Genomic DNA, 57,671 nt, shown 5'->3' with positions numbered 1-57,671 from the left:
TGAGGACGGTGTAGAGGATGTGCACTCGCAAATTGAACTGCTGTTAACCCGCCGTATTGGTGAAGCTGGCAAAAAGATCCACAGCGGCCGCTCCCGTAACGATCAGGTCCTGGTTGATCTGAAGCTCTTCTTCCGCAGCGAATTACAGCAGGTAGTAACCGAGGTAAAAAGCCTGTTCGATCTGTTACTGAGTCTGAGCGAAAAACATAAAGACGTATTACTACCCGGTTATACCCATTTACAGGTAGCCATGCCGTCATCATTCGGCCTGTGGTTTGGCGCTTACGCCGAAAGTTTAGCCGATGATCTGGAACTGGTGCTCGCCGCGTATAAAATCACTAATAAAAACCCATTGGGTTCGGCAGCAGGCTATGGCTCATCATTCCCCTTAAACCGTACCATGACCACCCAATTGCTGGGTTTTGGCAGCCTGAACCACAACGTGGTTTACGCGCAGATGGGTCGTGGTAAAACCGAGCGGATCATCGCGCAGGCGCTATCGGCTATAGCCGCCACCCTGGCAAAAATGGCGATGGACCAGTGCTTATATCTGAGCCAGAATTTTGCCTTTGTAAGCTATCCCGAAAATCTGACCACCGGCAGCAGTATTATGCCACATAAAAAAAACCCCGACGTTTGGGAAATTATGCGCGGCAAATGCAACCGCCTGCAAGCCCTGCCAACCGACATTGCCATGATGACTACTAACCTGCCATCAGGCTATCACCGCGAAATGCAGTTATTGAAGGAGTTGCTGTTCCCAGCCTTTGCCGAATTGAAGCAGTGCCTGCACATGGCTAACTTTATGCTGCAGCATATTACCGTAAAAACCGATATCCTGAACGATCCTAAATACGCCTACCTGTTCAGTGTTGAAGTAGTGAACAAGATGGTATTGGATGGCACCCCCTTCCGCGATGCATACAAGCAGGTTGGGCTGGATATCGAACAAGGCAACTTCAACCCCGATAAAGTCGTAAACCATACCCACGAGGGGAGCATAGGCAACCTGCATAATGAGCAGATAGCTGAAACAATGGATGCTTTGCTTGGGCAGTTTAAGTTTGATGAGGTAGAGGTTGCGATTGAGCAATTGGTGAAGTAACATCTTGCAGCATGAACGGCCAGAACAGAAAAGATATATACCCCGGTTTAGAAGTTGACATCATTCTTAAGAAAGATCAGCGCACGGGTGCGCTTACCCGTGGTTTTGTAAAACGCCTGCTCACCAGCGCCGCTTACCACTCGCGCGGTATTAAAGTACAACTGGAGGATGGCCAGGTTGGCCGTGTGGCGCATATTGTGGACGAGGACGATTTTTAGTAGTTCACAGATCATGGATAATAGTTCATGGTTATTTCATCAACTAAAAACTATCTTTATCTCCATAATATACGAACCATTAACCATGAACTCCCCTAAATCATGACAAAACCAACCCGAAATACCTTCTTTCAGCTGGATGCACATTACCGCCTTTATATAGCGCTGCTCATAGCCGCTGTGGTGTTCTTTTTTATCCGTGCAACATTATCTACTACTGGCGTGGTGCTGCTTACCTGGTCATCATTTGCCTTATCCATTATCATATCCGATTGGATCCTGATCTTCACCTGTCACCCAAAAGAAATACGTGGTGTTGCCCGGTTAGAAGATTCCAGCCGTACGCTTATCTTTATATTTGTAATTGTCGCCGCGCTGGTTAGTTTGGTATCTATATTATTCCTGTTAAAATCCGATAAAAATCTATCAGAAGCCGCGGTTACCGGGCATGTGCTGTTAAGCATGCTATCGGTGCTGGTGTCCTGGTGGCTGGTGCATACTATTTTCACCATGCGCTATGCGCACCTATACTACAGTACCAACCCCGATGGGGACGAAAAAAAACCGATGGGCGGTTTGCAATTCCCCGGCGAAGAAGAGCCTGATTATCTTGATTTCGTCTATTTTTCTTTTGTATTAGGCACTACCTTCCAGGTATCCGATGTAGAAATAGCATCGCGCCGTATCCGCCGGCTGGCTTTAATGCACGGACTGATAGCATTTGCCTTTAATACCGCTATCCTGGCATTGAGTATCAATGTGGTATCCGGCCTGGTATCGCGTTAAGCCATAACCCTTATTTATAGCTTATTACCTTGCTTTGTAACATATAAGTTATACATTTAGATTTCAGGTGAGAGTGTTTACTTTTAACCTTTCTCATTTTTTTAAACTTTTATGAAAAAACTCTTACTTCCTATTTTATTAACAACATTAGCTACCGCCACCTTTGCACAAGGCCGGCAGCAGGACACCACCGGCGGGGCTCGCCGGGCTGCTTTGCCGGGAGGTTTCCCGGGCGCTGCTACTGCAAGGGCTGTACCAAGGCCCTATAAAACGGTAATTACAGATAAAGCGGTAAGTCGCGATGGATTATTTAAAACCCACAAGGTTGATGATAAATACTTTTTTGAAATTGGCGACAGCGTTTTAAATCGCGAAATTTTAGTGGTTAACCGCGTGGCAAAATCAGGGGCCGATGTACGTGTAGCCGATGGTTATGCCGGCGATATTATTGGCAACTCGGTTATCACCTTTGAAAAAGGGCCTAATAACCGCATTTTCATGCGTAAAATATCATACAGCACTTACAGTCCCGATAGTACAAAATCTATGTACAACGCGGTACAACGTTCCAACATACAGGCTATTGCTGCGGCCTTTAACATTGCGGCCTACTCGCCCGATTCAAAGGGCAGCGTTATTGACATGACTGATTATATCAACAGCGATAACGAGATCTTTTATTTCAGTTCGGCTGCTTCCAAATCGCGTTTCCGTTTGGGCAATCAACTGGCCGACAGGAGCTATATTGAGAACGTACGCAGCTTTAAAACCAATGTAGAAATCAGTACGGTAAAAACTTATACGCTGGCTGCAGCAGCTTCTCCGTTTGGCGCGCGTGGCGGTGCACCTACCCCTACTCCCGGTGGCGGCAGCACCGGTTCGGTTACTGTCGAACTGAATACATCGCTGGTGGTATTACCTAAAAAACCAATGGAAGCCCGCTACTTTGATGCCCGCGTGGGTTACTTTGCCCATGGTTATACCGATTTTGATGCTAACCCGCAGGGTGTTAAAAACATCAGCATGATTGCCCGCTGGAGGCTTGAAGTAAAGCCCGAAGATATGGCCAAATACAAACGCGGCGAACTGGTTGAACCTAAAAAACAGATCATTTACTACATTGACCCGGCTACACCTAAAAAATGGCAGCCATACCTGATAGCCGGTGTAAACGACTGGCAGAAAGCGTTTGAAGCAGCAGGCTTTAAAAATGCTATAGTTGCTAAAATTGCCCCAACCGCTAAACAGGATTCGACCTGGAGTTTGGACGATGCCAGCCACTCGGTTATTGTTTACAAACCATCCGAAACAGAAAATGCCAGCGGTCCGCACATATCAGATCCGCGCAGCGGCGAGATCCTGGAAACGCATATTAACTGGTACCACAACGTAATGAAGCTGGTGCACGATTGGTATATGATACAAACCGCCGCGATTGACCCACGCGCCCGCAAAATGCAGTTCAGCGATGAACTGATGGGCGACCTGATCCGCTTTGTATCATCGCACGAAGTTGGGCATACCCTTGGCCTGCGCCATAATTATGGTTCAAGCTCGAGCGTACCTACCGAAATGCTGCGTAACAAAGCTTTTGTTGAAGCCAATGGCCATACCCCATCTATTATGGATTATGCCCGTTTTAACTACGTGGCACAGCCCGAAGATAACATCGGCAAAGCCGGCCTGTATCCACGTATTGGCGATTATGACAAATGGGCCATTAACTGGGGTTACCGTGTATTACCCGACGTAAAAAGCGCTGAAGCAGAAGTGCCCGTGTTAAATAAAATGACCATTGAGGCGTTGAAAAACCGCCGCAACTGGTTCGGTACCGAAACTAACCAGGACGACCCGCATTCGCAAAACGAGGATTTGAGCGATAACGCCATGTTAGCCAGCGATTACGGGATTAAAAACCTGAAACGCATTTTGGTGAAACTGCCCGAGTGGACCAAAGAGCCCAATGAGGATTTTGAGAACCTATCTAACATGTACGGCCAGTTAACTGCTCAGTTTAACCGTTACATGGGCCATGTGGCAAAAAACATAGCAGGTATTTACGAAAACCCAAAATCTGTAGAAGAAACCGGTTTTGTTTACGAACTGACACCGGCAGCTACCCAAAAGGAAGCCATGGCATTTTTGGATAAACAGTTGTTTACTACCCCCATGTGGCTGGTTGATAATAACATCCTTAACCAAATTGGCAGTAACGGCGTAACGGTGGTTTACCGCAGCCAGGATGCTATTTTAAATCGACTGGTAGCCGAACGCCAGTTAAATAAAATGTTGGTAGCCGAATCAAAAGACCCGGCGACTTACAAGATCACCGACTTTTTTGCAGATATGCAGAACATCGTTTTCCGTGAGTTAAAAACCAACCAGGCAATTGATATTTATCGCCGTAACCTGCAAAAACTGTACGTGGATAAACTGATAGACATTGTAGCCCCGGCCCCTGATCCGGCTGCAGCAGCAACAGCTATACCAACCGGCGGCGGCAGGCGTGGCGGCGGCGGCCGCGAACTGGAACAAACTGATGCGGTATCGGTTGCGAAAGCTCAACTACGCCTGATCAACAGCCAAATTGCAACTGCTTTACCGGGCACTGCCGATAGCATGAGCAAATACCATCTGCAGGATCTTTCTGAAAGGATCGCGGCAGCGCTGAGCCCCAAAAGCTAAGGATTAAATAAAATAGTGATTTTCAAGAGCCGCTCCCGTGCATACGGGGCGGCTTTAAATGTAAAAGCTTGTCATTGCGAGGTACGAAGCAATCGCGAATTATACAAGACCGCTCTTTGGGTGTGCGATTGCTTCGTACCTCGCAATGACAAGCTGTTTTAAAAACTAATCAAACAGCCCCTTCTCTTTTTCAATAAAAGCAGGCCGGTGCAAATTCAGGCCCAGTGCTTTATTCAATTCGGCGCTTACGTAATCGGCCAGCTCGGGCGAGTAGCGTTCATCGTGCTGGTGCATAAAAAACCAAACGGATTGCAAACCCTGCCCTGCCCAGTCTTTAATACGGGCTACCCATTCATCAACCCGGCGGTAATCGGTTTTATCCAAACTATTACCCACAAAACGGATAAAGGCGTGTGGCGTTGGCAGCTCCATGTGTACGCAATCGCGCCGGCCTGAAGCATCGGTGATAACCGCGCCTATGCCCAACTCCTTTAGTGTGCCAAATAACTGCTCCTTAATTTCGGGCACGGCAAACCACTCCTTATGCCTTACTTCTAAAAATACCGGCACATCCTTGGGTAGGTGTTCCAGGTATGTTTTCATATCCGCGAAGCTTTTTGGCGTATAGTTATCGCCTAACTGCAAAAACAGCGGGCCCAATTTATCGCCGAAGGCCATAATACCCTCGTAAAACTGAGTAGTGATCTCGTCGGCATTTTTTAGCCGGCGGATATGGCTGATACTTTGCGAAAACTTAGGACAAAATTTAAAGTTGGGATTCGTGTCGGCTTTTTCTTTCCATTTGGCAATGGTGGCCGCGCCGTATATCTGGTAAAAAGTGGCGTTCAGTTCAATGCTATCAAAGTGCTTTACATATTCATCCAAAAAATTGGCGTCCCTGGTTTTAGGCGGGTATATTTTGCCTACCCATTCTTTACGCCCCCATTTGGCGCAGCCTACGTGCACTTGTACCGGCCCGCTGCCTTTGGCTGCTTGCAGGGTAGCTGTGGTTAATGCTGGATCAGGTGGCAGGGTAAAATCTACCAGGGGTAATTCTTCGGGGCTAACACGGCCAAATTCCATATCTGTTAATCGCTTAAATTAAATTTTTCCTAAACTTCGGCATGATCCTTCTGCGCGAAGCATGTTCATAGCCGCAAGCCAGTTTAATCAGTTCGGGCTCGCTGTAGGCAGTACCGAAAAAGGACAAACCCATCGGCAGCCCCAGCACATCGCCCATAGGCACCGTAATATGCGGATATCCCGCCATGGCAGCAGGCGATGAGAATGAGAAGCCGGTATCATAATCGCCATTCACCAAATCTATACAGCAAGCCAGTCCATTAGTTGGGCCAACTATGGCATTCAGTTTATTCTTTTTCAGGATAGTATCTATAGCGTTCCGCGATGTTTCTGTTGATTTTTTCAGCGCGTCCAGGTATTCTTTACTGTTCAGGTCGCCTTTACTTTGCGCCAGTTCCAGCGTTTCCTGTTTAAAAAAGGGCATAGTCGTATGCGCGTTTTGCCGGTTAAAAGCAATTACATCGGCCAGCGATTTTACTTTGGCATTGGCGGTAGACAGGTACTTGTTCACCCCATCCTTAAATTCATATAGCAGCACCTGGTACTCCGCCGCCCCGGCATCCTTTAACTGGCTCAGCAGATCGATCTCTTTTACCTTGGCGCCCTTGCTTTTCAATACCGCTATCGCTTCGCGGAACAGGCTAACTACGGCCTCGTTCCCTTTCAGAAAAGATTTTTCGATACCGATACGTTTACCTGCCAAACCCGCGCTGTCTAAAAATTGCGTATAATCAACCTGTGCTTTATCCTTACTGCTTAAAGTAGCGGCATCGGCAGCATCCACCCCGGTAAGGGCGCCTAATAATATCACGGCATCTTTAACAGTGCGCGCCATTGGCCCGGCAGTGTCCTGTGTTTTTGATATGGGGATGATCCCTGTACGGCTTAGCAAGCCTACGGTAGGTTTAATGCCCACCAGGCCGTTAACCGATGCCGGCGATACTACCGATCCATCCGTTTCGGTGCCGATGGCTACAGCGCATAAATTAGCCGCCACCGCCGATCCCGAACCCGAGCTTGACCCGCTGGGGTTTCTGTCTAAAATATAAGGCATCAATGTTTGGCCTCCCCTGCTGCTCCACGCGCTGGTAGACCGGTTTGACCGGAAGTTGGCCCACTCGCTCAGGTTGGTTTTCCCTAATATCACCGCACCCGATGCCTTTAGCTGTTTGATGATAAAAGCATCCTGCGCTGCATGATGGCCTGCTAAAGCCAATGCGCCAGCGGTGGTCATCATTTTACCGGCTATATCTACATTATCTTTTACCAATACCGGGATACCATGCATAGGGCCGCGTACTTTGCCTGCCTTGCGCTCGTTATCCATCGCATCGGCCATGGCCAGTGCGTCGGGGTTTAATTCGATAACCGAATTTAGCTTTGGCCCTTTTTTGTCAATCGCCTCAATCCGTTTTAAATACAATTCGGTTATGGACCGCGAGGTGTAAGCCCCCGCTGTCATTTTTTCCTGCAAGGTATCTATCGTGATCTCGTTCAGTTCAAACTGATCGTCCAATGCCTGATCGGTTTCGTCTTTTGATTTATCGGGGGTAATGAGGTTGCATGATCCGCTGGCAACAGCGGTAATAGCCAGGCCGGCCAACGAAGTACTTTTCAGGAAATTTCTTCTATGCATATAAAGGGTATAATTTCGGCTAAACTTATGGAATTAAGGTAATACTTTTTGCAGATAATATCCTAATCATAAAAAAACGTAAAGCTACCGGTTTTAGTCTCCCATTGATATACACCAGGTTAATTACTATTTCAAATATTCGGCAATCACCTTTTCCCAATGGTCGTACCCAATGGGGTTTAAATGCAGCATATCTTTTTGAAAATAGGTCGAATCCGGCAGCGATTTTGGGGTAAGCAGCGTAGTGTTCACATCAATATAGTAAACGTTTTTTTGCGTTTTAATGTAAGCCGTTATCATCATATCGCCCAGGGCAACCTCGTTATAGTATTTGGCGCGGCTTGGACTTAACTTCATCGACAGGAAGTATACTTTAGCTTTGGGTAAATGCTCCCTGATCATGCCCAGCATAGTTACAAAATTATCGTAAACGGCCTGCGCGCCACTGCCCGCGGCTATATCGTTATCGCCCACATAAATAAATATTTTAGATGGGTTATAAGGACACACTATCGATGGCATATAATATTTAACCCAATCGGCTATTTTTGAACCGCCTACCCCGCGCATAATAATTTGTTTATTGGGGAAATGAGCAGGCAGATCGACCCACTTGCGGATAGATGAACTACCGATAAACAGGATCCCGCCAGGCTTTGGCATCCTCAGGCTATCCTGACGTTGAAACGCCCTGATCTCACTTTCAAAAGGATAGGCATCTTTGGGTTTATCCTGCGCAAATGTGCTTGCGCTAAATACCAGCGTAATAAAAAGCAGAAATTGATATTTCATTTTATTGGGCAATTAACCGGTCTTCAAAAAACATAAAAGGTAAAAAACTGGCAACCCCGTTAGTGATCCATACCGGGCCGTCGATGCAATATAGGATAATTCGCAATTGCTGATCCTGCTTTTTTTCGTATTCGGCCAACACCTGCAGGCAGGAACCACAGGGGGTAACCGGCTTAATAATATCGAAGTTATTTGTATGCGCGGTAACGGCAATGGTTTTAATAGGATCATCAGGATGATTAGCGCCCCAGTTAAACAGGGCAACCCGCTCGGCACACAGACCGGATGGATAGGCTACATTCTCCTGGTTGCTGCCGTGGATCACCTTGCCGCTCTCCAGTTGCAGGGCAGCCCCCACCCTGAATTTTGAATACGGCGAGTGCGAATTCTCCATCGCCTTAACCGCCTCGCGGCATATATCCTGATCTGCCTTGCTCAACTCTGCTAAAGTACTATACTCCTCAAAGGCTATTTTTATTTCGTGATTTGTCATTATTTCAGCCCGTCCTAAAAAGCGGGGGAAACAATATAGGGAGAAAGATTGGGAATTGCAAACAAGGGTTGATTATAACTTGATCGAATTTAATAATCGAGCCGAATGATGTATCCTGACAATGCTAATTTTATTGTCTGATTGGATATGATAAATCAGGCGATAGCTTCCTTCAATGAGCTCTCTAAGTTTTACATTCCCAAATTCCGGGACTACCTTACCGGCTTCTATATTGTCAGTCAGTATAGCAACCCGTTTAGTAAGTTTGTCAATAAATCGTCCCGCATAATATTCTGAATCCAGTGCGATGTAATCGTATATTGATTTAAGATCATTACGAGCGCTCCTTGCCCATATTATTTTTGCCATTCTTTAACTTGCCGTAAAACTTCTTCGTGGGTTATGGTATCGCCGTTTTCAATATCTTTCAACCCTTGTTCTACCTTGTCAATAAATATTAGTTTTTCTAACAATACTTCAAGTTCAAAATTTTGCGGCAAATCATTAATCGTTTCAAGCACTTTATCCCTGTTCATAATCAAAAATCTTAATTATATAAATATACCATAAAAACAGAATATCAGCAAAATACTACACTCAGCTTTTAGGCTTTGTATATTTCGCCACTCCAAAATCTTGTGAGTCCATTACCAATGAATCTTTTATGAAGTAAATTTTGGCCGCATATGTAAAATCATCATAGTATATTTTCAGCGAATCTTTCACTAATGAATACTTGTAACTTTTTTTATTTCTGGAATAGTATATCGAATTCTTTCTGATATCAAAATTTGCATTTCCTGCTGTGTCAATCCAAACTCCTTGTATTTTTTCACTATAAGCAGGTGCCTCAATTATGGTTCCTTGTACCTTCCTTACCCTTTTTATGGAGTCTTTGGCTTCTTGTTTTTTATCGGTTACAGTATTACAACTCACAAATACGCAATAGGCCAATAAAACAATCATGCTTCTCATATTTATCTATTCGGGGTCTATTTAGAGCAGCAATCATCGGCAAGCAGATCCGCTCTGTATATCGATGATTGCTTTGTACCTCGCAATGACGTATTAGTCCTTACACCGCTACCGGTAAAATCTCGTCATCAGCTACAATCGTCGGGTTTACTGTTTCATCATCCTTTTCAATGCGCAGGTTTTGGATAATGTGCTGCTGGCGCACCGGGGTATTTTTACCCATAAAGTATTCCAGTAGGCCTTTGATGTTAGCATCTTTCAGGATCACCGGGTCAAGGCGGATATCCTTGCCAATGAACAGGCCAAATTCCTCTGGCGAGATCTCACCCAAACCTTTAAAGCGGGTGATTTCGGGTTTTACGCCCAGGCGGTTAATGGCGTTCACACGCTCTTCATCGCTGTAGCAATAAACGGTTTCCTTTTTATTACGCACGCGGAACAGCGGCGTTTGCAGGATAAACACATGCCCGGCCTTCACCAGATCGGGGAAGAATTGCAGGAAGAAGGTCATCAGCAACAAACGGATGTGCATACCGTCCACGTCGGCATCGGTGGCAATAACCACGTTGTTGTAGCGCAGGTTTTCTATACCGTCCTCAATATTCAGCGCGTGCTGTAGCAGGTTAAATTCCTCGTTTTCGTAAACCACTTTTTTGGTCAGCCCAAAGCAGTTGAGCGGCTTACCCTTCAGACTGAACACGGCTTGTGTCATCACATCGCGCGATTTGGTGATGGATCCGCTGGCCGAGTCACCTTCCGTAATAAACAGGGTGGTATCCTGGCGGCGCTCGTGCGTATCTTCAAAATGCAGCTTGCAATCGCGCAGCTTACGGTTATGCAGCGATGCTTTTTTAGCCCGCTCGTTAGCCAGTTTTTTTATGCCTGCAATATCTTTACGTTCCCGTTCTGATTGTAGTATCCTTGCCTTCAGCGCATCGGCTACAGCCGGATTTTTGTGCAGGTAATTATCCAGCTCCTTTTTAACAAAGTCGCCGATAAAGGTGCGCACCGTAGGCCCGTCCGGACCAACACTTTGCGAACCCAGCTTGGTTTTAGTCTGCGACTCGAACACCGGCTCCTGCACCTTAATGGCAATAGCGGCTACGATAGACGCGCGGATATCCGAGGCATCGTAATCTTTATCATAAAACTCGCGCACGGTTTTTACTACCGCCTCGCGGAAAGCGGCCTGGTGTGTACCGCCCTGGGTAGTGTTCTGCCCGTTTACGAACGAGTAATACTCCTCGCCGTATTGCTGCCCGTGGGTCATGGCTATTTCAATATCCGGGCCTTTCAGGTGGATGATAGGGTAACGCAGGTTATCGGCAATGGTATTTTTAGTCAGCAGGTCATAAAGGCCACGCTCCGAAAAAAACTTTTGTCCGTTAAAATTAATGGTCAGGCCCGAGTTCAGGAACACGTAGTTCCATATCATGGTCTCTACAAACTCTGGGATAAAACGGTAATTGCGGAAGATGGTATCATCCGGATAAAAATTAATAGCTGTACCGTTACGTTGGGTGGTTTCCTTTTCGGCTTCATCACGGATCAGCTCGCCTTTGGCAAATTCGGCCTGCTTAGTGCGGCCGTCGCGATAGGATTGAACGATGAAGGTGTTAGACAAAGCATTTACCGCCTTGGTACCTACGCCGTTTAAGCCTACCGATTTTTGGAAGGCCTTGCTATCATACTTACCGCCGGTATTGATCTTGGAGACGCAATCGATCACCTTACCCAAAGGGATGCCACGACCGTAATCGCGCACGGCAACCTTATGGTCGCTCATGTTGATCTCGATAGAGCGGCCCGCGCCCATCACAAACTCATCAATACAGTTATCTACAATCTCCTTCAGCAGCACGTAAATGCCATCGTCGTAAGCCGAGCCATCGCCCAGTTTACCAATGTACATGCCCGGCCTCAGGCGTATGTGTTCCTTCCAGTCTAACGACCGTATACTATCATCCGAATATTCAACTTGTTCTGCCATGTAAATTTGGAAAGTTTAACGCCTATCCAATAAATATGCGTTTACGCAAAAATAGCAATTGAAGTCACAATCGGGGCTTTAAGTATTCCACATATTAACATCAAAACTTCCCCAACCTCTTATTCATGCAACGGAATATTAGCAATAAAAAACGGTCCCGGCTAAAACCTTATCGCCTTCCCCTGTTTAACCTAAAGCCAACCGTAAACTGCAACACACCCGGGTTATTAGTATAAGTTCCAAAATCGGATATGATTTTGTAGCCGCCCAAGCTTTTTTGATAGGTAGCATCAAATACCATACGGCCGGTTTGTATTTGCAAGCCTCCCGATAGTCCGAAGTTTATTTTCTTATCATACTTTGTAGCATTGAGCTGCGTAATTACGCCTCTGTAATAAACAGTATCTTTATTTATTACGATTGGTGTGATTGATGTTACAGCATTAGTTTGCTTAACAGGCAGGTTAAACACTGGCCCTGCCTTAACGCTGAAGTTGCCAGAAACCCGGTACATTAATTGCAGTGGAACCGTTGCAAAATAAACTTTACGACTATCTGTCACCTGTATAGGTTGGCTCTTTTCAAACTTACTCCCGTTAGCATGACTATATCCACCGCTCATATTTAACGGGTTCAACAGCAACGACTGAACGTGTAGCCCAAACCTTTTGCCGAAATGATAGGTACCAAATACACCGGTATACATATCAATGGGCAAACTGCCGTAAATATTGGCATTCTGGCTTTTACCGGTGAAACTGCCGCTGGTATTTACCCCGGCCAATAGTCCCCAATCAAATTTGGATGTGCTATCGCCGCTGTCGCCGGGCTCTTTTATCTTCTTGTCCTTTTTTGGCTTTTGGGGCTTGTGCACCTTGATCTTGCTGTTGCCGTCCGTTGCGAAAACCCTGCCCTTATATGGCATATCACCCGGGCGCAGGCTATTTTTAAACGGATAATTACCCTGCGTAACAATGGCACCAAACACATCTTTATCGGGATGATACCCATTTATAGCTGTTAATTCATCCATCGCATTACCGCGCCATGAACCCGGTGTATTACCGGTAAGCAAATCATTACCGTTATCGCCTGCATGGTTTGCACTGGTGCTGTTGCCCGGTAAACTATTCCCTGTATCGCCCGTCTTTTTGTTATTCGTACTTGTGTTAACATCATCCCCGGGTTTCTTGTCCGCCTTATGTTTATTTGCGCCTGTCGTAATCGTGGCGTTATTTTTAATACCATTTGGTATATTTCCTTTATTAGAAACGGGGGCAACCCCTGTTGCTATGGGTAATTGGGGCGATGGCGGCAAACCCGCTCCCCTTTTACCACTTGTTTGTTTATACTGCGCTACTATCGCATTCCTGGCGCTTAACAGTTGGGATAGCCTGTGGTTAGCGGCTGTTAGCCGCTGCTTTATAACAGCAATACTATCCTTAATTTTAGCGTTCTTGTCATCAGCGCTAAGCATATCTGTTAAAGTGCCGCCCGCTGCAGTAATCTGTTGCTGTACCTGTTTGATGCTATCATTGTAAGCAGTTATTTTATCCTTTATATCTAATTCAGTTGCTGCTATGCTATCTGTTTTTTTCACCAATGCCGATAAACTGTCGCTTGCATTGGCTTGCTGCTTTTTCAACATGGGGTTACTATTATGCAACAGGAAGTACAACATGATAGCTGCCGGAACAGTAATAGCCAATGCTATCCATAATTTCATGAAATTGCTACCCGTATCTGCACTATTACCACCGCTGCCGGCTGTTGGTGCAGGGTTTGGCAACTGCTCGTCTAAAAGGCCTTGCATATGTTGCCAGTCGGCAGTTTGGTCATCCTCTATAAGCCATTCGTTACGCTTATTTTGCCAAAGGGCGGAGTATTTTAACCTGTCTTTCATTACGCTTTACTCCTCCTTTCCTTATGATCGGCATTGCCTTGTGCCATTGGCTCAAGCAATTGCCTTAACTGCCGTTTGGCTTCGGCCAAATGCCAGCGCGATGTACCTTCGCTTATGTTTAATTGTTCGCTTATTTCTTTATGTGTAAACCCGTCCAATACCGATAGACTAAATACCGTTTGCGTAGCCGGTGGCAGTATACGAATCTGCTGTAGTATGTCTTCAAAATATAGCTTATCCAGTACCAGCGGCGATATAAATTGCTCGATGCCATAGTTGGGCGGGGCAGTGGCCGTGTTATTAAATTTTAATTCTTTGCGATACAGGTCTATCGCCGTGTAGATCATGATTTTTCTTATCCAGCCCCCCAGTTCGCCCCTCTCCCTGTCAAAATTACCAATGGTTTTAAACACCTTTAAAAAACCACTGTTAAATGCCTCCTTGGCCAGTTCCTTATCGGGCAGGTAGTTATAGCATACACGCAACATATCGGCATAAAATAGCCGGTACAGCGTTTCCTGCGCCGATCTGTCATTATCAATACATCCTTTTACCAGCTTTTCTACTTGCTTTTTGGTAATATTCATCCAAGATATTTCATGGTGCAGGTATGCCCAAAAGCACTTCGGGTACTAATGGCAAAACGTTGGGTAAAAATTAAACTATTTTTAGATTATTGCTATTAAGCAAAACAGACCGGCCGCGGTTAACCGGCCGGTCTGCTAAAAATAGTAATATTTTTTTACCTGTTCCGCACTTTAGGAGCAATAGTAACCCCGCTTGTGTATTCCCAGTTAAAGGTAATATTGGCTGTTGCCACCACTATGCTACCTGTATAGGTAGTACCATTAAGTGTAATATTTAGCGGATAGGTGCCATTTACCAGGCCAATTGTATTTTGCTTTAAATTAATATTGGCACGCATAAACGCGGGTGTACCACTACACCCGGCGTACTGCAAAACACCGGTAAAGTTTAACATGTAATTGTTATTGGCATCAACACCACTGGTATACATCAACTTACCGTTGGGGCAATAGGTATTGGCGGTATGTGTCTGAAAATAAATATAGGCAGTATCCGAATGGGCACTTTTATAAATTTGCGGTTCAATAATAATCTGATCGCCGGTGAGTGGCAGCGTTGTGTTTGCCGGCGGTACATAAACCCCATCGGTAACTTTAATTTTTAGTCCGTCGGTGCTGGCGCCGTTTATGGTGGCTTTAACCGTGTAGGTACCCGCTTTGCTAAACACAAATGCCGCGGCATTATCTTTTGTTGATATGGTATTAAAACCCGATGGGGTTACTAACCAGCTAATGTTGTCGGTAGCTTTGGCCTTAACGGCTAAAACGGTATCGGGCTCGTTCATTTTCACTTCTGTTTTGGTAGCCGACAACTGGCCACCCGCCGCTATTACACCTTCTAATTTTTTACAACCCTGGATAATAAAGCAGGCCGCTATAAAGGCAAGCAGAAAATAGGTTAATTTTTTCATAATGATGAATCTATTTGGTTTGATGACTGTTTATTGCATCATCGTACTAAAAGTTAAATGCGTTGGGTATGCCCCGGAATTTATTTTAAACAAGCGAACGATTGCTGTAAAAAATACTTACAGATGAAAGGAATGAATGCGGGCGACAGTGATAATGAAGAGCAATTATGTCCCCGCTCTAAACTTAATACAATTACGCGCTTTGTTAATGTTCCTGAAAAAATCCGGGCCCCTGTCGTTTGTTAAACAAACAGCCATAATAACACCTTTATGGTTTTTTTGCAGCGTGATGAGCAAGGCATATTTATAGCCCTTGGTTTCGGGCGAATCGGGCAGGTTCATGAAATAGGTGCGGCCTACATCAGCATTATAATCGGCCAAAACTTCTTCGGGCATCGGCTTTACTAAAAATCTGTTTTCGCCTGCTAATTGCCTGGCTTTTGCGCGGCCCATTTCAATATACAGCGAGTCGGGGGCATTTTCAGATTGCGGGACTACTTTCAGCCATATTTCAAACTCCTGTCCCGGTATGGTCAGGCCGTAATCAAAGTCTATGTTGTCACTCTTTATATCCAGTTCCTTAAACGTATCAGGCAATACAAATGACACATTGGCGCGGTTGGCTATCTTTGTAAAACTTTTAAATTCACGGCTGTTCTTCACAGCTTTTGTTTGCGCAAAAGCCGCTCTGCTGCAAATCAGGAGGCATGTAATCAACAATATTTGCTTAAATTGCCTTGACAAATATTTCATTAAACAATAGGGTGTAATGACCAGTTAAACGAATTTAATAATTATAAGTTACCAATAACAGCAGAAATTCAAAATTATTATACAAATAATAAAACTTAATCTGAAGGAAACATGAGCATTATTCCCCGCCTTAGCCGGTTCGACCTGACTATGATCGTTATAAGCCTTGTAATTGGCATGGGCATATTTGCCAACCCAAGCGAGGTAGCCGTAAGGGCGGGCAGCACATGGATCTTTTTTGGCGCCTGGATATTTGGCGGACTGGTTACCCTTTGCGGGGCGCTTACGTTTGCCGAGATTGGCGCGCGATATCCGCATACCGGTGGCTTTTACAAGGTATTTTCCTATTGTTACCATCCAGCTTTTGCCTTTATGATCAATTGGGTTTTGGTGATCAGCAATGCGGCATCGGTAGCGGTAGTGGCTATTATTGGGGCTAACTATATTAACCCCGTGCTGCTCCCCGCCGATTGGCAAACCCCAGCAGGGACAAAAATCATGGCCATATCATCTGTACTGATATTATACGCTTTAGCCTTCTTAGGCATTAAAGTAAGCGCCCGTACCCAAAACCTGCTGACACTGTTTAAAGTACTGGCCATTGTGGTACTATGCGGGGCCGTTTTTATGCACGATGACACCCACGTTGTAGCGCAAGGCCTGCCGCATACGGGTAACCTCATCACCGCGTTTGGCTTAAGCCTGGTGGCGATATTTTTTACCTATGGCGGTTATCAGCAAACTATCAATTTCGGCGGGGATATCATCGAACCCAAAAAGAATATCCCAAAAGCCATTGGTATGGGTATTGGCATAGTAATCCTGCTTTACCTGTCTGTTAATTTTGCTTACTATAAGATATTGGGGCTGGGTGGTTTACAGCAAACCACTACCCTGGCAGCTACCATGGCCGGGGTGATATTTGGCAGTATTGGCTCCAAAATAGCTTCCGTCCTGATGTTTGTATCGGTGCTGGCTTATATTAATGTGAACGTGATGAGCAACCCACGGGTATATTATGCCATGAGTGAGGACGGTATCCTGCCCTACATCTTCCGCAAGGTGAACCCTAAAACACAGGTGCAGGAATTTGGCGTTACCTTTTTTGTGCTGTGCATTTTGGTGGTGCTGTTTTTTGCCGATAGTTTCCGCAATATGCTGAACTATGTGATGTTTTTTGATACGATAGGCCTTTCGCTGGCGGCGCTTTCCATTTTTATCCTGCGTAAGCGGACGAAACAGCTGGATGGTACAGGTATCTATACTATTAAATGGTTTCCGTTGGTACCCATCATTTTTATCCTATCCTATTGGTTTGTAACACTGAATATCTTTTGGGCCAGTCCGAAGGCGGCCTTTGTATGCCTGGGTGTTTTCGCTTTAGGGTTGGCTATATACTATTTAAGTATTTATTTGAATAAGGGTAAACTTCCGATGGATGGCGATGGAACAGGTAGTTGATCATCCCGAAAGGAAGTTTAAAATCATCAGGGTTATTGCCTGGTGCTTTTTGGTATTGCAGGGGATACAGTTTTATACCATTCATCAACTTGCCTGGTTTAACATTATCGAGTGTTATCGTAATGGCATTTGGAATGGGTTTATCTTATACCTGGTATATTATCTTTATCTGATAATCTTCCTGGGGTTAAATCTCCCGATAGTTTTAAAAAAAACTGATGATATCAATTATAAATCAATCCGTAACAAATTAAGGATACTTGGATTTATGCTTTTTGTCCCGATACTATATCTACTTTTTTTAATCGCTTTTAATTAATACATGGACCTCTCCTACATACTCAACGAACTTGGCGAAGACCGCGCACAATATTTTAACGCTGTTGCTCCGCCTATTGTTCAAACCAGCAATTTTGTTTTTAATACCGTTAATGATTTCCGCGAGGGATTGAGCGATGAGTACGACAAGAATATCTACTCGCGCGCTAACAACCCCACCATCAATATCCTGCGTAAAAAACTGGCCGCGCTGGATGGCGCCGAAGATGCCATGGTTTTTGGCAGTGGAGTAGCCGCTATTGCCGTCCCCGTGATTGCCCTGCTTAAAAGTGGCGACCATGTGGTTTGTATAGAAAATCCTTACAGCTGGACTATCAAGCTGTTTACCAAACTACTCCCCCGCTTTGGTGTTACCTGCACTTTTGTAGATGGTACCGAGGTGCAAAACATTGCCGATGCTCTTCAAACCAACACCAAACTCATTTACCTGGAAAGCCCCAGCACATTTAGTTATGAGTTGCAGAATTTAGTGGCAGTAGCAGCTTTGGCCAAAAGCAAAGGCATCCTGACGATGATTGATAACAGCTATTGCTCGCCCCTGTACCAGCAGCCTATCCGGCTGGGTATCGATTTGGTGGCGCAATCGGCTACCAAATATTTGGGCGGGCATTCAGATGTTGTAGCTGGCGTATTAACTGGCAGCCGCGAACTGTTAAAAAAGATCTTCGAGTTAGAGCACATGAACATCGGCGCGGGCATGGCGCCGCAAACGGCCTGGTTGCTCATCCGTGGCCTGCGTACCCTGCCCCTGCGCCTGCAACGCAGTTTTGAGACCTGCAAGATCATCACCGCCTGGCTGCAGCAACACCCGGCGGTAGACCAGGTGATATGGCCTTTTATGCCCGGGTTTAAACAAGCCGAACTTGCGCACCAGCAAATGCAGGGCTGCGGCGGCTTATTCAGCTTTACGCTGAAAGAGCCGTCTATCCAAAAGATAGAAAAATTTTGCAACAGCTTGCAACATATCCTGATGGCAGTATCATGGGGCGGGCACGAAAGCCTGGTGATCCCGGCTATAGCCACCATTCCCGTTGCCGATTACCGGGCGGATAACTATCGGCACCAACTGATCAGGATGTATGTAGGATTAGAGGATGCGGATTATTTGATTGGGGATTTGGGGCAGGCTTTGGGTGGGTTGTAAAGTTTAATTATTCTTAATCAACTCATTTTTTCGTACCGTCATTATAAAAGGGATAGTATCTTTTGGCGATCTGTATAAATTAATATCTAAATCCTTTCGATCGTTGGATATAATAGAGGGTTTTAACAGGGCAAATTGATACTTGTCATTATTCCGGGTTGAATAGGCCAACCAGATCGTATCCCTACGAAGGGTATAAGTGCCGCTTATTTTATCCACTCCAAAACAAATGCTTCTCATGTAAAACGTTTTATTCTCTTTAAGCTTGATCAAAAAAGTGCAACCGGCCACACCGCCCCTGCTTGCGGTCAGCACGTCTTTACTTTCATAGCTTTCGTAATTGATTATCCCGAAAGGGCGAAAAGCTATTAAACACAAAAGTGTAAGCATGATGATTATAAGATATAACCTCGTCGAGTCGCGAAATTTTTCTTTACTCGCCAGGTACAATTGATTAAGTAAGCAAATCAATAAAACAATAAAAACCAACCCAAATACCGGGACCAGCACCATGGCTAACATACCCAACATGCCTTCCCAAAAGTAGGTTGTGTTGATGAGTACGAACAATATAACGGTAGCTATTAATAACCTTTTATGCTTATACATTGTGCAGATTAGTTTTTATAAATATAAGCTTCATTAATTAATCCGCATCCCCAACACCATATAAAACAAAGGCACTAAAGCCAACGATACCGCTATAAACACCCCTACCCGCAGGTAATTCAAATTCTTCCAGCGGGTGACGCGGGCCAGCAGGTTGTCGCTTTGCTCGCCGGTATTGGCTATACGCTGAAACTCGATAATGCGGGGCGCAAAGTAAACCAACGTCCATACACGCACCGCAAAATGGATGGTGAATAATATCAACAGCCCATTCCTCACCTGTTCTAATTGCCAGCAAAAAGCAATGGCAGCTATAAAAGTCAACTCGTGCACCGAATGTATGGCTATCCAAAAAGTTTTGAGATCCAGGCCATGTTTCCCTTTAAATAGTTGGAAAGATCCCGGTGGATCGGCTGTCCATTTGGGTACGATGACCGCGGTTTCAAAGATCTGCGCGCCGTTCATTAAAAAATAGACCAGGGTGGTTATCAATAGCCAAAATTCGGCCCGTGCTATGTATTCGGTGGTTATATTATTCATTTTTTTTATTTTAAACTGTCGGTTACATCGTCCATTATTTGCATAGCCGATAGCATATATTTTTCTATTATTTGTTTTTCCTGTTCGGTCAGTTTGCTGACCAGATCCACCATTTTACTTTGCAGGCCGGCGAAAATCGGGGCAAGCAAGGTCATGGCTTTTTCCTGGTTGGGGACGATCATGATCTTCCGGCGGTCGTTTTTATCAAAGGCACGATGCACTAATCCTTTTCCCTCCAGCCGGTCAATCAAGCCGGTTACAGCGCCGGTGGTTAAACCGGTCTGCCTGGCTAACTCGCCAGCGGTCATCTCCCCCTGACGGATAATAAGGCCTAAATATTTATGATCCGTTCCGGATAAGCCCGCTTTACGGGCAATTGCCTCGTGCATCCGAATGGTGCTGTCCGAAAACTTACGACCGAGGGTACTGATAGCTTCGATCCTGGCTTGCATTGGTTTTTTACTCATTTATCTTATCAAATAAATATCTTAGTTACTAAGATATTTATAATTTTTGTAATCGTCAACATATTTTTCATTTCCGTGGTTCTATACCTGATATCCGCCCTGTTGATAATGCTGCACAGGCTGATTATCTTTACACAAGATTATTACCATGTCCGAACTGCAACGCCTTTTAACCGCTTACGATGCCGAACGCCATTTAGGCAAAGCCTGCGCTTTGGCTACGGTGGTGGAGGTAAACGGCTCGGCCTACCGCCGCCCCGGCGCGCGGATGCTGGTAACCAGCGAGGGGCAACTCACCGGTACCATTAGCGGCGGTTGTTTAGAGGGCGATGCCCGCCGGCGCGCGCAACAGGTCATTTATCGCGGTAAGCCCGAAATTATTGTTTACGATAGCACCGATATTGACGACGACCTGGAAAACGGCGCGCAATTAGGCTGCCAGGGACAGGTGTTTATCTTATTAGAACCCATTAATTTTGCCGACAAGCATAACCCGCTTGAACTGCTCCGCGAAACTTTTCAATTGCAACAGGCATCGGTACTGGCAACCATATTAAAAAGCAGCAATAGCAACATAGCCCCTGCCGCCGAGCGTTTATTGTTACTGAACGACGGAACCCTAAAAAGCGGACAGATCAATCCCGATTTTATCCAGGATCAGTTGCTCCCGGATATGCGGGAGGTATTACACAACCAGGCATCGGCAGTACAGGATTATGAATATGCTGGCACAATTATCCGTGTATTTTTAGAGATGATTAAGCCGGCCCCCTTGTTAACCGTTTACGGGGCGGGTAATGATGCGCAGCCGCTGGTGCGCATGGCTAAAAACCTGGGCTGGCGGGTGATGGTGATTGACGGACGGCCTTTACAGGCATCGCCTCAACGTTTCCCCGAAGCCGAAATGGTGCAGGTGGCCCGTGTGGGCGAATTACAACAATACGCCACCCGGCAAGGGTTTGCCGTGTTGATGAGCCATAATTATCATTATGACCTGGCCGTGCTGGAAGCATTGAACAACCTGCCCGATCTGGCCTACATCGGCATACTTGGCCCCCGCAAAAAAACCGACCGGATGTTGAATGATCTTAGTGAAAAAGGGATAGATACCGCCGCGCTTGACCGGCGCATCCATAGCCCCATTGGTTTAGATATTGGCGGCGAAAATGCGGATGAAATTGCCCTGTCCATCATGGCCGAATTGCTTGCCGTGCGCAATGGCTACAATGGCGGTTTTTTACGTAATTTAGATGCACCAATTCACGATAGAAACCTAATAATGGATAATACAGGCACCATCATCCTGGCAGCAGGCAGTTCAAGCCGCATGGGGCAGCCCAAGCAGCTATTAAAGTACAAAGACACCTCACTGTTGCGCCATGCAGTGGAAACAGCCCGGGCTACCCGTGCCAAAGGCCCCTTACTAATAGTAACCGGCGCCCTGCACGACGAGTTGTTTAAAGAATGCGCAGGCCTCAATATCAGCGTAGCCCATAATACCAACTGGCAGCAGGGCATGTCTACTTCTATCCACACCGGGTTAAGGGCATTGACACGTGCCAATCCCGCTACTACAGGGGCACTGATTATGCTGTGCGATCAGCCGCTCATCACTACCGAACACTTAAACAACCTGCTGGATATGTTTGCGCACCACCGCAGCCAGGTAATTGTAGGCACGGCTTTCGCTAATGTAGTAGGCGCACCCTGCATCTTCAGTCGCGAGGTGTTTGAAGTGCTTTACCAATTAAAAGGCGATAAAGGCGCCCGGCAGATCTTCGACGATCCGCCGCAGCGGCTGGTCACCGTACCGTTTAAACCAGCGGCTATTGATGTGGATACGATGGAGGATTATGAGAATTTGTTGTAGCCTGGAAGGACTGTCACCCTGAGCTTGTCGAAGGGTGCGTGCGGAGGGCCTACCCACCATGCTTCGACAAGCTCAGCATGACACCCATTAGTTTAACGACTCTGCGTGCGACGAGATTGCCACGCTATCGCTCGCAATGACAAGGTTTTTATACAAGAAACGCCCGGCACTTGCCGGGCGTTTCTTGTTATTTCTATCATTTGCACATCTGCATATCCACGCATCTGCACATCATTCCCCCTTCAGGGGGTTAGGGGGCTATTTCTTCACCTGCTTCACCAACCATTGCGTTACATCGGTAATGGCCTTGTCATTATCATAATGGGCATCAACTGGTAAGTGGCCGTTGGTATACTCGTTATACAGCCATGGATCGGCAATGGCTAAAACGGTGCCTTTGCCGTATTTTGCGGTAGCTATGATAGTAACACCTTCATTCTTTAATAAGGACGTTGCAGGGCCGCTCAGGTCAATACTGCAAACATCCTTCATATAGATCTTTTTAGCGGTTTTAAACAGCGGGTTGCCTTCTACTATCATGGTACCGCTTTCTATTTTGTTGCCTAATACATGGTTGTGCAACTCATCGCTAAAATGCATTCCAAATTTTGCGGCTAAGGTGTTAAAGTGCGGCAGTTCAACATTGGCGCTATCGTTAGCCATCATTACCAACACACCGCCGGCTTTTACAAATTGCTCAATCTGCTCTACATCTTTGGGCATAATGTAGTTGGGGTTAGGGCTTTCCTTTTTACTGTCCGGATCAACAATAATGTAAATATCCGTTCCTTTTAAATTAGCCACGGTTGGCGCTGTTTCCAGTGATTTAAGCTTGAAACCCTCCTTTACAAAAGCATCGCCCCAATTTGAGTAGCCGTTCAAATCTTTCTCTTCCCATATATAATGGAAGCGCTCTTCAACCCCTTCTTTGGTTTTATGTACCTCGTGGTTAAAGTAGTAATCCAGTGTTACAGTTTGGGCTTTAGCCATAAATGGCACCGCCGAAATGGCTATTAAAGCCGATAATTTTAAAAGGTTCTTCATATTTGGTTTATAGTTTGGTTTATATTTTCTCAAAAACATTAAACACAATGTCATTTCGATGAACCTGCGTAGGTTGTGTGTAAGGGTGAGGAGAAATCTTATACGATAGGCTTATCAAACGTATAAGATTTCTCTTTCGCGCCATCGCACTAACCCGCCCGGCTCCATCGAAATGACATAAAGGATTAGTCTCTACACGCCCCCAAATATCGAGAACCCGCCATCTACACAGATCATCGATCCGGTTACAAAGGCCGATGCATCGCTTAACAGCCATACCAGCGCGCCAATCAATTCATCAGGCCTGCCGAAACGTTTGAACGGCGTTTGCTTAATAACTGCTTCGCCACGCGGTGTATAACCGCCTTCGGGTTTGGTTAACAGGTTACGGTTTTGTTCGGTTAAAAAGAAACCCGGCGCCAGGGCGTTCATACGGATAGTATCGCCGTAACGGTTAGCCAGCTCCACCGCAAACCATTGGTTGTAGCAATCAACAGCCGCCTTACCCATATTGTAACCCAATACCTTGGTAATAGCGCGTTTAGAGTTCATGGATGAGATATTTACAATACTGCCGCCGCCTGTTTTAGCAATCAGTTCGCCAAAGATCTGGGTTGGGATCACTGTTCCCCAAAGGTTTACTTCGGTAGTGCGTTTCATTCCATCCAGGTTCATGCTGAAGATATCCTGATCGGGCTGCAAAACACCTTCGGGCATATTACCGCCGGCTGCGTTTACCAAACCATCCAGGCGGCCAAACTCGGCCCATACTTTGTCTTTGGCAGCGGTTAGGTCTTCTATGTTTAAAACATCGGCAACCAAAGCAATGGCTTTACCGCCGGCCGCGTTAATAGCTGCCGCGCGTTCCTCGGCTATTTCCTTGTTACGGCCCAGTATGCCTACAGCACCACCGGCTGCCACAATACCATCAATAAACGATTTGCCTAAAATGCCGGTCCCGCCGGTCACTACAATTACCTTACCGGCTAACGAATAGTTATTTTCCACTATGTTGTGTTTCTTTTTTGTGTGATAATTATCTTAAATCAGGGATCGCTATCGGATCCATATCGGTATAATCCTGGTTTTCGCCGGCCATACCCCATATAAATTTATAGTTGCTGGTAGCGCTGCCGCTGTGGATGCTCCACGGTGGTGATACTACAGCCTCATGGTTGTTCATCATAATATGACGGGTTTCGTTACCCTCGCCCATATAATGCACTACTTTGTTGCCGGTTGGCACATCGAAGTAGAAATATGCTTCCATCCGGCGATCGTGTACGTGCGATGGCATGGTGTTCCATACGCTGCCTGGTTCTAAAATGGTTAAGCCCATTACCAGCTGGCAACTACGGATCCCATCCAGGAAAATGTATTTGTTAATGGTACGCTTGTTAGCGGTTTCGGTAGCGCCGGCATGTACCTTAACGGCATCTTCGTTAGTCATAAGTGCCGTTGGGTAAGTCATGTGGGCAGGTGCCGACAGGATAAAGAATACGGCCGGTGCATCAGCGCTGGCACTGGCAAATTTTACGCTTTTGGTGCCCTTGCCAATATACAGGCAATCGAGTTTATTTACGTTGTAAGCAGTACCATCAGCCGTAACGGTACCATCGCCGCCTACGTTGATGATGCCTATCTCGCGGCGCTCTAAAAAGTATTCGGCGCGCAGGTTAGGGTAATTGCCCAAATCCAGTTCGGTACCAAGTGGTGATGCGCCGCCGACGATCATGCGGTCGTAATGGGTATAAACCAGGTTAATTTGTCCCGGCTCAACAATGCCGTCCAGCAAAAAACGCTCGCGGATCTGCGTGGTTTGGTAAGCTTTAAAATCTTCGGGATGTACGCTGTGTATTACTTTCAAAATATAGAATTTTAGGTAAGTGAATTAGCTATGAAAAACTAATGCAAGTGTACAACACTAAGCATTAAAATCCAAACCTTTAAGCCGGTCAGGATAGCTTTCAGGATGCTTATTACCTGCAAAACGGCATTATTGCGCATAAAAAAAGCCCCTTAGCAGGGCTTAATGTAAGTACGGCTTACTGATACGTTAATTATGCTTAATCGATAACGTTGCCCGGCACCTTATTACCTGATATTTTTTCAAGGTAACCATTGCTGTTTACGGCATAGTGGGCGTTGGTAATATCATGGTTGTTTTTATATACAACCGGACTTTTCCCTGCTTTTGCAGTTTTTCTTAATAAAGGCAATACAACAAGGCCAAGCATTACCAGGGTATGGATTATTGTGATCATTTTAAATGGTGTTTGTTATACAATTGGTGCAGCTAATTTAATAATTATTATGCACGCATAGTATTTTTACGCTAAAACTATGCCATAAGTTTTTGAATTGATAAAAAAAAGCGATTTGCTTCCTATTTAAGGGATCTGAGTGGGTGATAGCTGAACGATAGATAAAAATACCACTTTTATTTGGTAATACACCCTACCAAAATGGAACACCTCTACATTTAATCATTGTAGTAAAAAGCCCCGTTTCCGGGGCTTCTGACCAAACAAACAATTATAAACCTAAAATTGAGAGAGCTCTTTAATTCCCTGTGTCATTTCGACCAGCGGGAGAAATCTTATACACCATACCTATCGCGCGTAGAAGATTTCTCTCTATCGTTCGAAATGACATGTTGTAAGAATTAGTACTTACGCCGATTTCTTCAAATTCCCCGATAAACTGGCGCCGTAAACAGCCGAAATAATTTCCCGGGTGGAGATGGTTTCGCCCAGATCGAGGCTTACCTGATCGTACACTACCTGTTTATTGGCATCCAGCACATAGGTGGCCAGCAGCGGCACATTGGTATCAATACCCGAAAAACGGTTCCATACCGGGTCGCTGTCGGCATAAATGCGCAGGCTTTGGGCTATTTCATAATTGGCGTCAAAATAAAAATTAAGCGACAGGTTATTTTCCCATACCAGTTTTTCTAACGCGGGTTCTTTTTCGGCTGTAATAATGAGCAGGTTGCCCCCACTGGCCTTAATTTCGGACTGGATAGCGTTCAGTTGTTTTAACTGATCCAGCCCGTGCTGCTGCCATTGCGGCGAGTAAAAACTAATCACCAGCGGTTTGCTGAGCAATTGCCTTAACAATATGGCGCCATGTGTTTCGGCACCGTTAAAAAAGTGCTGCCATCGGGCATAGGCCGCCTGCAAAGTAAACCCCGGCAGGTAATTACCGGTACGTACCGGCCTTAAGGGCTTGTACGGGCGAAAAGTTATATCGGGTTCGGTAACAATTTCGGACAGATCGAAAAAAGGATATTTTGTATTGGGGATAGTAGTAGCTAACATGATGTATTTTGATAATAGAAATTAAACGTATAGCCTTCCGGCCGATTTATTCAGATGATGTCAACCGGGCTACAACAGCGGCTTAATCCGTAAATGGTGTTAAAATATTTCATGTTCTGATCTTCTTTACAAATGTATACTAATTCCATAGACTTTATAGTATTTATTAAAACTTTTTTTCCTCTTTTTATAAAATATCAAATTCAATAACATTTCGATTTGATTTTTTGAGAGGTCAGAGATGGAGTTGAACCACCGTAGAAGGTTTTGCTAACCTCCGCCTCACCACTCGGCCATCTGACCGTATCCCCCCAGCCCCCTAAAGGGGGAGTCTTTAAACGCCGGTTTTGTTCACCAGCGCATTAATTATCTTTACCATGGCCTTAAACTCGGCAGGGTCATATAAACGGGTAAGGTATACAATGCGGCCGGTTCGGTCAATCACTACGTTGCGGGTTACGCCGCTCTTTTTATCGGCATAACGTCCAAATATATCAGCGCCGGGGTCAAGCGCCAGCGGGTAAGTGATCTTCATATCCTGCTGGAATTGTTTAATCTTATCAAGCGGTTCATCGCGGTCAACGCCAATCAGTATAAAATCCTTATCCTTGTTGGCTTCCCAAACCTCCTTTTGCAGGTGCGGCATTTCCTGGCGGCAAACCCCGCACCAACTGGCCGTAAACTGCAACACCACTACTTTGCCCCGCAATTCTTTTAACGATGTTTTTCGCCCGTCCGATAATACCAGTTGGTAATCATCGGGTGCCTGATCCCCTACCTTTACCTTATAGCCACGGTCAATATCGGCTGTTGCCGGTTTTGGCGGGGCGGTTTGTGCCAGGGCTAATAAAGCGCTGCCGGCAAATAGTGCGGATAATAGTAATTTTTTCATATTGTTGGTTTGATTTGATCAACTCCCCCCAGTCTCTCCGCCTGATACCGGCGGAGAAGACTTCATAAAACCTTGCACAGTTTTACTTTACTAAAGGAGACACGTATATTTTTAGCCCCTAAGCCCCCCGGCCCCCTAAAGGGGGAGATTTTTAAAGCCTTGCACAGCTTTACCTTCCATCCTCCCCCTTTAGGGGGCCGGGGGCTTGGGCTTTGGTATTACTTATTCGGCTGCGGCGTTAGGCGCAGATAAGGTTTGATCACCGTATGCCCTTTCGGAAATTTAGCCGGGATATCCTCGGTTTTAATAGATGGCAGCACCACCACCTGCTCGCCGTCTTTCCAGTCGGCCGGGGTGGCTACGCTGTGGTAAGCGGTTAACTGCAGGGAATCTATCACCCGTAAAATCTCTACAAAATTACGACCGGTTGATGCCGGGTAAGTAATGATCAGTTTGATCTTTTTATCCGGCCCGATGATGAACAGCGACCTTACCGTGGCGTTCAGCGACGCGTTGGGATGGATCATATCGTAAGCTTCGGCTATCTTGCGGTCTTCGTCGGCAATAATGGGGAAAGTTACCTCAACGTCTTGCGTTTCGTTGATATCCTTTATCCATTCCTTGTGCGATGCTACCGAATCTACACTCAACGCCGCAACCTTTACATTGCGTTTGGCAAATTCTTCTTTCAGGGCTGCAGTACGGCCCAGTTCGGTAGTGCAAACCGGGGTATAATCGGCCGGGTGACTAAACAATACTCCCCAGCTATCGCCTAAAAAATCGTAAAAATCTATTTCGCCCTGGCTGGTTTTGGCTTTAAAGTTTGGCGCGTCGTCGCCTAATCGTAAACTCATGTCTTTCGTGTTTAAATGTGTGATATAAAAATTTGTTAATGGGTTGCTTACCTCAAAACTAATTAATATCACTTTATTAATTGTTATCTTAAAATTAATGTTTGATGTTGCTTGCTTATCCGCGAAAGCCGAAAGAGAGAGAACCGTATAACACGGCGGGTAGTATTCACTCGCTTATCTTTCCCCGTTTGGTAACGGAGCAGGAATTAGCACCTTATTACCGCCACACAGGGCCGGTACAGGTTGCCAAGACGTCTTCGGGCCTTTCCCTCAGTCTTTCTGGATAAGTAAATAAAGAACGATTACGGCAACAAATATACGGGCCGTTTTTATAAAAACAAATAAAATCTATAGATTTAGTAGTATTTATTTGAAATACATTGATTATCAGCAATATATTTTACTTATTGTCATTGCGAGGAGTCAGAGAGGGCTATAGTGTGAAGGGGACAACGTGGCAATCTCGTAGTCTGTTTAACCCCAATGCAACTAATCTCTAATCACCAATTAACAAATCTCTTTTAGTGCGTTACCTGCGGCCCGCGCTATCCGCTCATACTGCACAGGGCCTTAGCCGCAGGGCCGGTATCCGCTCCTATCGCTAACGCGGGGGTACACAGATGCATTCGCCCGGCTCCAGCCTATCAGAGTTCGGAAGATTAAAAAAAGAGGGGGATTGTGCGATTCCCTCCCATCGGGAGGGTGTAGGGAGAGGTTTCATCAAGCGTAGAAACCCCTCCCTGCCACAACACAATCAGCCGCACCCCTCCCCGTGGGAGGGAACTAAGAATCTTCCGGACACTTGTGGCCTCCGGCCGGGCGGCTGCATGAACAACTGCGCAAAAGAGTCGCTCGGCGACATCTTGGGTATATTTACTTTGTTTTAGTTAACGCATATGCAAAAAATCGCAATACGAAGGCATCGTTCTAAAAATTATTACATGGAGTTATCTATTGGCCATGCTATAGGGCTGCCGTCGGGGATTTCCAAGAGGTATGCCCAGCTCATGCCGGTAACCGTACCTCCGTTAAAGCTATAATAAGACATCGTATTAGCGCCCTTGATCAGGCGTTTAAAACCGTTGTCCAAAAGATATGTTTGTTGATCAGGCATGTCGCTTACTCTTACCAGGCGGGTAGATGGGGTTGCGATGTCGGGGCCCGAGGGGATATCATCAAGGCTGTCGGCTACCCGTGCCTCGGTATCGCCGAAAAGGCTGATATAAGTTGCAGGATCTTTGATATGCCGCTTCTGTCCGCGATCCATAAGATACATGGCATTTCCAGCCATCACGCGGTTTCCATCCACGGGGACCCAGGCGATGGGCGAGCCCAGGCCGCGGCTATCCTCCCTGGGATCCTGGGAAGGACTTGGCGTATCACTTTTGAAATTGCAATACAGCATGGTTTGCGGATTGGCGATATGACGGCTGCCTGATGATAGATCAGAGCTCCAGTCGTCAAAGTAGAAATCAGGCCCCCAGTGGAAAATGGGGTAACCGCCTTTTGGGATCGGTCTACCGATGTCAATCATATTGTGCTGGGAAAAGCTGATTGTCCAGATGAAATCCCAATTATTGAACATGGCATTATAGGTTTCCACGTCGGGAATGTGGCGCGCCTTGCCCTCATCAACAAAGTAAACCTCGCCGTCGTTGGTGTTGCTAATTTTGATCCGTAATCCATTGAGTTTGTGATATAACATAATTTTGGTTTTAGGGTGGGTATAGTGTTAAACAAAACTATAATAAGTATTGAGATAACGGTGGCACAAACAGGTCGGTGCGCAATTTTGTCGCAAAAGGGTGTTCACGGTGCGTTCACGGATGTTCTCTCACTATTGGCGTGAGTATCGTGAACATGCCAAAGCTACAGTACTGGAATAGGTTGATTATCCCGGATATCGCCCTCCCCTATTATCAGCGCAATCAACTAAATCAAATAAAATTAACGGTTCACACATTTTTTCCTAAATTTCCTGTAACCATTTTTTTTAACCGGAGTTTACAGAGCTATATATGAATAACCATAATACAAAACGCATTGGATAAGCTGACCGACAATGCGATTATGCTTAAGGTAAAGGCCGGCGACCTGGACCGGATGGGGCTGCTGTTTCAGCGCTACCATCGCCAGCTATATGGTTTCCTTTACCACATGACCTACCAGCGCGAGGCCAGTGAAGATATGGTGCAGCAGGTATTTTATAAAATGCTGAAGTACCGCCACAACTTCACCGGCGCAGGCGAATTTATCCACTGGATGTATGCCATTGCCCGCAATGTGCTGAAAGACCAGGGTAAACGCAAAAAACTGGTGATGGCTAAGGATAGCGTAGAGGATATGGCCGACTGGATCCCGGGCAGCACCAATATAGAGGAGCAGCTGGACAGGAAGCAGGCAGCACAGGGCTTACAGCGGGCCATGAGCCGGCTGAGCGATGATGAACGCGAGATACTATCATTAAGCAGGTTCCAGGAGCTAAAACACCAGGAAATTGCGCAGATAATGAATATTAGCGAGGGCGCGGTTAAGGTGCGGGTGCACCGGGCTTTATGCCAGCTAAAAGAGATATACACAAAAATTGAACGTTAAACAGAGATACGACGATGGATTGCGAAAAATATGAAGCACTGTTTACCGGCTGGATAGATCAAAACCTGCCACCGGCCGAGCGCCTGAAGCTGGAACAGCACCTGAGCGGCTGCAAAAGCTGCCGCGAGGAACTGGCCGCTATGAAGGAACTTTGGATGGAAATGGGTACAATGGAAACCCCTGCCCCATCAGCACATATGCAGGTAAAATTTCAGGCTATGCTGGATACTTATAAGGAAGAAGTAGCCGGCAAAAACAGCCTGTGGACCGGCATCAGGGAAAAAATAAGCACGCTGTGGCAATGGCAGCCACGCATGCCGATGGCTTATAACCTGGTAATTGTTTTGGTAAGCTTTGCCTGCGGATACTGGGTATTCAGCATGGGCAAAGGCAGCCAGCAGAATAAGCAACTGGCCGAATTAAGCGACCAGGTGCACGAGTTGAAACAAACCATGATGCTATCCATGCTGGAAAATCCATCAGCATCCGAGCGGATCAAGGGGGTGAGTTATACCAGCGAGATCAAGCATGTAGATCAGCAGGTGATTGATGCGCTGTTAGCCACGCTGAATAATGACCCGAATGTGAACGTACGCCTCAGCACATTAGATGCATTGACCCAACTGGCCAACCATCCGGAGGTTAGGGCGGGGCTGATCAAATCTATCACCGAACAGGAATCGCCACTGATGCAATCGGCCATTGCAGATGTGATGCTGAAACTACAGGAGAAGCGTTCGGTAGGCTCGTTTAAGGAATTACTAAAACAAAAAAACCTGGACCACGGTGTCCGCAACAAGATCAAAGAAACCATTAACAGTTTAATTTAAAACCAATAACATATCATGAAAAAATTAATTTTAATCGCGCTTTTAGCGGGATGGGGCCATGCTTATGCCCAAAAAAAATCAGGCGGTCCGGAAGTTACGGAACACATCAGCAAGCAATTCACCTTGCAAAAACCAGCTGCAGGCAGCGTGCTTGCCCTGTACAATGTATTCGGCAGCGTGAAGGTGGAGGGTTACAGCGGTAACCAGGTTATCATAGAAATTGACCAAACCATTATGGGCGACAAGCCAGAAGATGTGGAATTAGCCAAAAAGGAATTTAAGCTGGGGTTCGATCAAAAGGCCGATAGCATTATTGCCTATACCGCCGCCCCTTATGATAGCCGGCCGCATGATCGTGGCTCGCGTTATCATGATGATAACGAAAGGCGCCACTATATTGTAAAACTGGAGTATACCGTTAAAGTGCCCAATAATATGAACATCAGGGTAGCCACCGTAAACAATGGCGATATGTATGTGAAGGATGTATACGGCGCTTTAAAAGTGGGCAACGTAAACGGGCCGATCACTATTGTAAACGCAAAAGGCGCAACCGACGCCCGCACCGTAAATGGCCCCGTAATTGTGAACTACCTGGCTATCCCGCAGGATGCATCCAGCTACTCTACTATAAATGGCAAAATGGAGGTGACTTACCCGGCTAATTTTGAGGCTAACCTGCAATTTAAAAGCATGAACGGCCAGTTTTTTACCGACTTCCCCGATACCGAGGTATTGCCTACCGAAATTACCAAAACCGAGAGTAAAAACAATAACGGCACTATTTATAAAATGAATAAAAACACAGCCATACGTGTAGGCAAGGGCGGCAAGCTTTTCAAGTTTGAAACTCTTAATGGCAACATATACATTAAAAAATCCTAATTTAACATTGATAAAAATATGAAAGCACTAAAATTTGCAGGCCTGGCCATTGTTGCCTTAACGCTAAGCACCCGCCTGCAGGCACAAAACACCCAACAACTGGTAGTACCGCTAAGCGAGCCCGGCAAACCGTTTAAATTGAATGTAGATATCGTAACCGGATCTATAAAAGTAACTGTATACGATGGCAAGGATGTTATCATTGATGGCCAGACCAGCCATCCCAAACGCGAGGAAAAGGATAACAAAAGCGGCATGAAACGCATAACCGGCGGCGACGACCTGGACATTTTTGCAAAGGAAAAAAACAACGCGGTAAGTATTGGCACCGGTATGCCCGGTAAAAACATCAGCCTTACCGTTAAAATACCGCAGGGAGTTAGCAATGTAAAACTGTACACCGTAAACGGCGGCAGTATTGTAGCCGATGGCATTAGCGCCGATGTGGAGGCCAATAACACCAACGGCGCTATTAAGCTCAGCAATATGTCGGGTTCGGTAGTGGCTAATACTACCAACGGGAATGTTACTGTCAGCTTTAAATCTATCGATGCTAAAGCAGCCATGGCCTTTACCACACTGAACGGCAACGTGGATGTAACCTTCCCCGCCGGCCTGAAAGCCAACATCAAGGCACGGTCTGACCAGGGAAATGTATACAGCGATTTTGATATGGTGACTGAGAAAAGCCCGGCCAAATCAACCAAAATTGCTAAGGAAGGCATGTACCGCATCACTATCGAAGATTGGGTATATGGCAAAATTGGCGGCGGCGGCCCCGAGTTTTTGTTTAAAAACATGAACGGGAATATCTATATCCGCAAGGCGAAGTAATATCCTTGATCAGTCATCCCGAATTTATTTCGGGACCCCACATGCAAAGTAACATGCTAAATGGCAACTCTGCATGTGGGGTGCTGAAACAAGTTCAGCATGACCTGCTTTTTCTATCCTTTCACTCCCACTCTTCAAAAAATGAAAACACGTATTGCGGCTTTTTTAGTCGCCTGGCTATGCCTTGCTCTAAATTTTGCACAAGCCCAATCACCGCAGGGAAAAATAAGCGGGCAAGTGCTGGACGCAGCAAAAAAACCTGCCATAGCAGCTACGGTTGCATTGGTTAAATTCAGTGATTCCTCGACCGTAAAGACCACGCTGGCCGACGCGCAGGGGCGCTTTGTGTTCGATAAGATAGCCGCAGGCGATTACCGGGTAAACATTACTGCCGTGGGTTTTCAAAAATACCGCAGCGCAAAGATCAGTCTGAATGAAACCACAGCCACGGTAGAATTGCCCAACGTAGTATTAAAGCCCGGTACTTCAACACTAAAAGAGGTAGCCATTGTAGCGCAAAAGCCTTTTATCGAACTAAAGGCCGACCGCACAGTAGTGAATGTGGCAGCCAGTATCACCAACGCCGGGACCAACGCGCTGGAGGCTTTGGAGAAAGCGCCCGGGATAATTGTTAATGATGACGGCACCATCAGCTACAAAGGCAAAACAGGTTTACGGATAATGATAGACGATAAACCCACCTACCTGTCGGGCGAAGCGCTGGCCAACTACCTGCGTTCGCTGCCTGCTTCGGTGTTGGATCAGATAGAACTGATGCCAAACCCTCCCGCTCAATATGATGCATCGGGTACAGCAGGCATCATCAATATCAAAACCAAACGCTTTAAAATAAAAGGCTTCAATGGTTCGGCAGCCGCGAGTGTGGGGAGGGCAAAGTATATGCGTACCTCCCAAAGCTTTAATATGAATTACCGCGAAAACAAGGTCAACTTCTTCGCGCTGGCGGGCTACAGCGTGCAAAACAATTATCGCCGGCTTGACGTGGGCCGCACTTACTTCGACGCGTCCAACAATATTAAATCATCCTATACCGAAGTGGCCTTTTTTAACCCCAGCACCTACAATACCAACGTAAAGACCGGGATGGATTATTACGTATCGCCCAATACTACCTTAGGCGTAGTGCTTACCGGCGTGATGACCACGGGCAATAATTATAACCCGGTAAACAGCGTTTTACGAAACAACACGGGCAAATTAGATTCGTCGATCGTGGCCAATAACAACACCAATTATCACTTCAAAAACGGCGGCATCAACCTTAATTACAGCCACCAGTACGATAGCCTGGGCCGCAATATCACTGCCGACTTTGACTATATACGCTATAGCAACTACCGCGACCAAAGTTTTATGAGCGCCAGTTATAACGCTTCTGGCGCTTTGGGCAGCAAACAGGATATTATTGACAACCTGCCTAACGGCATCAATATCTGGTCGGCCAAAAGTGATTATACATTACCGCTTAATAAGAAATCGAAGCTTGCCTTTGGCCTGAAAACAAGCTATGTGAATACGGATAACGGGGCTAATTATTTCAACATCATCAATAACGTAAGTACGATAGATTATACCCGCACCAATCGTTTCCTGTATAAAGAGAATATCAATGCCGCCTACATCAACCTTAACCGCGATTTTAAGCGCTTCTCGTTACAGTTAGGTCTCCGCGCCGAGAATACCCGCGTAAACGCCCACCAACTGGGTAACGCGCTGGGGCAGGATTCATCATTCGTGAAAAATTACACCAACCTCTTCCCTACCGGTTTTGTGTTGTATAAATTGGATTCTGCCGGGTCTAACAGCCTGAACCTATCGTATGGGAGAAGGATAGAACGCCCCAGCTACCAGGATCTGAATCCTTTCGTCATCATCCTCGATAAGTTCAGCGCCTTTTCGGGCAACCCTTTCTTAAGGCCGCAATTTGTTAACGTTTACCAGCTGAGCTACAGCTATAAAAGTAAGTTGATATTACAGGCATCGTACAATTATGTGACCGATTACCAGGTGGAGTACGATTACCAGCAGGGGGACATCTTCTTCGCCAACCGCATCAATTTAGGCAGTCGGGAAGAAACCGCTTTCGGTGCCATCTTTAACCTGGAACCTGTAAAATGGTGGAAGTTCTATATGGATCTGGAATACAACTTTGCCCGCTTTAAAGGCCAGTTGGGTAGCCTGCCAATTAATACCCCCACCAATTATGCTTTTATGAACAGCACCAGTCAGTTTAACCTTTCGCACGGATGGAGCAGCGAACTGAACGTGTTTTACGTGGCACCCAATCACGATTCGCAGTTCACGCACATTGCCCGCGAGCAGGTGAACATCGGCCTGGCAAAAAAGGTATTGAATAACAACGGATCGGTGAGGTTATCTGTGCGCGACCTGTTCAAAGGCAACTATTCGGCAGGTAACATCAATAATGTACCGGGTGCAGCTATCACCTATCATAACGATAATGGCAACCGCAGCGTGAACCTGGCGTTCAGTTACAACTTTGGTAAAAACGCCAACATCCCCAAAAAGCGGCAAACCGGCAGCGCCGAAACCGAGCAGAAAAGGGCGGGGAATTGAGTGAATGTGCAGATGCGGGAATGTGCAGATATGCAAATAAAAAGCGCGTTTTTTACATTTGCATATCTGCACACCTGCACATTTATTCTTATCCGCACATTTGCATTTACTCATTTGCTTCTGGTACGCTATTATCAAATGGCAATTAATTCTTATCTTTGAATAAAACAAAAAGAAGGAGTAAAATGAAGCCTAATCATCAAACAACTAATCAGGATGCGTTAAAAACTCATTTTACCGTTTCACCTGAAGAAATTTTAGCAGCTGGTGGGGCAACAGCTTTTGGCATTCAAACAGGCAAAAATAGTGAGGAATTAAAAAAAGCACTTCGCAATACGCTTAAGCCGGAGCCCTTTACAAAAGAAGAATGGGATAGCCTTGTAACCCAGTTGGCGAACGATAAATAGAATGAATCTATTACTGGATACTAATATTCTCGTTTATATTATTCGGGCAAGTGATACGGATAGTGTTATAGATTATATTACACCCAGTGGAGCAAACCTATATATTTCTGTGGTATCCGAAGCCGAGATAAGATCGTTAGCCATTAGAAATAAATGGGGGGCAGCCCGATACCAGTTAATGGAGAATTTTTTGGGCACGGTTAATATAGTTGAGATCACACAATTATATGTTAATGCTTATTCCCAAATTGATGCCTACTCTCAAAGATTAAACCCCGGCTTTGACCAATACCCATTCGATACACCACGCAATATGGGGAAGAATGATTTATGGATAGCTTCGCTTGCAGCCTTACTGGGATTAGAGTTAGTAACTACTGATGCTGACTTTGACCATTTGCATAATGTATTTTTCCAGGTCAGAAAAATAAGTCCTGGCGACTTTCAGCGTTTCTTCTAATAATCTAAATCCCCACATTATTCTTATCTGCACATTTGCATATCCGCACATTTGCACATTCATTTCCCTATCATAAACGTTACTTGACATACCGTTAATTTCCGTTAACTTGCTGCTTTAATCCTATTCAAGCAACGTTAAACAGTTAACCTAATTAACATGAATAAATTTTTACTTACAGCACTTCCGCTGGCATTGGCTTTAAGCACACAAGCCCAACAGCCAAAAGCTTACACTGCAAAAGATTATGAACGTGCCGAAAGCCAGATGAGCGCGGCACTCAGTCCGCTGGTTAGCCGCAGCGGCATCCGCCCTAACTGGACGGCAGATGACCGTTTTTGGTATAAAGAAGATAGCAAATTTATCTTGTTCAACCCGGCTAAGGGCAGCAAATCCCCAGCTTTCGATCACGATAAACTGGCTGCAGCATTATCTACCGCAGCGGGTAAAAGCTATACTGCTGCTACCCTACCATTTGATGCGATTGTTTTTGCAGCAGATGGTAAAGGCGTGATCTTCCAGGCTGATGGCAAACAATGGAAATACGATGGCGGCAAAGTTGCTACCGATACTACCAAAGTACAATTCCCTGTTGCTGCAGGCGCAGGCTTTGCCGGTCGTGGCCGAGGCGGGCGCGGTGGCGGCCGTGGCGGTAACCCTAACGAAAACGTATCGCCCGATGGCAAAAAAGCCGCTTATATTAAAGATTTTAACCTTTGGGTACGCGATATGGCTACCAATAAGCAAACCCAACTAACTACCGATGGCGTAAAAAATAATGGTTATGCTACCGATAACGCCGGCTGGGCGCAAAGCGACAGGCCGATACTGGTATGGTCGCCCGATTCAAAAAAGATAGCCACTTTTCAGCAGGACGAGCGCGAGGTGAGCGATATGTACCTGGTGAATACCAAAGTAGGCGCCCCGGTGTTAAGGGCCTGGAAAAACCCGCTGCCGGGCGATAAAATTATACCGATGCTCAGGCGCGTGATCATTACCGTAGATAACCCTAAGGTACTAAGCCTGCAATGCGCGCCTGATCCGCACCGTTCTACCCTAAGTGACGACATTAAAGGCGGCGCCGGATGGGCAGACGTATACTGGAGCGATGATGCTACCAAGCTGGTTTTCGCGTCAACCAACCGCGACCACAAGCAGGAAAAAGTACGGATGGCCGATGCCGAAACCGGCGCCGTACGCGAAATATTTGAAGAAACCGTTAAAACGCAATTTGAATCGGGCTGGGCTGATGTTAACTGGCGCTACCTGAGCAAAACCAACGAGATCCTGTGGTTTTCTGAGCGCGATAACTGGGGCCACCTTTACCTGTACGATGCTGCAACAGGTGCCTTAAAAAACCAGATTGATAAAGGCGAATGGGTACAGGCCAGCCTGCAAAAGGTTGACGAAAAAAACCGGGTGATCTACTTTATGGCTAATGGTTTAGACCCTGAAAACCCTTACTTTGGCCGCCTGTGCAAAGTTGGTTTCGATGGCAAAGGCTTCACGGTGCTTACGCCGGGGCCAGGTAATCACCAGGCTTCGTTTTCACCTTCGGGCAATTATATTGTTGATACCTATTCTAAACCTGATGTACCGCCGGTAACCGTACTGCGCGATATGAAGGGCAAGCAGATCCTGGAGTTAGAAAAAACGGATGTATCTAAACTGGTTGCTACCGGCTGGAAACCCGTTACACCATTCTCGGTAAAAGCGCATGATGGCAAAACAGATGTATACGGACTGATGTGGCTGCCCCGCAACATGGATCCAAACAAAAAATACCCTGTTATTGATTATATCTATCCCGGGCCGCAGGGCGGCAGCGTTGGCAGCTGGAACTTCTCGGTTACCCGTGGCGATAACGGCGCGCTGGCCGAACTGGGTTTTATTGTGATTGAAATTGAAGGCACCAGCAACCCATATCGCTCAAAAAGCTTCCACGATATGGCTTACGGCAATATGGGCGATAACACCCTGGGCGACCAGGTAGCAGGGATAAAGGAACTGGCTAAAAAATACCCTATTGATTTGGACCGTGTAGGCATCTGGGGCCATTCGGGCGGTGGCTTTGCTACGGCCGGCGCCATGTTCCGTTACCCCGATTTTTTTAAGGTAGGCATAGCCGAATCGGGCAACCACGAAAACCTGAACTATGAGGATAACTGGGGCGAGCGTTACAACGGCCTGGTCAGCAATTCGGATTACCCGGCACAGGGCAATGAGAACATTGCCAAAAACCTGAAAGGCAAACTGATGCTGGTTCACGGTTTAATGGACAATAACGTACCGCCGCAAAACACTTTATTGGTAGCTGAAGCGTTGGAACGCGCCAATAAAAGTTTTGATCTGGTGATATTCCCTAACAGCGCGCATGGCTATGGTCAGCATTCGGCCTATATGATGCGCCGCCGCTGGGATTATTTTGTTAAAAACCTGTTAGGTGTTGAGCCGCCGCTGGATTACCAGATGAAATCGGGTTTTTAATACGTTTAAGAATTTTAAAAAAGGGGCGGGTGATTGATGATCACCCGCCCCTTTTTTGTTGATATGTAACGGGAATTGGGCTAAAGCCCCTATTGGTTAGTTCTGATATCCGTTGGCTGAAGCCAACGGCAATGAATGCTTTGAGCAGAGTTCCACATTCATTGCCGTCCCATTTATGGGACGGATTTAGATAAGATACTAAGCGGCTTTAGCCAAACCCTAATAAATAATGTCTACCTCCTCTTCACATACTCATACTGCACAGCCAGCCATTCGGGCCGGTCGGTTAGGCGCCAGTATTGGCGTACGATATCGTGCATATCATTTATTTTAGTGATCACATTGCGGGCGTAAACCGCTTGTCCGCGGCCCTGCATAGTTTGCCCGAAGCCCGGATGCGGAAAACTGGTGATATACGAGTTGATGGTGCTTGCATTACTGTCCTTATAAGTAAAATACATAATGCCTGCTGTAACCCGGGTATCTATCGATATATAATCCCAGCGGTTTTCGTTTTTATTATAAGCCAGGTCGCTAATGCGGCGAAAGGCTGCTGTTTTGGCATCCGGGCCGGGATACATGGCTTCGTTAATGCAGTAATCGCCTATCATTAACCGCTCGGCTACAATACCTTTAATCACCATTGGCTTGGCACCGGGTGTTATCTGCATGGTCATGGTAACGTCCCATTTGCCGGTCATTTTGTTTAACCGTACCGAAGCAGGATCATTGGACTGGGCAACTATATCTTGTACACTTATCAGGCAAAGCACTAATAAGGGCAAAAAAAGGATCTTTTTCATGGGATTTGTGTTTGGTATACTTACCTAACATCAGTACAAAAAATATGTTTGTTGATGCAAAGGGTACGCGGTTTAAATCGGACTGATCATTTTCCATATATTTGAATTTTGCAACACCTGGTTATGGAAGTTACCACACTCGAAGAGTTTTACAAGCAAACCGCCACCCTCATCCCCGAGGGGATCAACAAGGAGATCGGCCATTTCAATGTATTTAAGATTGCCGACATGGTGGCGCGCCATTCAAAAAAACAAACCATGCCCTATAACCGGCGGGCTTATTATAAGATCAGCTTTATCAGCGGGCGCAATAAGGCCGAGTATGCCGATAAGGTGATTGATATAGAAAAGAACGCGCTGCTGTTTGCCACACCAAAGATCCCCTATAACTATATCCCGCAGGATGATGACCAATCGGGCCTGTTCTGCATTTTCACCCACGATTTTTTAGTACAATCGAAAAGCGGCGTAATACTGGACGATCTGCCCATCTTTCAGCCGGGCGGCTACCCGGTTTTCCAGTTAACTGATGAAGCTGCCGAAGATATCGGACTTATATTCCATAAAATGTATAAAGAGCTGGCCTCTGATTATGCTTATAAATACGATCTGCTGCGCAATTATGTGCTGGAGTTGATCCATTACGGGCAAAAGCTGCAGCCGGCTACCGCTTTATACCCATCGCATACGGCCTCGGCACGGGTATCGTCCCTGTTTATTGAATTGCTGGAAAGACAGTTCCCTATCGAATCGCCAAACCAAAAGCTGGGCCTGCGTACCGCTAAGGATTACGCCGACCGGCTGGCCGTACATGTTAACCACCTGAACAAGGTACTTAAAGAAAATACCGGCAAAACCACTACCGATATCATCAGCAGCCGCATTGTGCAGGAAGCTAAGATCCTGCTTAAACAAACCGACTGGAATATCTCTGAAATTGCCTATTGCCTGGGTTTTGAGCAGGTCGCGCATTTCTCTAACTTTTTCCGCAAGCAAACACAACTGGCGCCGGTGGCATTCAGGGGCTGATCGCTATAACCTCGGCTTTGCCGGCTTTACGGGTGCATCAAAGCTATTTACCCCGCGCACTTTAAGCTTGCGCCTGTAGATCTTATCATCGCTTAGTACATATAATTCGTCAAAATTGGCGCCGCCAAAGCACAAACTGTGCGCATGGCCATCAGGAAGCGGGAAGATGGCATTTACCTTGCCAATTTGGTCTAACACCTGTACTCCCATATTAGTGGCTACATAAAGCCGTCCGCTGGTATCACATTGCATAGCGCTGGGCTCGGCATTATCTGCATTATCAGGCATGTAAAGCCAGCCCAGTTTCTGGCCGTCTGTTGGTGCCCCATCAGCCCCGATACGGTATATCCATATCCAGTGCGATGAAAAATCAGAGATATACAGCTGCGTTTGGTCGGGTGTCAGGGCCATGCCACCCGCATATCGTATCCAAAATTTTTGTGCCTGATTTTTACCCTGTGGGTGGGTACTTACCAATTTGCTATATCGGCCCAAACCTGTCACTATCCGATATTTACTGCCATCGTAGGCGGTAACACTTGCGCCATCGTTAAACTTGGGGATGCCGGTCTTTACCGTGCTCATCTTACCGTCTACCCCTATTTTACGTACGCGGTTGGCGCCATCCCACGCCCGTGCAAACACTTCGCCTGCCGGGTTAACCTGCAGGTTGCCAAACCTATCCACCTTTTCAGCTACCAGTTCCCAACCCTGGCCTGGGATGGTGATAGTTTTCAGCACATCATTTTTTGAAACTTCGGTAGTAACCGGCCGGGGATGATCTTTCCATAAAAACCGCATAGCCTGCGGGAAATAAGCAGTGGCCATTTTTCCGTTGTGCCCCCCTTCGCCATATATAGCCTGTACCTGGTAACCCGCAAATTTCAGCGACCGCTCCATCATTTCATTCGCTTTAAACCAATCGCCGGCATAGCTATTATTGTCGTTACTGCCATCCTGCAAAAACACGCGGATCGGTTTGGCTTCATATTTACGTATCAGCGATGGTAAACGATCTGCGCCGCGCAACCCAACATAGGTACCGATAGAACTAAACACTCTCGAAAAGGCATCAGGCCGCTCCCAGGCAGCGTTAAAGGCCGCTATGGCACCGCTGCTGCTGCCGCCAATACCGCGATCGGCTGCGCTGGTGGATAAACGTATCGCGCGGCCATCACTGGTTTTATGCTTTTCCACATCGGGGAGGATCTCTTCCAGTATAAAACGCACATAAGCATCACCCAAACCATCGTACTCAAAACTGCGGTTATAACGGTTAAGGGCAGTTTTTGCATCGGTGGCACGCACTTGTCCGGGTGTAACAAAAACACCGATGGTAACGGGCATTTCCTTACTGTTGATCAGGTTATCAAAAACGGTTGGCGCCTTAAACTGAATGCCGTCCTGGTTTACCCAAACGCAGGCTGGTTTAGCCGGATCATACTGTGCAGGCACATAAATGCTATACTCGCGCCAGGTGCCGGGGAATATTTTAGAACTATCGAAAGTAACTTTGATAATTTCCCCTTTGGGTACGCCGGCATGTTCAACCGAGGCCGGGTCTTCGGGATAATTTTCAACAGGTGCCTGGGCAAAAATACTGACGGGCATTAACAGAACCAGGAGGTATAAAAAGGTTTTGATCATGGTGAGGTATGCTTGGTTATTTAAATATAGTTATTCGGCCGTATATCAGTCAATTCAATTGTCAATTCTTTCATAAACCAGCACATTGCATTTAAATAGTATGTACTTTTGTGATATGAATACGGCAGACCTATTGCAGCGCGCCCTCAACTTCGAGTTTTTAAGTATCGAAGAAGGCGTACACTTATATCACCATGCATCAACCCCCGAACTGGTTTATGTAGCTAACGAGCTGCGTAAGATACAGGTGCCGCATGGCAAAGTAACCTGGCAGATAGACCGCAACGTAAACACCACCAACGTTTGCATTGCCAACTGCAAGTTCTGCAATTTCTTCCGTCGTCCCGGTCACGAGGATAGCTATATTACCGATATCGAGACCTACAAAAAGAAGATCGAGGAAACCTTCCGCTTTGGTGGCGACCAGTTGCTGTTACAGGGCGGCCATCACCCCGATCTGGGTTTGAAATTCTATGCCGATCTGTTCAGGGAACTAAAACAGCTATACCCAACCCTTAAATTACACTCATTAGGTCCGCCGGAGATTGCACACGTGGCTAAGCTGGAGGGCATGAGCCATTATGATGTGCTGAAAGCCCTGAAAGAAGCCGGGCTGGATTCGCTCCCGGGTGCAGGCGCCGAGATACTGAATGACCGCGTACGCCGGTTGATATCAAAAGGCAAATGCGGCGGTAAGGAATGGCTGGATGTAATGCGTGCTGCCCACCAACTGAACCTGCCATCATCTGCCACCATGATGTTTGGCCATGTAGAAACCATTGAGGAGCGTTTTGAGCACCTGGTATGGATCCGCGAGGTACAGTCTGAGAAACCGGAAGGGCATTATGGCTTTATCGCCTTTATTCCATGGCCTTTCCAGGATGATGGGACGTTGTTGCGTAAAGTACGCGGCATCACCAATAACGTAACCGGCGACGAATATATCCGTATGATTGCCTTAAGCCGTATGATGCTGCCTAATATTAAAAACATACAGGCATCGTGGTTAACGGTAGGCAAGCAGGTGGCACAAATGTGCCTGCACGCCGGCGCTAACGATTTCGGGTCGATCATGATCGAGGAAAACGTAGTATCAGCCGCGGGGGCCCCTCACCGCTTTACCGCGCAGGGCATCCAGAACGCTATTAAAGAAGCCGGTTTTGAGCCGCAGTTACGTACGCAAAAATATGTGTGGCGTGATACCCCTGCGGAGTTGGAAGAGCAGGTGATTAATTATTAGAGGATAGTCCGGAAGTCGGAAAGAATAAGCACTTGTCATTGCGAGGTACGAAGCAATCGCGAACTATGCGTAACCGCTCTTTGGGTGTGCGATTGCTTCGTACCTCGCAATGACAAACTGGTTTTAAACGAGCAAAGCGATTGGTTTCCAATCGCTTTGCTCGTTTATCATCACCGCCAGTTCAAGCGTCCACGCTTGAACTCATATTCTGACTAAGCGTCCACGCTTAATTTAAACGTGAGCGTGGACGCTCACCTTCATATACATTCAAGCGTGGACGCTTGAATGGGCAGTAAGAGTCTTACATGATTGACCTTAATTCCGATGATTGCTTCGTACCTCGCAATGACGTGGTGGCTAAAAACAAGAAAAGCGATTGGTTCCCAATCGCTTTTCTTGTTTTATTATTCTTCCGTACTTCCCGGCTCTCCGACTTTCGGACTTGAGTTTATCTCCGCCCAAAGCAGATCCTTTAATTCGGTGATGCCTTTTTGGGCTACAGATGATATAAACACTGACGGGATATCTGTTGGCACTTCTGCCTTCATTTCCTGTTGCAGTTCATCATCCAGCAAATCGCCTTTGGTTATGGCCAGGATGCGGGGTTTGTGGATCAGTTCGGGATTGTATTCTTCCAGTTCTTTTAGCAAGATCTGGTATTCTTCTTTTATCGTACGGTTGGTATCAGCCGGAACCATAAACAACAGCACCGAGTTACGTTCGATATGGCGCAGAAAGCGGATCCCCAAACCCTTACCTTGCGATGCACCCTCGATAATGCCCGGGATATCGGCCATTACAAACGAGCGATTGTTACGATAGGCCACAATGCCCAAATTAGGCACCAGTGTGGTGAAAGCGTAGTCAGCTATCTCGGGCTTGGCAGCCGAAACCACCGACAGCAGGGTTGATTTACCCGCGTTAGGGAAACCTACCAAACCTACATCGGCCAGTAATTTCAGCTCCAGGATGTTCCAGTCTTCCTTACCTTCTTCGCCGGGCTGGGCATAACGTGGGGTTTGATGGGTTGGCGATTTAAAGTGCCAGTTACCCAGGCCGCCGCGGCCGCCGTTAGTTAATATCCGGGTTTCGCCATCTTTAGTGATCTCAAATAGCACTTCGCCCGTCTCCGCGTCTTTGGCAATAGTACCCAGGGGTACTTCCAGTATTTCGTCGCGGCCTGTTTTGCCGGTGCTTAAGCTGCTGCTGCCGGGGTCGCCATCACCGGCTATTACGTGTTTGCGGAATTTAAGGTGGAGCAATGTCCATAACTGGGCATTACCTTTTACTATTACGTGACCACCGCGACCGCCATCGCCACCATCGGGGCCACCTTTACTGGTTAGCTTATCGCGATGCAAGTGTGCCGAACCACCGCCACCCTTACCCGAACGGCAGCAGATCTTTACGTAATCAACAAAATTTGAACCCTGGGACATAGTTTTATTTTTAAGACCGGAAGTCTGTAAGACCGAAAGTCCGAAAGCGAGAAGTAAAACCTCCTACTTTCGGACTTCCCGACTTGCCGACTTTCGGACTAATAATTAATAAGCCGCTATAACGCCGGCTATCGCATCAAATATTTCGTTGATGGAGCCTATACCATTAATGCTTTTAAACTTGTTTTGTTTTTTATAGAAATCAGCTACCGGCGCTGTCTTATTATTATATTCAACAATGCGTTTGCGGATCACCTCCGGGTTAGCATCATCCGGGCGGCCTGACTCTTTACCGCGCAATAATAAACGATGCTCTAACTCATCATCATTTACTTCAAGCGCTATCATACCCGAAATCTGCTCCGATTTACTTTTCAACAGGTTATCCAATGCTTCAGCCTGCGCCACAGTACGCGGGAAACCGTCAAAAATAAAGCCCTTAGCATCCTTATTGGTATCCAGCTTATTGCTGATCATACCGATAACAACCTCATCTGGTACCAATTTGCCGTCGTCCATCAGCTTTTTAGCTTCCATACCTAAGGCCGTGCCTTGCGATATTTCGCCACGCAGCAAATCGCCTGTCGACAGGTGTATCAAACCATATTTTTCAATAAGTTTTTGAGATTGAGTACCTTTACCGGCCCCGGGCGGACCAAACAATACTAAGTTCAGCATCCTTTGATTTAAAGTTAAAAGCCTTTCGGTACAATACAGAAAGGCTTAGTTGAGTTTTGAGTCGGAAGTACAAAGTCATAAGTAAAGGGGCTTAGGACTATAAACTAAAGACTTAATTTGTGCACTTGTAGGGATTCGAACCCCAAACCTTCTCATCCGTAGTGAGATGCTCTATCCAATTGAGCTACAAGTGCGATAAAATTCTGTTAAAAGAACCTTTTCCGTTTAAAGCATCGCTGCCTTTTTTAACGGACTGCAAAAATAGAATAATTTTGCAGTCCGTTGAAATATTTTTTGAAATTTACTTAACCTTTTCGGCAATTGCTTCAAAATCAGGCAAATCGCCTGCCGATTCCAGCACTTCAGCGTAAATTACTTTATGATCTTCGTCTAAAACAAAGGCCGCGCGTTTAGATACACCCTTCATCCCCATCACAAATTCGGCATAAATAGCGCCGTAGGCGGTTGAAACTTCCTTATTAAAATCAGACAGTAAGGGGAACTGGTAATTATTTTCGGCCTTAAATTTAGCCAGTACAAAAGGCGAATCGACAGATATGCCCAATATTTGCGCGTTCAGGCCATCATAATAACCAAAGCTATCGCGCATGGTACATAGCTGAGTGGTGCAAACACCGGTAAAAGCTAATGGAAAAAAATGGATCACTACCTTTTTGCCTGCAAAATCGGCTAAGGATACGGGTTTAATCTCGTCGGATGTTAAAGTAAATTCGGGTGCCTGCTGGCCTAATTGGATGCTCATATTGATGAATTTATAGCTATTAATTTTACGCAAATAAAGCAACAGCAATTGATACTAAACTGTTTTACAATTCAATTTTACATTCTTATGGCTTCATCATCTGTTTATTAAAACTTACCTTTAAACACTGCGGTTTATTAAATATGAAAGCCATTATCATTACCCAACCCGGCGGGCCGGAAGTTTTACAAATAGCTGAACGGCCGCAACCCAGTCCGTCGGCAGGCGAAGTATTAATAAAGGTATCAGCGGCAGGCATTAACCGGCCTGATGTGGCGCAACGCAAGGGCAGCTATCCCCCACCGCCGGGCGCTCCGCAGGATATCCCGGGACTGGAGGTAGCCGGTGTTATTGAAGCGATTGGTAATGATGTTACCCGCTGGAAAATCGGCGACCGGGTTTGCGCGCTGGTGATCGGCGGCGGCTATGCCGAATATTGCGTAGCGCCCGAAGGCCAATGCCTGCCGGTACCGCCTAACCTGAACTTTATTGAAGCCGCATCCCTGCCCGAAACCTTTTTTACAGTGTGGAGTAACGTGTTCGACCGCGCTAACCTGCAACCGGGCGAAAGCCTGCTGGTACATGGCGGCAGCAGCGGCATTGGGGTAACTGCCATACAAATGGCCAAAGCGTTAGGTAATACTGTTTATGCAACCGCGGGCAGCGATGACAAATGCGCTTTTTGCGAAAACCTGGGTGCAGCTAAAGCCATCAATTATAAAACGCAAAACTTTACGGAAGAACTTGGCCAGTTAACCAATGGCAAAGGTGTTGATGTAATACTGGACATGATAGGCGGCGATTATACACCCGGCAACCTGCAATGCCTGGCCAATGAAGGACGACTGGTGATGATTAACAGCATGAAAGGTAAAAACGTGGAGGTTGACCTGTCCGTTGTGATGCGTAAGCGGCTGGTGATCACCGGATCGATGCTGCGCAGCCGCGATGTGGCATTTAAAAGCGCCATTGCCCGAAAACTGGAAGAACATATTTGGCCTTTGTTAGCATCGGGCAAGATAAAGCCGGTTATTTATAAGGTGTTTGAAGCTGATGATGCGGCTAAGGCGCATGAGTTGATGGAAAGCAGTGAACATATTGGGAAAATAGTGCTGAGAGTTTGATTTAGCACCAACTGCTCAACCCAAACCCGATTGACGGGAAAGCTTTTGTATGTGTGGGCCTGTGGCGGGGGCAAAACTTGGACAGAAAGCGGGACTACAGCTGCCATGAAATGCTGAACGTTGGTTTTCCAAAACATTGACTTATTGCGGCAAAAAAAGGCCGTTTTCAGGGTTAACACGATAAAAAATCAAACTATTGATTATCAATAATTTAAGTCGAATAATGCCTGAATTGTGTTAAGTTGTGTTAACCCTGTTTTTGGTTTATAAGTGGGATTTGGATAATTGGCGAAAGCCCTCGCTACACATATATTTGTCGACAGGCTACCCATGACAGATCGAGCGCATGGTGTCATGCTGAGCCTGTCGAAGCATGGTGGGCAGGCCACCGCATGCACCCTTCGACAAGCTCAGGGTGACAGCCCCTCTCTGTCATCCAACCTTCAAAATCCCGCACCCCTCGATAACAGGGTGACACCCTCCCGTACTGCTCGCTGGTTGGTTTGGCATTATGTAAATTACATGATGTAAATATTAAATATATACTACAATATCACCCCCGCATATTTTTCATACAAAAATTTTAAAACAGGTGTTTTTTTATCGTATAAAAAATTTAACTTTGCACCACTAAAATAGCACCCTTTAAACAGGGCGCCAACATTTAACAAAATACTTTAAATACCAGGTTATTTATGCCCAATATTGGAAAAATATCTCAGATCATCGGTCCGGTAGTTGACGTTAGCTTTGCTGACGACGCTCACCTGCCACGCATCTTTGACGCCTTGGAGATTACCAAGGACAACGGACAAAAAATTATTCTTGAAGTTCAGCAGCATTTAGGTGAAGACCGTGTACGTGCGGTAGCGATGGACTCGACAGACGGTTTACTACGCGGTATGCCGGTTGTTGACTTAGAAACCGCTATTACCATGCCTGTTGGCGATTCAATTAAAGGCCGTGTATTTAATGTGGTTGGCGACCCGATTGATGGTTTAGCTACCCTTGATAAAACTGGTGGCCGCCCTATCCACAATCAACCTCCGCGTTTTGAGGACCTGTCAACCGAGTCTGAAGTACTGTTTACCGGTATTAAGGTGATCGATTTGTTAGAGCCTTATGCAAAAGGTGGTAAAATTGGTTTGTTTGGTGGTGCCGGTGTGGGTAAAACTGTACTGATCCAGGAACTGATCAACAACATTGCTAAAGCATACTCTGGTTTATCGGTATTTGCTGGTGTTGGCGAGCGTACACGTGAAGGTAATGACCTTTTGCGTGAGATGCTTGAATCGGGCATTATTAAATACGGTGATGCCTTTATGCACTCGATGGAAGAAGGTGGCTGGGATTTAAGCAAAGTTGATATGGAAGAAATGAAGGAATCGAAAGCGACCTTCGTATTCGGACAAATGAACGAGCCTCCTGGTGCACGTGCACGTGTGGCTTTATCAGGTTTAACCCTGGCGGAATATTTCCGTGATGGTGATGCTGAAGGTAAAGGCCGCGATATCCTGTTCTTTATTGATAACATTTTCCGTTTCACCCAGGCAGGTTCTGAAGTATCGGCGTTGTTAGGCCGTATGCCTTCGGCGGTAGGTTACCAGCCAACCCTGGCTACCGAAATGGGTATGATGCAGGAACGTATCACTTCAACCAAACGTGGTTCAATTACATCTGTACAGGCCGTTTACGTACCTGCGGATGACTTGACCGACCCTGCACCGGCAACAACATTTGCCCACTTAGATGCTACTACTGTACTTTCACGTAAAATTGCCGAGTTGGGTATCTATCCTGCGGTGGATCCACTGGATTCAACCTCACGGATCCTGAGCGCTGCCATTTTGGGTGATGAGCACTATAATACCGCGCAACGTGTAAAAGAAATTCTGCAACGTTACAAAGAGTTACAGGATATCATCGCGATTTTGGGTATGGACGAGCTTTCTGAAGAAGATAAGCTGACCGTATCACGCGCACGCCGTGTACAACGTTTCCTTTCGCAGCCATTCCACGTGGCCGAGCAGTTCACCGGTTTAAAAGGTGTATTGGTTGACATTAAAGAAACCATTAAAGGTTTCAACATGATTATGGATGGCGAAGTTGACGAGTATCCTGAAGCAGCCTTTAACTTGGTAGGCAGCATTGAAGATGCTATTGAAAAAGGTAAAAAACTGTTAGCGGAAGCTAATTCTTAAATAGTCGAAAGTCTTGAGTCTAAAGTCCTAAGTAATGTGACTTTAGACTTAAGACTTCGGACTTTAGACTTACAAAATGACATTAGAAATCCTAACTCCCGATAAAAAAGTATTCGAAGGCGAAGTGAATTCGATCACCTTGCCGGGTACTATGGGATCATTTGAAATACTGAACCACCACGCCCCTATCATCTCTACTTTAGAAGATGGTAAGCTGATCGTTCGTGGTGCAGGCAAAACCGAAGATGTTTTTTTAATACATGGCGGCGTTGTGGAAGCATCTAACAACAAAGTGATTGTATTGGTTGAAGGGATAACCCACAGATAAGAAAGGAATATCTTTTAAGATTTTGAAAGCCTCTGATGAAAATCAGGGGCTTTTTTATTGGGTTATTATTGCCGCGCTTAAGGCAAATTGCATATTAGTTAATATCACATACTATTAATCCAATATTGAGGACAAAACGATGGTGATAATTTAATTATTTGGTACTACCACTAACCAATAATCTACCATCATGAAAAAACTGTTTATTGCCTTATGTATCTTATCGTGCTTTTTATCCTGTAAAAAGAAAAAAACAGAAGAGCCCCCGCCTGTAATTACGCCTGTAGTCACCGTGCCTGAAGTACAGGGGAAAATTCTTTGGGACGGCAACCCCACAATTGGTAATAGTATATGGAAAGTTGCTTCAAATATTGAGGGCGAAGGTACTATCAGCACCGTAAGCGACCCAACTTATAGCATGGTATGGAAATTTGCCAAACCATTGGGCAGTCACCGTACCGAATCACACGCGGCAAAGGGTTTCCAGGCGCAGGAAGGTGATGATATTTATATAGGCTGGCGCTGCAAAATTAGTATGCCGCCTAACATTAATACTAATGCCGTGTTTCAATGGAAGGCTTATGGCAACGATATGCAGCAAAACTTCCCTATCATTATCAGCACAACTACCGGCGGCGATATCCACCTGATGCATTATGCACCCGGGCAAATTGGTACCGAATTATGGAAAACTCCGCTGAAAATAAACGCCTGGAACCGCTTTGTATTGAGGCTTAAAATATCCCGGGATGGTACCGTTGGCTTTATTGAATTTTGGTACAACGATGAAAAGCAGACGCTTAAAAACGGCTCGCAACGTTATTACGGCCGCACGCTGGATGCGGAATACTGCGACCCCAAATGGGGCGTATATGGCGGCGATGCGCAACTGATTACCAATTATGTAGGCGGCCTAAAGATCGCTACTACTTACGATTTGGTAAAACCTGAGAAACTGACCGAACCTACACCCGACCCTCCTCCTGCCCCGGCCACTGCGCCGGTTGACCCCGAAAGCATTACGCTATTTAAAACCATTACCGCCAGCAGCGAGTTAAGCGCCGCTAAGGGAGCGGCCGCGGTGGATGATGACCTGGATACTTACTGGCAACCCGCAGCCAGCGACCGTACCGACCTGAACATCTGGCTAAGTGCCGACCTGGGTTCGGCTAAAGACTTTAACGCGATGCGGGTGTTCTGGAATAGGGCCGATGTAATTGCCAAATACCAGCTATTCTATTCGGATGATGGCATTACCTGGAAACTGGCTTACGAAAAAACAAAGAGTTTCAGCACGATTGAAAAAAGCACCTTCCCTAAAGTAACAGCCCGATATGTTAAACTGAACATCACTTTAACAGAAGACGGATCAAACCTGACCACTGCCGAGTGGCGCATTTTTCTGGAATAAAACGGAAGTGATTTTGAAATCCCCTGATCTTCGTCAGGGGATTTTTTATGATGACCAACGTTTTATTTGCGAAAAATATTTCGTGAAATATTTTCGCACGGCATCCATTTCACGCCGAATTTCGACCCTTTGCTATGCGTGCATACAATTCATACCGAATACCGATTTTAACTTTGGTATAAATCAATAAATTTTATATATCGATGTAATAAACTATTAACAAATATAATTTTGATTAATTTAATTATACGATATTATATTCTTATTTAAAATAATCGTTTTTTAGTATTGACTAACCAAGCCCATCTGCCTACCTTACAGATATACAAATTATAACAAAACCCGGCCGCCCCGATTGTACAACCCATCCGTATAAAACGGTTTTACTGTACAATTAAAAACAGGCGGCAGCATTATAAAATATAAAGCGCATATACCCAAAAATGAACCATACAGAAACCCTTGAGGCAGTAGAATTAAACAAGTATAGCAAAACGCTTACGCAAGACCCTACCCAACCTGCAGCGCAGGCCATGTTATACGGCATTGGGCTAACCGATGACGACATGAAAAAAGCGCAGGTAGGTGTAGCCAGTATGGGTTACGATGGCAATACCTGCAACATGCACCTGAACGATTTGGCCGCAATTGTTAAAAAAGGTATCTGGACTGAAGATTTGGTAGGACTGATCTTCCACACCATTGGTGTGAGTGATGGTATGAGCAACGGCACCGAGGGTATGCGCTACTCGTTAGTGAGCCGCGATGTTATTGCCGATTCGATTGAAGCCGTTTGCGGCGCGCAGTATTATGATGCGGTTATCGCCCTGCCGGGTTGTGATAAAAACATGCCAGGCTCTATCATGGCTATGGGCCGGTTAAACCGCCCATCTATTATGGTATACGGCGGTACAATTAAACCCGGCCATTATAAAGGCGAGGATTTGAACATCGTCTCAGCATTTGAGGCCTTGGGTAAAAAGATAGCCGGTACCATTTCTCCTGAAGATTTTATGGGCGTGGTGAAAAACGCTTGTCCAAGCGCGGGTGCCTGCGGTGGTATTTATACCGCGAACACTATGGCTGCGGCTATCGAGGCTTTGGGTATGAGTTTGCCCTACTCGTCGTCAAACCCGGCATTAAGTGATGAGAAAAAGGCCGAATGCCTGGCAGCAGGTAAGGCCATTAAGATATTATTAGAAAAAGACATTAAACCATCGGACATTATGACCCGCGAGGCGTTCGAGAACGCGATGGTGGTAATTATGGTATTGGGCGGATCAACCAACGCGGTGCTGCACATGATAGCTATGGCTAAAAGTGTAGATGTAAAATTATCGCAGGATGATTTCCAAACCGTAAGTAACCGCATCCCCGTTTTGGCCGATATGAAGCCAAGTGGTAAGTATATGATGGAAGACCTGCACAAGGTTGGCGGCGTACCTGCTGTAATGAAATATCTGCTTAAAAAAGGCATGCTTCATGGCGATTGCTTAACCGTTACCGGTAAAACCATAGCCGAAAATCTTGCAGACGTCCCGGAAATGGATTTCGATACCCAAAAGATCATTTTACCGGTAGAGAGCCCGATAAAAGCCACCGGCCACCTGCAAATATTGTACGGCAATTTAGCCGAAGGCGGCAGTGTAGCCAAAATTAGCGGAAAAGAGGGCGAGAAATTTGAAGGCCCTGCCCGTGTGTTTGATGGCGAGTTTGCACTGATTGATGGTATTATGAGCGGCCGAGTCAAAGCCGGTGATGTGGTCGTGATCCGCAATGTGGGTCCTAAAGGCGCGCCGGGGATGCCCGAAATGCTGAAACCAACATCGGCCATATTTGGCGCGGGTTTAGGTAGTTCGGTAGCGTTAATTACCGACGGGCGTTTTAGCGGCGGCACCCACGGTTTTGTGGTTGGCCACATCACCCCCGAAGCGTATAACGGCGGTACAATAGGCCTGGTTAAAGACGAAGACCGTATTGAGATTGATGCCACAACAAACAGCATCAACCTGATGATCAGCGACGAAGAACTGGCAACACGTAAAGCAGCCTGGCAACAACCGGCGCTAAGGGTTACCAAAGGTTTATTATATCGCTATGCAAAAAACGTTACATCCGCCGCCGAAGGTTGTGTAACGGATGAGTAAGCCCCCTTACCCCCTGAAGGGGGAATAGGAAATTAACAAAATAGATAACCAATGCCCTCCCCCTTTAGGGGCCGGTGGGCAAAACATAAAGAAACATGGAAGTAGCACAACAAGAAATCGGTGAAATCACAAAACAATCGGTGAAATCATTTGAAGAAGTTTCAGGATCGGTAGCCTTATTAGAAGCGCTGATTGTTGAAGGTGTGGATACCATTTTTGGCTACCCAGGTGGTGCCATTATGCCCATATACGATGCCTTGTTTGATTACAAGGAAAAACTGAACCACATATTAGTCCGCCACGAGCAGGGCGGCATCCACGCCGGCCAGGGCTATGCCCGTACATCGGGCAAAGTGGGTGTGGTATTTGCTACGAGCGGCCCCGGCGCTACCAATTTGGTGACCGGCTTAGCCGATGCGCAAATTGATAGCACACCTTTGGTTTGTATCACCGGCCAGGTGTTTGCGCACCTATTGGGTACCGATGCTTTCCAGGAAACGGATGTGATTAACATTACTACCCCCGTTACCAAATGGAACTACCAGGTTACCGATGCTAACGAGTTACCCGAAGTAATTGCCAAGGCGTTTTACATTGCCCGCAGCGGTCGACCCGGCCCTGTGCTGATTGACATTACCAAGAATGCGCAGATCCAAAAATTCAAATTTGAAGGTTATACGCCTTGCAACCATATCCGCAGCTACAGGCCAAAACCTATCGTTCGCCCTGAATATATTAAACAAGCTGCTGAACTGATTAACAGCGCTAAAAAACCATTCATCCTGTTTGGGCAGGGTGTGATATTAGGTAGCGCAGAGCAGGAGTTTAAAGCATTTGTTGAGAAAAGCGGCATCCCCGCAGCCTGGACAGTTTTAGGTGCCGGCGCTATCCCAACCGGCCATCCGTTAAACGTAGGTATGCTGGGTATGCACGGCAACTACGGACCAAACGTATTGACAAACGAGTGCGATGTACTGATCGCTATCGGGATGCGTTTCGACGACCGGGTAACCGGCCGCTTAGATAAATACGCCAAACAGGCTAAGGTTGTCCATTTAGATATTGACCCGGCCGAGATCGACAAAAACGTAAAATCAACGGTACCCGTTTGGGGCGATTGCAAGGAAACTTTACCACTGTTAACGGCACTTATCCAACCGAATGATCATTCGGCCTGGGTACAAAAATTTGCTGAGTACGCTGAAAAAGAAGTTGAAGCTGTAATTCACCAGGAATTAAACCCCACCAGTGGCGAAATGACCATGGGCGAGGTAATTAACCAATTGAACAAATTAACCAACGGCGATGCGGTTATTGTGACCGACGTAGGCCAGCACCAAATGGTGGCCTGCCGCTACGCTACACTTAATAAAACCCGCAGCAACGTAACCAGCGGTGGTTTAGGCACCATGGGCTTTGCCCTGCCAGCTGCCATAGGCGCTAAATTTGGCGCGCAGGACCGTACCGTAGTAGCTGTTATTGGCGATGGCGGTTTCCAGATGACACTGCAGGAATTAGGCACCATTATGCAATCAGGCATTGATGTAAAGATTATGATCCTGAACAACCGTTTCCTGGGTATGGTACGCCAGTGGCAGGAGTTATTTAACGAGCGCCGTTACTCTTTCGTTGATATTCAAAGTCCCGATTTTGTGATGGTGGCTAAAGGCTACGGCATTGCCGGCAAGTGTATATCTGAACGGGAAGACCTGCAAAGCGCGTTGAAAGAAATGCTGGATCATAAAGGATCGTACCTGCTGGAAGTAATGGTAACTAAAGAGAATAATGTATTCCCAATGGTACCGCAAGGTTGCAGCGTAAGCGAGATCAGGTTAAAGTAAAAGCCCCTGCCCCTAAAGGGGTTCAAAACAAAGCAAAATGGATAATCAACAAGATATCAAACAGGAATTTAACATTACGGTGTATACAGAGAACCAGATTGGTTTGCTGAACCGTATTGCCATCATATTCACCCGCCGTAAGATCAATATCGACAGCCTGAACACTTCTCCGTCGGAGATAGATAAAATTCACCGCTTCAATATCGTGATCACTGAATCGGAAGAGGTGGTACGCAAAATATCGCGCCAGATTGAAAAACAGGTGGAAGTATTAAAAGTATACTACCACACCAATGCCGATGTAATTTGGCAGGAACTGGCCCTTTACAAAGTATCAACAGACGTAATTGCCGAGCAGGTAAGTGTGGAACGTTTACTACGCGAAAACGGCGCCCGTGCGGTAGTAATCCGTAAAGATTATACCGTATTTGAAACCACCGGCCACCGCGAAGAAACCGACGCGCTGATCAAAATTCTGCAGCCTTACGGACTGATAGAGTTTGTGCGCAGCGCCCGGGTAGCTATTATTAAAGATAGCGATGGCTTTAACTCTAAACTCCGCGAGTTTGAGCGTTTAGAACCGGGTGAAGATGTGATAGAGAACGAGTATTTAAACCAGGGGCAAAAGGTGTTTACGATGTAAAGCCCCCGCCCCCTAAAGGGGGAGTTAATGTGCAAATGCGTGAATATGCAGATGTGCAAATGAGAAATAAATTAGTAATAACAACATAAAACAATAAAAAAATCATCGGTGAAATCACAAAACATCGGTGAAATCACAAAAACAAAAATCATGGCAAAACTAAATTTCGGCGGCACTGAAGAGAATGTAGTAACCCGCGAAGAGTTCCCGTTATCAAAAGCGCAGGAAGTATTAAAAAATGAAGTTGTAGCGGTAATTGGCTACGGCGTTCAGGGGCCTGGTCAGGCGCTTAATCAAAAAGACAATGGCATCAACGTAATTGTTGGTCAGCGTAAAAACTCAAAATCATGGGATAAAGCGGTAAGCGATGGCTTTGTTCCGGGCGAAACCCTTTTTGATATTGAAGAAGCACTTTCAAAAGGAACTATTATTTGCTACCTGTTAAGCGACGCTGCACAAATTGAATTGTGGCCAACTGTTAAAAAACACTTAACTCCGGGTAAAGCCTTATATTTTTCTCATGGTTTTGGTATCACTTTTAAAGAGCAAACCGGTATCGTTCCTCCTGCCGATGTGGATGTATTTTTGGTAGCGCCTAAGGGTTCGGGCACTTCATTACGCCGTATGTTTTTGCAAGGCCGTGGCTTAAACTCAAGCTATGCTATCTTCCAGGATGCAACCGGCAGGGCACAGGAGCGTGTAATTGCTTTAGGTATTGCTGTAGGCAGCGGTTACCTGTTCGAAACTGATTTCCGTAAAGAAGTTTATAGTGACTTAACCGGCGAACGCGGTACGCTGATGGGTTGTGTGCAAGGTATTTT

53 protein-coding genes, 2 tRNA genes and 1 riboswitch (2 of these 56 only partly in view) are annotated in these 57,671 nt (G+C 46.1%); of the genes, 25 read left to right on the top strand and 30 right to left on the bottom strand.

Annotated features, from left to right (window positions below; translation table 11 throughout):
- From argH to AC07M6_RS01095, 4 genes are all read left to right on the top strand, one after another.
- Positions 1-1,105, top strand: partial view of an argininosuccinate lyase gene (argH, locus tag AC07M6_RS01110; RefSeq protein WP_494886851.1) — the 3' portion only. The gene continues 230 nt to the left of window position 1, outside the view; the window shows 1,105 of its 1,335 coding nt (coding positions 231-1,335); its start codon lies off the left edge, out of view; its stop codon occupies positions 1,103-1,105.
- Between the two features lie 11 nt (positions 1,106-1,116).
- A complete protein-coding gene (locus AC07M6_RS01105; RefSeq protein ID WP_494886849.1) occupies positions 1,117-1,323 on the top strand; it encodes a YwbE family protein in 207 nt (68 codons plus the stop codon).
- 102 nt (positions 1,324-1,425) lie between these two features.
- Positions 1,426-2,109 (top strand): DUF1345 domain-containing protein, encoded by a 684-nt coding sequence (locus tag AC07M6_RS01100; RefSeq protein ID WP_494886847.1) that lies wholly within the window; start codon positions 1,426-1,428, stop codon positions 2,107-2,109.
- Positions 2,110-2,220: 111 nt separating this feature from the next.
- Complete coding sequence (locus AC07M6_RS01095; RefSeq protein WP_494886845.1) at positions 2,221-4,794, top strand: zinc-dependent metalloprotease; 2,574 nt, start codon at positions 2,221-2,223, stop codon at positions 4,792-4,794.
- A 165-nt stretch (positions 4,795-4,959) separates the two neighbouring features.
- On the opposite strand, the gene AC07M6_RS01090 is transcribed toward AC07M6_RS01095, so the two are convergent.
- From AC07M6_RS01090 to AC07M6_RS01035, 12 genes are all read right to left on the bottom strand, one after another.
- On the bottom strand, positions 4,960-5,877 hold the full coding sequence (locus AC07M6_RS01090; RefSeq protein ID WP_494886843.1) for a DUF72 domain-containing protein: 918 nt from the start codon (positions 5,875-5,877) through the stop codon (positions 4,960-4,962).
- A 13-nt stretch (positions 5,878-5,890) separates the two neighbouring features.
- Positions 5,891-7,513, bottom strand: coding sequence for an amidase (locus AC07M6_RS01085; RefSeq protein WP_494886842.1), 1,623 nt, complete (start codon positions 7,511-7,513; stop codon positions 5,891-5,893).
- A 126-nt stretch (positions 7,514-7,639) separates the two neighbouring features.
- Positions 7,640-8,305, bottom strand: coding sequence for a GDSL-type esterase/lipase family protein (locus tag AC07M6_RS01080; protein WP_494886840.1), 666 nt, complete (start codon positions 8,303-8,305; stop codon positions 7,640-7,642).
- Between the two features lies 1 nt (position 8,306).
- Positions 8,307-8,798, bottom strand: coding sequence for a cytidine deaminase (locus AC07M6_RS01075; protein WP_494886839.1), 492 nt, complete (start codon positions 8,796-8,798; stop codon positions 8,307-8,309).
- A 72-nt stretch (positions 8,799-8,870) separates the two neighbouring features.
- Positions 8,871-9,167 (bottom strand): type II toxin-antitoxin system RelE/ParE family toxin, encoded by a 297-nt coding sequence (locus AC07M6_RS01070; protein ID WP_494886837.1) that lies wholly within the window; start codon positions 9,165-9,167, stop codon positions 8,871-8,873.
- The gene (locus AC07M6_RS01065) at positions 9,155-9,334 is read right to left on the bottom strand and encodes a hypothetical protein (protein WP_494886835.1); all 180 of its coding nucleotides are present in this window, start codon (positions 9,332-9,334) and stop codon (positions 9,155-9,157) included. Before AC07M6_RS01065 ends, AC07M6_RS01070 begins: the two co-directional genes overlap by 13 nt.
- A gap of 61 nt (positions 9,335-9,395) precedes the next feature.
- Positions 9,396-9,773 carry a hypothetical protein gene (locus AC07M6_RS01060; RefSeq protein WP_494886834.1) on the bottom strand — a complete coding sequence of 126 codons (378 nt, stop codon included), beginning with the start codon at positions 9,771-9,773 and terminating at the stop codon, positions 9,396-9,398.
- A 100-nt stretch (positions 9,774-9,873) separates the two neighbouring features.
- Positions 9,874-11,763, bottom strand: coding sequence for a DNA topoisomerase IV subunit B (locus tag AC07M6_RS01055; RefSeq protein ID WP_494886832.1), 1,890 nt, complete (start codon positions 11,761-11,763; stop codon positions 9,874-9,876).
- Positions 11,764-11,932: 169 nt separating this feature from the next.
- On the bottom strand, positions 11,933-13,666 hold the full coding sequence (locus AC07M6_RS01050) for a hypothetical protein (RefSeq protein WP_494886830.1): 1,734 nt from the start codon (positions 13,664-13,666) through the stop codon (positions 11,933-11,935).
- Positions 13,666-14,253 (bottom strand): RNA polymerase sigma factor, encoded by a 588-nt coding sequence (locus AC07M6_RS01045; RefSeq protein WP_494886829.1) that lies wholly within the window; start codon positions 14,251-14,253, stop codon positions 13,666-13,668. Before AC07M6_RS01045 ends, AC07M6_RS01050 begins: the two co-directional genes overlap by 1 nt.
- 155 nt (positions 14,254-14,408) lie before the next feature.
- Complete coding sequence (locus AC07M6_RS01040) at positions 14,409-15,164, bottom strand: hypothetical protein (protein WP_494886828.1); 756 nt, start codon at positions 15,162-15,164, stop codon at positions 14,409-14,411.
- Between the two features lie 165 nt (positions 15,165-15,329).
- Positions 15,330-15,827 carry a hypothetical protein gene (locus AC07M6_RS01035; RefSeq protein WP_494886827.1) on the bottom strand — a complete coding sequence of 166 codons (498 nt, stop codon included), beginning with the start codon at positions 15,825-15,827 and terminating at the stop codon, positions 15,330-15,332.
- A gap of 201 nt (positions 15,828-16,028) precedes the next feature.
- On the opposite strand from AC07M6_RS01035, the gene AC07M6_RS01030 reads away from it, so the two are divergent.
- Together AC07M6_RS01030 and AC07M6_RS01025 are read left to right on the top strand one after the other, a co-directional pair.
- Positions 16,029-17,378 carry an APC family permease gene (locus tag AC07M6_RS01030; RefSeq protein ID WP_494886825.1) on the top strand — a complete coding sequence of 450 codons (1,350 nt, stop codon included), beginning with the start codon at positions 16,029-16,031 and terminating at the stop codon, positions 17,376-17,378.
- A 322-nt stretch (positions 17,379-17,700) separates the two neighbouring features.
- Positions 17,701-18,861, top strand: coding sequence for a trans-sulfuration enzyme family protein (locus tag AC07M6_RS01025; RefSeq protein WP_494886824.1), 1,161 nt, complete (start codon positions 17,701-17,703; stop codon positions 18,859-18,861).
- 3 nt (positions 18,862-18,864) lie between these two features.
- On the opposite strand, the gene AC07M6_RS01020 is transcribed toward AC07M6_RS01025, so the two are convergent.
- The 3 genes from AC07M6_RS01020 to AC07M6_RS01010 are packed head-to-tail and all read right to left on the bottom strand — an operon-like array spanning position 18,865 to position 20,477.
- Positions 18,865-19,470: a hypothetical protein gene (locus AC07M6_RS01020; protein ID WP_494886823.1), complete on the bottom strand. Its 606-nt coding sequence runs from the start codon at positions 19,468-19,470 to the stop codon at positions 18,865-18,867.
- 33 nt (positions 19,471-19,503) lie between these two features.
- A complete protein-coding gene (locus AC07M6_RS01015; protein WP_494886822.1) occupies positions 19,504-20,010 on the bottom strand; it encodes a transposase in 507 nt (168 codons plus the stop codon).
- A gap of 5 nt (positions 20,011-20,015) precedes the next feature.
- Complete coding sequence (locus AC07M6_RS01010; RefSeq protein WP_494886820.1) at positions 20,016-20,477, bottom strand: MarR family winged helix-turn-helix transcriptional regulator; 462 nt, start codon at positions 20,475-20,477, stop codon at positions 20,016-20,018.
- A 148-nt stretch (positions 20,478-20,625) separates the two neighbouring features.
- Here AC07M6_RS01010 and AC07M6_RS01005 point away from each other — a divergent pair, with 148 nt between their 5' ends.
- The gene (locus AC07M6_RS01005; RefSeq protein WP_494886818.1) at positions 20,626-22,347 is read left to right on the top strand and encodes an XdhC family protein; all 1,722 of its coding nucleotides are present in this window, start codon (positions 20,626-20,628) and stop codon (positions 22,345-22,347) included.
- A gap of 258 nt (positions 22,348-22,605) precedes the next feature.
- Here the strand turns inward: AC07M6_RS01005 and AC07M6_RS01000 are convergent, their stop codons facing one another.
- From AC07M6_RS01000 to AC07M6_RS00960, 9 genes are all read right to left on the bottom strand, one after another.
- Complete coding sequence (locus tag AC07M6_RS01000) at positions 22,606-23,391, bottom strand: DUF4350 domain-containing protein (RefSeq protein WP_494886817.1); 786 nt, start codon at positions 23,389-23,391, stop codon at positions 22,606-22,608.
- A gap of 192 nt (positions 23,392-23,583) precedes the next feature.
- Entirely contained in the window at positions 23,584-24,399 is an 816-nt protein-coding gene (locus AC07M6_RS00995) for an SDR family oxidoreductase (RefSeq protein WP_494886815.1), read from the bottom strand.
- A 28-nt stretch (positions 24,400-24,427) separates the two neighbouring features.
- Complete coding sequence (kduI, locus tag AC07M6_RS00990; RefSeq protein WP_494886813.1) at positions 24,428-25,258, bottom strand: 5-dehydro-4-deoxy-D-glucuronate isomerase; 831 nt, start codon at positions 25,256-25,258, stop codon at positions 24,428-24,430.
- A 199-nt stretch (positions 25,259-25,457) separates the two neighbouring features.
- Entirely contained in the window at positions 25,458-25,655 is a 198-nt protein-coding gene (locus AC07M6_RS00985; RefSeq protein ID WP_494886811.1) for a hypothetical protein, read from the bottom strand.
- A 408-nt stretch (positions 25,656-26,063) separates the two neighbouring features.
- The gene (locus tag AC07M6_RS00980) at positions 26,064-26,714 is read right to left on the bottom strand and encodes a redoxin domain-containing protein (protein WP_494886809.1); all 651 of its coding nucleotides are present in this window, start codon (positions 26,712-26,714) and stop codon (positions 26,064-26,066) included.
- A 232-nt stretch (positions 26,715-26,946) separates the two neighbouring features.
- Positions 26,947-27,017, bottom strand: a tRNA-Cys gene (locus AC07M6_RS00975).
- A gap of 31 nt (positions 27,018-27,048) precedes the next feature.
- Positions 27,049-27,606, bottom strand: a complete 558-nt coding sequence (locus AC07M6_RS00970; protein WP_494886807.1) for a TlpA family protein disulfide reductase — start codon at positions 27,604-27,606, stop codon at positions 27,049-27,051.
- Between the two features lie 218 nt (positions 27,607-27,824).
- Complete coding sequence (locus AC07M6_RS00965) at positions 27,825-28,460, bottom strand: peroxiredoxin (protein WP_494886806.1); 636 nt, start codon at positions 28,458-28,460, stop codon at positions 27,825-27,827.
- Positions 28,461-28,631: 171 nt separating this feature from the next.
- Positions 28,632-28,750: riboswitch (SAM riboswitch) on the bottom strand.
- A 647-nt stretch (positions 28,751-29,397) separates the two neighbouring features.
- Entirely contained in the window at positions 29,398-30,165 is a 768-nt protein-coding gene (locus AC07M6_RS00960) for a hypothetical protein (protein ID WP_494886805.1), read from the bottom strand.
- Positions 30,166-30,503: 338 nt separating this feature from the next.
- Here AC07M6_RS00960 and AC07M6_RS00955 point away from each other — a divergent pair, with 338 nt between their 5' ends.
- The 8 genes from AC07M6_RS00955 (at position 30,504) to AC07M6_RS00920 (ending at position 39,556) form a co-directional block, all read left to right on the top strand.
- Positions 30,504-31,055 carry an RNA polymerase sigma factor gene (locus AC07M6_RS00955; protein ID WP_494886804.1) on the top strand — a complete coding sequence of 184 codons (552 nt, stop codon included), beginning with the start codon at positions 30,504-30,506 and terminating at the stop codon, positions 31,053-31,055.
- Positions 31,056-31,069: 14 nt separating this feature from the next.
- Positions 31,070-31,885, top strand: a complete 816-nt coding sequence (locus tag AC07M6_RS00950; RefSeq protein WP_494886803.1) for a zf-HC2 domain-containing protein — start codon at positions 31,070-31,072, stop codon at positions 31,883-31,885.
- A gap of 15 nt (positions 31,886-31,900) precedes the next feature.
- Positions 31,901-32,770 (top strand): DUF4097 family beta strand repeat-containing protein, encoded by an 870-nt coding sequence (locus AC07M6_RS00945; RefSeq protein WP_494886802.1) that lies wholly within the window; start codon positions 31,901-31,903, stop codon positions 32,768-32,770.
- A gap of 18 nt (positions 32,771-32,788) precedes the next feature.
- Complete coding sequence (locus tag AC07M6_RS00940; protein ID WP_494886801.1) at positions 32,789-33,604, top strand: DUF4097 family beta strand repeat-containing protein; 816 nt, start codon at positions 32,789-32,791, stop codon at positions 33,602-33,604.
- A gap of 141 nt (positions 33,605-33,745) precedes the next feature.
- The gene (locus AC07M6_RS00935) at positions 33,746-36,202 is read left to right on the top strand and encodes an outer membrane beta-barrel protein (protein WP_494886800.1); all 2,457 of its coding nucleotides are present in this window, start codon (positions 33,746-33,748) and stop codon (positions 36,200-36,202) included.
- A 185-nt stretch (positions 36,203-36,387) separates the two neighbouring features.
- Positions 36,388-36,609, top strand: coding sequence for a hypothetical protein (locus AC07M6_RS00930; protein WP_494886798.1), 222 nt, complete (start codon positions 36,388-36,390; stop codon positions 36,607-36,609).
- 1 nt (position 36,610) lies between these two features.
- The gene (locus AC07M6_RS00925; protein ID WP_494886797.1) at positions 36,611-37,069 is read left to right on the top strand and encodes a type II toxin-antitoxin system VapC family toxin; all 459 of its coding nucleotides are present in this window, start codon (positions 36,611-36,613) and stop codon (positions 37,067-37,069) included.
- Positions 37,070-37,228: 159 nt separating this feature from the next.
- Positions 37,229-39,556 (top strand): S9 family peptidase, encoded by a 2,328-nt coding sequence (locus AC07M6_RS00920; protein ID WP_494886795.1) that lies wholly within the window; start codon positions 37,229-37,231, stop codon positions 39,554-39,556.
- A 233-nt stretch (positions 39,557-39,789) separates the two neighbouring features.
- On the opposite strand, the gene AC07M6_RS00915 is transcribed toward AC07M6_RS00920, so the two are convergent.
- A complete protein-coding gene (locus tag AC07M6_RS00915; RefSeq protein WP_494886793.1) occupies positions 39,790-40,359 on the bottom strand; it encodes a DUF1579 family protein in 570 nt (189 codons plus the stop codon).
- Between the two features lie 123 nt (positions 40,360-40,482).
- Between AC07M6_RS00915 and AC07M6_RS00910 the strand changes: the two genes are divergently transcribed.
- The gene (locus tag AC07M6_RS00910) at positions 40,483-41,388 is read left to right on the top strand and encodes a helix-turn-helix domain-containing protein (protein WP_494886792.1); all 906 of its coding nucleotides are present in this window, start codon (positions 40,483-40,485) and stop codon (positions 41,386-41,388) included.
- Between the two features lie 3 nt (positions 41,389-41,391).
- On the opposite strand, the gene AC07M6_RS00905 is transcribed toward AC07M6_RS00910, so the two are convergent.
- Entirely contained in the window at positions 41,392-43,035 is a 1,644-nt protein-coding gene (locus tag AC07M6_RS00905; protein ID WP_494886790.1) for an SMP-30/gluconolactonase/LRE family protein, read from the bottom strand.
- Between the two features lie 115 nt (positions 43,036-43,150).
- On the opposite strand from AC07M6_RS00905, the gene AC07M6_RS00900 reads away from it, so the two are divergent.
- Complete coding sequence (locus tag AC07M6_RS00900) at positions 43,151-44,275, top strand: CofH family radical SAM protein (RefSeq protein WP_494886788.1); 1,125 nt, start codon at positions 43,151-43,153, stop codon at positions 44,273-44,275.
- Between the two features lie 404 nt (positions 44,276-44,679).
- Here AC07M6_RS00900 and obgE read toward each other — a convergent pair whose 3' ends face one another.
- The 4 genes from obgE to AC07M6_RS00880 form a co-directional block, all read right to left on the bottom strand.
- The gene (obgE, locus tag AC07M6_RS00895; RefSeq protein ID WP_494886786.1) at positions 44,680-45,714 is read right to left on the bottom strand and encodes a GTPase ObgE; all 1,035 of its coding nucleotides are present in this window, start codon (positions 45,712-45,714) and stop codon (positions 44,680-44,682) included.
- A gap of 105 nt (positions 45,715-45,819) precedes the next feature.
- Positions 45,820-46,392: an adenylate kinase gene (locus AC07M6_RS00890; protein ID WP_494886785.1), complete on the bottom strand. Its 573-nt coding sequence runs from the start codon at positions 46,390-46,392 to the stop codon at positions 45,820-45,822.
- A gap of 120 nt (positions 46,393-46,512) precedes the next feature.
- Positions 46,513-46,586: transfer RNA gene (locus tag AC07M6_RS00885), tRNA-Arg, on the bottom strand.
- A 107-nt stretch (positions 46,587-46,693) separates the two neighbouring features.
- Positions 46,694-47,155, bottom strand: a complete 462-nt coding sequence (locus tag AC07M6_RS00880) for a redoxin domain-containing protein (RefSeq protein ID WP_494886784.1) — start codon at positions 47,153-47,155, stop codon at positions 46,694-46,696.
- A gap of 143 nt (positions 47,156-47,298) precedes the next feature.
- On the opposite strand from AC07M6_RS00880, the gene AC07M6_RS00875 reads away from it, so the two are divergent.
- The 8 genes from AC07M6_RS00875 to ilvC all read left to right on the top strand — a co-directional run.
- Positions 47,299-48,279: an NAD(P)H-quinone oxidoreductase gene (locus AC07M6_RS00875; protein WP_494886783.1), complete on the top strand. Its 981-nt coding sequence runs from the start codon at positions 47,299-47,301 to the stop codon at positions 48,277-48,279.
- 695 nt (positions 48,280-48,974) lie between these two features.
- On the top strand, positions 48,975-50,480 hold the full coding sequence (gene atpD / locus AC07M6_RS00870) for a F0F1 ATP synthase subunit beta (RefSeq protein ID WP_494886781.1): 1,506 nt from the start codon (positions 48,975-48,977) through the stop codon (positions 50,478-50,480).
- 76 nt (positions 50,481-50,556) lie between these two features.
- Positions 50,557-50,808, top strand: coding sequence for an ATP synthase F1 subunit epsilon (gene atpC / locus AC07M6_RS00865; protein WP_494886780.1), 252 nt, complete (start codon positions 50,557-50,559; stop codon positions 50,806-50,808).
- Positions 50,809-50,998: 190 nt separating this feature from the next.
- Positions 50,999-52,219: a discoidin domain-containing protein gene (locus AC07M6_RS00860; protein ID WP_494886779.1), complete on the top strand. Its 1,221-nt coding sequence runs from the start codon at positions 50,999-51,001 to the stop codon at positions 52,217-52,219.
- A 443-nt stretch (positions 52,220-52,662) separates the two neighbouring features.
- Positions 52,663-54,366: a dihydroxy-acid dehydratase gene (gene ilvD, locus AC07M6_RS00855; protein ID WP_494886778.1), complete on the top strand. Its 1,704-nt coding sequence runs from the start codon at positions 52,663-52,665 to the stop codon at positions 54,364-54,366.
- A gap of 95 nt (positions 54,367-54,461) precedes the next feature.
- The gene (gene ilvB, locus AC07M6_RS00850; protein ID WP_494886776.1) at positions 54,462-56,207 is read left to right on the top strand and encodes a biosynthetic-type acetolactate synthase large subunit; all 1,746 of its coding nucleotides are present in this window, start codon (positions 54,462-54,464) and stop codon (positions 56,205-56,207) included.
- A gap of 37 nt (positions 56,208-56,244) precedes the next feature.
- Positions 56,245-56,850 carry an acetolactate synthase small subunit gene (gene ilvN / locus AC07M6_RS00845; RefSeq protein ID WP_494886775.1) on the top strand — a complete coding sequence of 202 codons (606 nt, stop codon included), beginning with the start codon at positions 56,245-56,247 and terminating at the stop codon, positions 56,848-56,850.
- 150 nt (positions 56,851-57,000) lie between these two features.
- On the top strand, positions 57,001-57,671 hold the 5' portion of the coding sequence (gene ilvC, locus AC07M6_RS00840) for a ketol-acid reductoisomerase (protein ID WP_494886774.1). It continues 388 nt past the right edge of the window; the window shows 671 of its 1,059 coding nt (coding positions 1-671); the start codon lies at positions 57,001-57,003; its stop codon lies beyond the right edge, outside the window.

The sequence above is a fragment of the Mucilaginibacter sp. GW821-FHT07H05 genome (assembly GCF_059418485.1).
Note: the sequence above shows the minus strand (reverse complement) of the source record. Positions and strands in the feature narration are given on the sequence as shown.

What these genes read in the sequence shown, in the direction of transcription:
- AC07M6_RS01105 (WP_494886849.1), top strand. Translation starts at nt 1,117, where the DNA reads ATGAACGGCCAGAACAGAAAAGATATATACCCCGGTTTAGAAGTTGAC.
- AC07M6_RS01100 (WP_494886847.1), top strand. Translation starts at nt 1,426, where the DNA reads ATGACAAAACCAACCCGAAATACCTTCTTTCAGCTGGATGCACATTAC.
- AC07M6_RS01095 (WP_494886845.1), top strand. Translation starts at nt 2,221, where the DNA reads ATGAAAAAACTCTTACTTCCTATTTTATTAACAACATTAGCTACCGCC.
- AC07M6_RS01090 (WP_494886843.1), bottom strand. Translation starts at nt 5,877, where the DNA reads ATGGAATTTGGCCGTGTTAGCCCCGAAGAATTACCCCTGGTAGATTTT.
- AC07M6_RS01085 (WP_494886842.1), bottom strand. Translation starts at nt 7,513, where the DNA reads ATGCATAGAAGAAATTTCCTGAAAAGTACTTCGTTGGCCGGCCTGGCT.
- AC07M6_RS01080 (WP_494886840.1), bottom strand. Translation starts at nt 8,305, where the DNA reads ATGAAATATCAATTTCTGCTTTTTATTACGCTGGTATTTAGCGCAAGC.
- AC07M6_RS01075 (WP_494886839.1), bottom strand. Translation starts at nt 8,798, where the DNA reads ATGACAAATCACGAAATAAAAATAGCCTTTGAGGAGTATAGTACTTTA.
- AC07M6_RS01070 (WP_494886837.1), bottom strand. Translation starts at nt 9,167, where the DNA reads ATGGCAAAAATAATATGGGCAAGGAGCGCTCGTAATGATCTTAAATCA.
- AC07M6_RS01065 (WP_494886835.1), bottom strand. Translation starts at nt 9,334, where the DNA reads ATGAACAGGGATAAAGTGCTTGAAACGATTAATGATTTGCCGCAAAAT.
- AC07M6_RS01060 (WP_494886834.1), bottom strand. Translation starts at nt 9,773, where the DNA reads ATGAGAAGCATGATTGTTTTATTGGCCTATTGCGTATTTGTGAGTTGT.
- AC07M6_RS01055 (WP_494886832.1), bottom strand. Translation starts at nt 11,763, where the DNA reads ATGGCAGAACAAGTTGAATATTCGGATGATAGTATACGGTCGTTAGAC.
- AC07M6_RS01050 (WP_494886830.1), bottom strand. Translation starts at nt 13,666, where the DNA reads ATGAAAGACAGGTTAAAATACTCCGCCCTTTGGCAAAATAAGCGTAAC.
- AC07M6_RS01045 (WP_494886829.1), bottom strand. Translation starts at nt 14,253, where the DNA reads ATGAATATTACCAAAAAGCAAGTAGAAAAGCTGGTAAAAGGATGTATT.
- AC07M6_RS01040 (WP_494886828.1), bottom strand. Translation starts at nt 15,164, where the DNA reads ATGAAAAAATTAACCTATTTTCTGCTTGCCTTTATAGCGGCCTGCTTT.
- AC07M6_RS01030 (WP_494886825.1), top strand. Translation starts at nt 16,029, where the DNA reads ATGAGCATTATTCCCCGCCTTAGCCGGTTCGACCTGACTATGATCGTT.
- AC07M6_RS01025 (WP_494886824.1), top strand. Translation starts at nt 17,701, where the DNA reads ATGGACCTCTCCTACATACTCAACGAACTTGGCGAAGACCGCGCACAA.
- AC07M6_RS01020 (WP_494886823.1), bottom strand. Translation starts at nt 19,470, where the DNA reads ATGTATAAGCATAAAAGGTTATTAATAGCTACCGTTATATTGTTCGTA.
- AC07M6_RS01015 (WP_494886822.1), bottom strand. Translation starts at nt 20,010, where the DNA reads ATGAATAATATAACCACCGAATACATAGCACGGGCCGAATTTTGGCTA.
- AC07M6_RS01010 (WP_494886820.1), bottom strand. Translation starts at nt 20,477, where the DNA reads ATGAGTAAAAAACCAATGCAAGCCAGGATCGAAGCTATCAGTACCCTC.
- AC07M6_RS01005 (WP_494886818.1), top strand. Translation starts at nt 20,626, where the DNA reads ATGTCCGAACTGCAACGCCTTTTAACCGCTTACGATGCCGAACGCCAT.
- AC07M6_RS01000 (WP_494886817.1), bottom strand. Translation starts at nt 23,391, where the DNA reads ATGAAGAACCTTTTAAAATTATCGGCTTTAATAGCCATTTCGGCGGTG.
- AC07M6_RS00985 (WP_494886811.1), bottom strand. Translation starts at nt 25,655, where the DNA reads ATGATCACAATAATCCATACCCTGGTAATGCTTGGCCTTGTTGTATTG.
- AC07M6_RS00980 (WP_494886809.1), bottom strand. Translation starts at nt 26,714, where the DNA reads ATGTTAGCTACTACTATCCCCAATACAAAATATCCTTTTTTCGATCTG.
- AC07M6_RS00970 (WP_494886807.1), bottom strand. Translation starts at nt 27,606, where the DNA reads ATGAAAAAATTACTATTATCCGCACTATTTGCCGGCAGCGCTTTATTA.
- AC07M6_RS00965 (WP_494886806.1), bottom strand. Translation starts at nt 28,460, where the DNA reads ATGAGTTTACGATTAGGCGACGACGCGCCAAACTTTAAAGCCAAAACC.
- AC07M6_RS00960 (WP_494886805.1), bottom strand. Translation starts at nt 30,165, where the DNA reads ATGTTATATCACAAACTCAATGGATTACGGATCAAAATTAGCAACACC.
- AC07M6_RS00950 (WP_494886803.1), top strand. Translation starts at nt 31,070, where the DNA reads ATGGATTGCGAAAAATATGAAGCACTGTTTACCGGCTGGATAGATCAA.
- AC07M6_RS00945 (WP_494886802.1), top strand. Translation starts at nt 31,901, where the DNA reads ATGAAAAAATTAATTTTAATCGCGCTTTTAGCGGGATGGGGCCATGCT.
- AC07M6_RS00940 (WP_494886801.1), top strand. Translation starts at nt 32,789, where the DNA reads ATGAAAGCACTAAAATTTGCAGGCCTGGCCATTGTTGCCTTAACGCTA.
- AC07M6_RS00935 (WP_494886800.1), top strand. Translation starts at nt 33,746, where the DNA reads ATGAAAACACGTATTGCGGCTTTTTTAGTCGCCTGGCTATGCCTTGCT.
- AC07M6_RS00930 (WP_494886798.1), top strand. Translation starts at nt 36,388, where the DNA reads ATGAAGCCTAATCATCAAACAACTAATCAGGATGCGTTAAAAACTCAT.
- AC07M6_RS00925 (WP_494886797.1), top strand. Translation starts at nt 36,611, where the DNA reads ATGAATCTATTACTGGATACTAATATTCTCGTTTATATTATTCGGGCA.
- AC07M6_RS00920 (WP_494886795.1), top strand. Translation starts at nt 37,229, where the DNA reads ATGAATAAATTTTTACTTACAGCACTTCCGCTGGCATTGGCTTTAAGC.
- AC07M6_RS00915 (WP_494886793.1), bottom strand. Translation starts at nt 40,359, where the DNA reads ATGAAAAAGATCCTTTTTTTGCCCTTATTAGTGCTTTGCCTGATAAGT.
- AC07M6_RS00910 (WP_494886792.1), top strand. Translation starts at nt 40,483, where the DNA reads ATGGAAGTTACCACACTCGAAGAGTTTTACAAGCAAACCGCCACCCTC.
- AC07M6_RS00905 (WP_494886790.1), bottom strand. Translation starts at nt 43,035, where the DNA reads ATGATCAAAACCTTTTTATACCTCCTGGTTCTGTTAATGCCCGTCAGT.
- AC07M6_RS00900 (WP_494886788.1), top strand. Translation starts at nt 43,151, where the DNA reads ATGAATACGGCAGACCTATTGCAGCGCGCCCTCAACTTCGAGTTTTTA.
- obgE (WP_494886786.1), bottom strand. Translation starts at nt 45,714, where the DNA reads ATGTCCCAGGGTTCAAATTTTGTTGATTACGTAAAGATCTGCTGCCGT.
- AC07M6_RS00890 (WP_494886785.1), bottom strand. Translation starts at nt 46,392, where the DNA reads ATGCTGAACTTAGTATTGTTTGGTCCGCCCGGGGCCGGTAAAGGTACT.
- AC07M6_RS00880 (WP_494886784.1), bottom strand. Translation starts at nt 47,155, where the DNA reads ATGAGCATCCAATTAGGCCAGCAGGCACCCGAATTTACTTTAACATCC.
- AC07M6_RS00875 (WP_494886783.1), top strand. Translation starts at nt 47,299, where the DNA reads ATGAAAGCCATTATCATTACCCAACCCGGCGGGCCGGAAGTTTTACAA.
- atpD (WP_494886781.1), top strand. Translation starts at nt 48,975, where the DNA reads ATGCCCAATATTGGAAAAATATCTCAGATCATCGGTCCGGTAGTTGAC.
- atpC (WP_494886780.1), top strand. Translation starts at nt 50,557, where the DNA reads ATGACATTAGAAATCCTAACTCCCGATAAAAAAGTATTCGAAGGCGAA.
- AC07M6_RS00860 (WP_494886779.1), top strand. Translation starts at nt 50,999, where the DNA reads ATGAAAAAACTGTTTATTGCCTTATGTATCTTATCGTGCTTTTTATCC.
- ilvD (WP_494886778.1), top strand. Translation starts at nt 52,663, where the DNA reads ATGAACCATACAGAAACCCTTGAGGCAGTAGAATTAAACAAGTATAGC.
- ilvB (WP_494886776.1), top strand. Translation starts at nt 54,462, where the DNA reads ATGGAAGTAGCACAACAAGAAATCGGTGAAATCACAAAACAATCGGTG.
- ilvN (WP_494886775.1), top strand. Translation starts at nt 56,245, where the DNA reads ATGGATAATCAACAAGATATCAAACAGGAATTTAACATTACGGTGTAT.